The following is a 43,549-nucleotide window of genomic DNA, read 5'->3' as shown; positions in this document are numbered from 1 at the left end:
GCAGCTGCTGGGCGTGCTCGGCCGGACGCCCCAGCGCGGCAGCCAGCTCCAGGGGCGCGGCCGCGGCGACGAGCGGTGCGCCGTCCCCGGCCAGCGGGATCGGGCCGCCGACACCGTCGCCCAGGACGAGGCCGTCGTCACCCCAGCCGGCGTACGCCGCACCGTCTGCAGCGGGGTGCAGCAGCGCCCACTCCAGCGCGAGCCGCAACTGCCGGACCTGCACCTCGTGCTCCTCGGCGCGGGCGGCGACGAGGACGTCGAGGACCTGGCGCTTGGGGTGGTGGGGGCTGGGCTCCATGAGGGGATTCTACGCCGCTTCACTGACAATCGAACAGGTGTTCTACAGTCTGTGGACAAGCCGTCTGGACGAGTGACGGGGTCTCGAGACGGTCGCTGCGCGACCTCCTCGACCACCCGAGGTACGGGTGGGTGGGCGGCGTACGGGGTCTCGACAGGCTCGACCGGCAGCCCTGAGCCTCGGCCATGCCCGACGCCGGCGCGACCGGCTAGAGGTGGAGGCGGTGGGCGTGGAGCTCGTCGTACGCCGGGAGGCAGGTCTGGGCGACGGCGGCGTCGTGGGGGCTGAGCGAGACCTCGCGGGGCTGGTACGGCGCGAAGCCGGTGGAGGCGAGCACGGCGTCGTACCAGTACGGCGCCCACACGCCGTCGGAGTCGCGGGGGCCGGCGGGCCAGTGCAGCATCTGCTCGGTGAAGTCGAGCCCGAGCCAGTCGCAGAGCCAGCGCAGGTGCGTCTCGGGGTCGCGCAGGAAGTCGGTGGCGTCGATGACGGGGACGTCGCCGCCGAGGTGGTGGAAGAGGCGGACCTGCTGCAGGAGTCCGATGTCGTCGGGCTCGCACGCCTCGCGGGAGCGGACGTAGGACGCCACCACCTCACGGGGGTCGCGGATCAGCAGCACGTTGCGGAGGTCGGCGACCCATCCGAGCGGCATGTCGGGCAGCAGGTGGTGGGTCATGTGCTTGGCGTAGTGCACGGGGGCGTCGACGGGGTCGGCCAGCGCCGCGACGGCGTCGCGCCAGTCGGTGGGCTGGGAGGCGAGCACGGCGTCGCGCCCGGGGTGCTCGAGCCCGGTGGCCTGGAGGTACGCCGCGTAGAGGGGCTCGTCGACCACGACCGTGTCGGGCCGGTTCTCCCAGGAGCGCATCATCGCGGTGGAGATGTTGCGGGGACCGCTCCACATCGCGACGCGCACGGTGGCGGCCGCGGTCATGACCGGCGTGCGACGTCGGCCGCGACGTGGGCGGCGTACAGCTCCTGGACGCGGGCGGTGACGGGGCCGCGGCCGCCCTCGTGGGGCAGGCCCCGGCCGATCACCCGGCCGTCGACGAGCCGGACCGGCACCGCGCCGGCGAAGGTGCCGGTGACGAAGGCCTCGGCGGCGTCGTAGACGTCGGTGAGGCTGAAGGTGCGCTCGTGCGTGGGGATGCCGGCGTCTCGGGCGACCTCGAGCACGTTGGCCCGGGTGATGCCGTGCAAGCAGTAGCGGCCGTCGGAGGTCCAGAGCTCGCCGGCGCGCGTGACGACGAAGAAGTGGGTGCTGTTGCAGGTCGCGACGAAGCCGTCGGGGTCCAGCATCAGCGCCTCGTCGGCGCCGGCGGTGTAGGCCTGGATGCAGGCCGTGACGTCGTTGAGCTTGGAGTGGGCGTTGAGCCGCGGGTCGAGGGTGTCGGGGTGCGCGCGCCGCACGTGGGTGGTGAAGAGCGTGATGCCGTCGGCGGCCGTCTCCGGCGAGGCGACCTTGTGCTCCGCGACCACGACCACGGTCGGGGGGCCGATCGTGACGCGGGGGTCCTGGTAGGGCGTCGCCTTGACGCCGCGGCTGACCATGAGGCGCAGGTGCACGCCGTCGGTCATCTCGTTGGCGCGGAGCGTCCGGTAGATCGCGTCGACCAGCTCGGGGCGTGGCGGCAGGTCGATCAGTAGTGCCCGCGCGCCCTGCTCCAGGCGGTCGAGGTGGGCCTCGAGGAAGACGGGATGGCCACCGACCACCCGCAGCCCCTCCCACACGCCGTCACCCAGCACGAAGCCGGAGTCGAAGACCGAGACCGTCGCCTCGGCGCGCGGGACCAGCGCGCCGTCGACCCAGACCAGGACCGACTCGTTGCGCGGGTCGGTGGCCGAGTGCTGCGTGCCCGTGCTCACGCGGGCTCGACGGTGTGGTGGACGGCCTCGACGTTGTTGCCGTCGGGATCGCGCACGAAGGCGCCGTAGTAGCCCGGGTGGTACTCCGGCCACACCCGGGGCTCGTGCAGGCTCTCCAGGCCGAGGTCGACGGCGCGCTGGTAGAAGGCGACGACCGCGCCGCGCGACGGCGCCTCGAAGGCGAGGTGGCTGGGTCGGTTGGGCTGCTCGTCGGTGCGCTCACCGATCCAGAAGCGCGGATGGGTGCCGTCGCCGAAGCCGAGCGCCACCTCGTGGTCGATCATCACGTGGAAGCCGAGCGGCTCCAGCACGTGCTCGTAGAAGCGGCGCGACGCAGCGAGGTCGTCGCACTGGACGCCGACGTGATCCATCATGCGGCGATCCTGCCAGCCGGCGCCGACACCGTCATGCGCGTGCGGGGTGCCCCCCGCGGAGCTGGACGCCGCGGCACGCGGCGAGGGCGAGCGCGAGGACGGCGAAGCCGGCGGCGGGCAGCACCACGCCGGCGTACGGGTCGAGGAGCGTGAGCAGCAGCGGGAGCCCGAAGCCGAGGTAGGTGGCGACGTAGAAGACCCCGGTCAGGAGCCCGCGACGGGCGGGGGGCGCGAGGGTCTCGACGTCGAGGAGCCCCTCGCGCAGGCAGAGACCGTAGGCCACGCCCATGACGACGCACACCACCACGAAGAGCGGGACGCCGACCTGCTCGCCACCGGCGGCCACCAGGCCGAAGCCGAGCGCGGAGGCGAGCAACCCGGCCACGCCCGAGCGCGGGCCCCAGCCCCGCTGGCGGGCGAGGGCCTGCACGCCGACCCCGCCGCCCAGCGAGAGGATCGCCGAGACGCCGAAGAGGAACGGGCCGTCGACCCCCGCGGGGAGCCGGGGGGTGAGGGTCACCAGGGCCACGGTGGCGCTGCCGAAGACCACGACCGCCACGGGCAGCGACCAGGTGAGCGCGGCGCGCGCCGACTGGTGCGGGGCGGGCGACGCCGGTCCGGCGTCGCCGTGGGGGCGTCCCGAGACCGGCACGCTGACGCGCCAGGCCACGGCCACCGCGGCCAGCGAGAGCACCAGCGAGAGGGCGAAGGGCGTGACCAGCGGACCGGGAGCCCACTGGGCCAGCGCCCCGGAGGTGAGCGGACCGACGCCGAAGCCGGCCGTGAGGAAGACGCCCGCCAGCACCGTGCCCGTCGTACCCCCGAGGTCGGCGGCCCAGGCCGTGCCCGCGCCGAAGGTGAGCCCCGCACCGAGCCCGACCACGAAGCGCCCGAGGAGGAGGCCCGCCGGGTCGTGCCACGAGAGCAGCACCACCGTGCCGACGGCGGCCAGCAGGGCGCCGGGGAGCACCACCCGCGCCCGCCCGACCCGGTCGGAGAGCGAGCCGCCCGTCACCAGGCCGGGCAGCAGCCCCAGCGCGTAGATGCCGAAGACGGCGTCCAGCAGCGCGACCGAGAGTCCGCGGTCGTCGACGAAGACGGGGATGGTGGCCGAGAAGTGGTTGGCCGCCCACCCCGTCGCGGTGAGGACCCCGAGCACACCGGCCAGGCCCCGAGACACACGCACGCGCCGATCCTGACAGGCCGCCGCCCGCTGCTAGGGTCGGGCCCCGGCAGACATCCTTTAACGAGCCGTCCCGTGAGGCGGAGAAGGAGGTCGGCGTGAGCGCTGCGCCACCTGAGACCGACGGCCCCGACGAGGGTTCGGGCGGAGGCTCCGACCCCGGCCCCGAGCCCGGCCGCGTCGTCCTCGACGCCCGTGACATCGACCGGGCGCTGACCCGCATCTCCCACGAGATCCTGGAGCGCAACAAGGGCTCCGAGGGACTGCTGCTGCTCGGCATCCCGACCCGCGGCGTCCACCTCGCCCAGCGCGTCGCCGCGATCATGTCGCGGGTCGAGGACGTCGACGTCCCCGTCGGGTCCCTCGACGTGACGATGTACCGCGACGACCTCCGGCTGCGCCCGGCCCGCGCGCTGATGCACACCGACATCCCCACGCAGGGACTCGACGGCCGCACCGTGGTGCTCGTCGACGACGTGCTCTTCTCTGGCCGCACCATCCGCGCCGCCCTGGACGCGATGAACGACATCGGCCGCCCCGAGGCGGTGCAGCTCGCCGTGCTCGTCGACCGCGGCCACCGGCAGCTGCCGATCCGCGCCGACTTCGTCGGCAAGAACCTCCCGACCTCGCTGGTCGAGAAGGTCGCGGTCCGGCTGCAGGAGTCCGACGGCCACGACGGGGTGACGATCCGGTGAGGCGCCACCTGCTCTCCGCGGGCGACCTGACCCGCGACGACGCCCAGCTGGTGCTCGACACCGCCGAGGAGATGCGCTCGCTGGCCGACCGCCCGATCAAGAAGCTGCCCGCCCTGCGCGGGCGCACCGTGGTCAACCTCTTCTTCGAGGACTCCACCCGCACCCGCATCTCCTTCGAGGCGGCGGCCAAGCGGCTCTCGGCCGACGTCATCAACTTCTCGGCCAAGGGCTCCTCGCTCTCCAAGGGCGAGTCGCTCAAGGACACCGCGCTCACGCTCGAGGCGATGGGCGCCGACGCCGTCGTGTGCCGCCACTGGGCCAGCGGGGCGCCGCACCTGCTGGCGCACGCCGGGTGGTCGCGCAGCAGCGTGGTCAACGCCGGCGACGGCACCCACGAGCACCCGACCCAGGCGCTGCTCGACGCCTTCACCATGACCCGGCACCTCGGCCCGCTCGACGGGCGACGGGTGGCGATCGTCGGCGACGTGCTGCACAGCCGGGTGGCGCGCTCCAACGCGCTGCTGCTGCGCACGCTGGGCGCCGAGGTGACGCTCGTGGCGCCGCCCACGCTGCTGCCCCTGGGCATCGAGGGCTGGGGCGTCGAGACGTCCTACGACCTCGACGCGGTGCTGCCGAAGGCCGACGTCGTGATGATGCTGCGGGTGCAGCGCGAGCGGATGAACGCCGCCTTCTTCCCCAGCGTCCGCGAGTACAGCCGCCGCTACGGGCTCGACGCCCGGCGGATGGCGACGCTGCAGGACCACGCCATCGTGATGCACCCCGGCCCGATGATCCGCGGCATGGAGATCACCGCCGACGTCGCCGACTCCGACAGGTCGGTCATCGTCGAGCAGGTGACCAACGGCGTGGCCGTGCGGATGGCCGTGCTCTACCTGCTGCTCGGAGGGTCCGAGGCAGCGATCGGCGGAGCCGAGGATCGACCCAGCGGAGGTGGAGAGGCATGAGCCCCCAGACCAGCACGTACGTCGTCAGGGGCGCGCGCGTCCTCGGCGGCGAGCCCACCGACCTCGTCCTGCGCGACGGCGTCGTGGCCGAGGTCGGCCCGGGGCTGTCGGCCGCGGGCGCCGAGGTCGTCGACGCGGAGGGCTTGGTCGCCCTCCCGGGCCTCGTCGACCTGCACACCCACCTGCGCGAGCCGGGCCGGGAGGACGCCGAGACCGTCGAGACCGGCACCCGGGCGGCGGCGATGGGCGGCTTCACCGCGGTGCACGCCATGGCCAACACCGCGCCGGTCGCCGACACGGCCGGGGTGGTGGAGCAGGTCTGGCGCCTGGGCACGGAGGCGGGCTACTGCGACGTGCAGCCCGTCGGCGCGGTCACGGTCGGGCTGGGAGGCGAGCGGCTGGCCGAGCTCGGCGCGATGGCCGACTCCGCGGCGCGCGTGCGCGTCTTCTCCGACGACGGCCACTGCGTCGCCGACCCGGTGCTGATGCGCCGGGCGCTGGAGTACGTCAAGGCCTTCGACGGCGTCGTCGCCCAGCACGCGCAGGAGCCCCGGCTCACCGAGGGCGCGCAGATGAACGAGGGCGAGCTCTCCGGTCGGCTCGGCCTGCAGGGCTGGCCTGCGGTCGCCGAGGAGGCGATCATCGCCCGCGACTGCCTGCTCACGGCCCACGTCGGCTCCCGGCTCCACGTCTGCCACGTCTCCACCGCCGGCTCGGTCGAGATCGTGCGCTGGGCCAAGAGCAAGGGCTGGGACGTCACCGCCGAGGCCTGCCCGCACCACCTGCTGCTCACCGACGAGCTCGCCGCCACCTACGACCCTATCTACAAGGTCAACCCGCCGCTGCGCTCCGCCTCCGACGTCGAGGCGCTGCGGGCGGGGCTCGCCGACGGCACCATCGACATCGTCGCGACCGACCACGCGCCCCACCCGCACGAGGACAAGGACTGCGAGTGGCCGGCCGCCGCCTTCGGCATGCTGGGCCTCGAGACCGCGCTCTCGATCGTGCAGCAGACCATCGTCGACACCGGCGCCCTCGACTGGACGGGCGTGGCCGAGCGGATGTCCTACGCCCCGGCCCGCATCGGCCGCCTCGCCGGGCACGGCAGGCCGATCGAGGTGGGGGAGCCGGCCAACGTCGTGCTCTACGACGCCGCCACCACCCGCGTGGTCGACCCGGCCGACACGGCCTCGCTCTCGCGCAACACGCCGTACGCCGGGCGCGAGCTGCCAGGTCGCGTCGTCGCGACCTTCCTGCGCGGGCGGGCCACGGTGCTCGACGGCAAGCTCACCTGAGGCCCGCCCCGCGACGGGTGGGCGTCACACGACGCGGGCGACCACCAGCAGGTACTCCCACGCCATGACGCCGTCGGCGTCCATCGCGTCCCGGGCGAGGTCCGCGAGGGCCGCGTCGAGCTCGGCGACTTGGTCGGGGTCGTCGGCCAGGCCGCGGTACGCCGCGATCGTGGGGCCGTAGGCGGCCTTGAAGAAGTCGCGGAAGTCCTCCGGCCGGGCGAAGGCGTCGACGCGGAGCCGACGACGCTCCGCCCGGACGTCGGCGACGCGGTCGCCGAGCAGGTCGCGCACGTGCTGCTCGTCGCCCCACAGCGGCGGCGGGCTGACGCCGGGCGGCGGGGCGGCGACGTACGGCCTCATGGTGGCGAAGAGGCGCCCGATGAAGCCTGCCGGCGTCCAGCTGACCAGACCCAGCGACCCGCCCGGGCGGCACACCCGCACCAGCTCGTCGGCCGCCTGTTGGTGGTGGGGGGCGAACATCACGCCGACGCAGGAGATGACGGCGTCGAAGGAGTGGGCGGCGTGAGGCAGGTGCTCGGCGTCGGCCTCCTGCCACTCCAGCGTCAGGCCCTCGGCCTCGGCGAGCCGGCGACCCACGTCGAGCAGCTCGGGCGTGAGGTCGGAGGCGACCACCGCGGCCCCGGCGCGGGCCGCCGGGAGGGCGGCGTTGCCGCTGCCCGCGGCCACGTCGAGCACGCGGCAGCCGTCGTGCACGCCGACGGCCTCGACGAGCACGGGCCCGAGGTCGGCGATGACGTCGCGGGCGACGGCGGGGTAGTCGCCGAGCGCCCACATGGCGCGGTGGCGGTCCTTCAGGGCGCGGTCGGCGCTGTCGGTCGTGGTGGTGGTCATGGGGCTTCCTTCCGGTGGTCCGGTCCTGGGCTCCCTCCTTCCTACGGCCGGCTCCGCGCGGCCGGCATCGGTGGCGACCACCCAGGTCGGGCCGGCGCCCTACCCATCCCGGGCCGTCGCGGCGACCCACCCCTGCTCCCGTGCGAGGGCGACCGCCTCGCGCCGGGTCGTCGCGCCGCACTTGTGCAGCACCGCCGTCACGTGGTGGTCGACGGTGCGCACCGAGAGCACCAGCCGGGCCGCGATGTCGGCGTTGGTGCAGCCCTCGGCCAGCAGCGAGAGCACCTCCACCTGCCGCGGCGTCAGCCCGGCGGGGTGGGCCCGCGTCTCCGGGCGTGGCCCGCGCGGCACCGCGGCGACGCCGTCGCGCAGCAGCCCCCGGCGCACCCGGTCGGCCAGTGGCCGGGCGCCGAGGGCGTCGAGCCGCCGCAGCGCCTCGGCCCGGGCGTCGGCCCGCGGGACGAGCGAGAGGGCGAGCGCCGCCTCGTAGCGGTAGCCGCGCGACTCCATCGCCGCTGCCTCGGCGCTCCAGTCACGACCGCCCTCGTCGTACGCCGCCGCCCGCCACCAGTCCAGCTGCTCGACGAAGGCGAGGTAGCCCCACCCCGCCGCCTCGTCGCGGACCCGCGTGACCTCGGTCCGGCCCGAGCCGTCGCCGCGCAGCAGCGCTCGCTCGGCGAGGACCACCGCCGCCGGTCCCGTGCGCTGCACCTCGTCGAGGGTGGCGGCGATGCTCCACGCCTCGTCGACGAGGGCGTCGGCGGCCGGGTCTCCCGTGCGGAGCGCGACCTGGGCCAGCACCGTGACGGCGCCGCACCGGATCGGCAGCGTCGTGTCGCGGCCCGCGGCCGCCAGCTCGCGCGCGGCGTCCCACTCGCTCCGGGCCACGGCGACCATCGCCTTCTCCACCGACAGGTAGCGCGCGAAGGCCACGTGCTCGGCACGCTCGGCGTGCATCAGCGCCTCGTCGAGGTACGCCGTCGCGTCGTCGAGGAGGGCCGTCGCCAGGCACTGCCAGGCCAGGTTGCAGTAGGCGCGGATGGCGTGCTCGTGGGCGTCGAGGCGCAGGGCGGAGTGCAGCGACTCCTCGAGCAGCGCGCGGCCGTCGTCCTCGCCGGCCTTCCAGCGCGCGAGCCCCAGGTTGTTGACCGCGTGCAGCTCGACGACGGGGTCGCCCGCCTCCCGCGCGAGCTCGATGGCGCGGCGGGCGTGCGTCTGGGCCTGGGCCAGCCGGGTGCCCAGCACCGCGAGCTGCGAGAGGTTGCTGTGGGCGAGTGCCTGCTGCGCCGTGGTGCCGTGACGGTCGAGCAGGGTCACCGCCTCGGATCCGGCGCGCGCCGCGAGGCGGACGTCACCGCACCACCAGGCGATCCGCGAGAGCCACCGCAGCGCGGTGCCGAGCTCCTGCTGGTCGCCCAGCCGTCGGCGCAGCCCCACCGCCTCGACCTGGTCGTCGAGCGCCACCCGGTCGCCGTCGCCGACGGCGTACCCCTCGATGGCTGACTCCTGGAGCAGCTCGGCGAGCCCCGCGTCGCCGAGCTCCCGCTCGACCAGCCCGCGGTGCTCGAGCACGGCGCGGTAGTGCGCGGCCGCCTGGAGGTGGGCCCCGGCCGCGGCCGCGGCCCGGGCTGCACCCGGGCCCAGCCGCACCACGGTCTCGGCGTCGCCCGCACCGACGGCGTGGTGCACCAGCATCGCCACGTCGGCGCCGGGGCGGTCGAGCGAGGTGAGCGCGGCCGCGTGGCAGGCCGCGCGGCGCGCCGCAGGCAGCGCGTCGACGACCGCGCGCCGGGTGAGCTCGTGGCGGAAGGAGACACGGCTCGGCGCGACCGAGAGCAGTCCGTGCTCCTCCGCGGGAGCCAGCGCGTCGAAGCCGCCGGCGACGAGGTCGTCGACGACCTCCCGGGTCGCGGGCGCGGTGAGCACCGAGAGCTGCTCGACGGCGGCGCGGGCGGCGGGGGAGAGGTGGTCGAGCCGGGCCAGCACCGACTCCACCACGCTGGCCGGCACGCCGCCGCCGTGCGCGAGGACCTCGTGGACGAAGAAGGGGTTGCCGCCGGTGGTCCGGTGCAGCTCCGCGTCGCCGCCCAGGGCCGCCACGGCGGGGGCGGTGAGCGGCGCCAGGGGGAGGTCCGTGCACCGGCCGCGGTGCGCGGCCGCCAGCAGCCGGTGCAGCGGATGACGGCGGTCGACCTCGCGGTAGGTCAGCACCAGCACCGCGGGCAGCCCCTCGAGACGTCGCACCAGCACCCGCAGCACGTCGAGCGTGGCCTCGTCGACCCAGTGGGCGTCCTCGACGACGAGCACCGTGGGGTGCCCCGGCCAGCAGAGCTCCTCGACCAGGGCCGCCAGCTGCCGGTCGCGGTCGTCGCCGCGCAGCGCGACGGCCAGCGCCGCGCCCACCACCGGCACCAGGTCGCGCAGCGGTCCGAGCAGCCGCGGGGTCGCGAGGTCGTCACAGTGGCCGACCAGGACACGGCCGGGCACGACGTCGTCCTCGACCCGCAGCCGCAACTCCTCCACCAGCGTCGACTTCCCGATGCCGGCCTCGCCGTGCAGCAGCACGACCGCGCCCGCGCCGGACGCACCCGCCCGCGTGGCGGCGAGCAGGGCCTCGAGCTCGCGCTCCCGCTCCAGGAGCTGGCCGGTCACGTCCCGAGCGTAGGCCTCGACCGGGCTGCTCGGCAGCCCCCGAGCGAGGTGACACCCGCGCAACGTCGCGCACACGGTCCCGTAACGCCGAGCACGCAGGGTGCCGCCATGCCCACCCCGTCTCGGACCCGCCGTCCTGCCCACCGGACCCCCCTCGCTCTCCTCGTCGCCCTGCTCGCGCTCGTCCTCGGCGCCTGCTCGACCGGCGGGGGTGAGGCCGCGGACGACGGCGGCACGGTCGTCAAGGTCGGCACGCTCCGTGGTCAGCCGCACTTCTACGCGCCGTACCTCTACGAGCGCTTCGCGGAGGAGGCCGGCGCGGAGGACGTGACCTTCGAGGCGGTCGCCCTCGAGACCGCCCCCGCGCTCAACGACGCCCTGCTGAGCGGGTCGATCGACTTCGCGGTCGGCAGCATCACCGCCACCATCGCCGGCGCTGCGGGCGGCCGTGACATCAAGGTGGTCGCCGCGGCCGCCGACGGCGGCAGCGGCATCGTCGGCGGCGAGGGCATGAGCTCGGTCGAGGACCTGGTCGGCGCCAAGGTCGGCTACCTCGAGTCCAGCTCGCAGTACGTCGCCTTCCAGCTGGTGCTGGAGGAGGCGGGCGTCGACGTGGACGACCTCGACCTGGTCTCGCTGACCGCCCCGGAGTTCTTCAACGCCTTCCAGACCGGGCAGATCGACGCCTTCGCCGCCCCCGAGATCGGGGTCTCGCTGGCGCTGGCGAACGGCGGCACCTCGATCGCCGATCCCTACTCCACCGAGATCGGGCGGCTCAACATCGCGCTGCTGTCGACGGGGGAGCAGATCGAGGAGGACCCCGAGCTGGTGCAGCAGGTGGTCGACACCCATGCCGCCGCCACGACCTTCATGTCGGAGAACCAGGACGACTGGCTGCCCGACATGGTCGAGGAGTACGGCGGCGACGAGGAGGTCTTCAGCACGGCGCTGGAGAACTTCTGGCTGCGCTCCGACCTCTCGCCGACCTACGAGGAGCAGATCGGCAACCTGGCGGCGCAGATGGCACGGCTCGGGATGATCCCCGAGGCGCCGGAGGTCGGCGACGTGGTCGACACGTCGTTCGCGTCCCGCGACGAGCCCAGCGACTCCTGACGTGGCGTCCCTCACCGCCGGTCGCCGGGGCGGCCGCACCGACGCCGCGCTGCGTGCCGCCCTCGGCGTGGGCGTGCTGCTGCTGATCGTGCTGCTCTGGGACCTCGGGGTCCGCGGTCAGTGGGTGCTCGTCTTCGGCATCAAGATGGCCTTCCTGCCGCCGCCGGTCGAGGTCGCGCGGCTGCTGTGGGACTTCGCCTTCGGCGGTCTCTACGACGACGCCTACTCCGCGGCGCTGTGGGAGCACCTCGGGGCCTCGACCAGCCGCGTGCTGGCGGGCTTCGGCCTGGCGACGGCGATCGGCGTCCCGCTGGGGGTGCTGATGGGCCGCTTCGTGTGGGTCAACGCCGCCCTCGACCCGGCGGTCAACCTGTTCCGCCCGATCCCCGCGACGGCGTGGGTCCCGCTCGTGCTGCTGATCATCGGCTTCGGCAACCAGGCCACGGTCTTCCTGATCACGCTCTCGGCCTTCTTCCCGATCCTGCTCAACACGCTCGCCGCGGTGAAGGAGGTCCCGCCGCGGATGGTCGAGGCCGGGCGGATGCTCGGCACCAGCGGGTGGGGGATCCTGCTCAAGGTGGTGGTCCCGGCGGCGACGCCGGGCATCGTGAGCGGGCTGCGCATCGGGCTCGGCCTGGCCTGGGTCATCCTCGTCCTGGGCGAGGCCAACGGCATCGACACCGGGCTGGGCGCGATGATCACGCTGGCCCGCGAGCAGGTGCGCACCGACCGGGTGGTGGTCGGGATGATCGTGATCGGGCTCGCCGGCTTCCTCTCCGACCGCGTCCTGGTGCGAGGTCTGGGGCTGCTCTTCGGTCGTCGCCCGCTGGTGCGGGCATGAGGTCCCGGGCGCGCTCCGCGCTGACCCGGGTGACGCGGCACGCCCAGGCGGGCGGGGTGGTGCTGGACGGTGTCGGCAAGCGCTACCCGGGACGCCGGGGCGAGCCCGACGTCGAGGCCGTGGCGGACGTCGACCTGGAGGTCGCCCCCGGCGAGTTCGTCGCGGTGGTGGGGGCGAGCGGCTGCGGCAAGAGCACGCTGCTGCGCATCCTCGCCGGCTTCGAGTCGCAGACCTCCGGCGTGGTCGAGGTGGGGGGCCGGCCGGTCACCGGCCCCGGGTCCGAGCGCGGGGTGGTCTTCCAGGACTACGGCCTCTTCCCCTGGCTCACGGTGCGGGAGAACGTCACCTTCGGCCCGCGGCAGCGCGGCGTGCCCCGGCAGACGGCGCGCCGCCACGCGCTGGAGGTCATCGAGACCGTCGGCCTGAGCCGCTTCACCGACCGCTTCCCCGGCGAGCTCTCCGGTGGCATGCAGCAGCGCGTCGCGATCGCGCGCGTGCTGGCCAACGACCCGGCGCTGCTGCTGATGGACGAGCCCTTCGGCGCCCTGGACGCGCTCACCCGGACCCAGATGCAGCACGAGCTGCGCCGGATCCACCGCGAGACCGGGACCACGGTGCTGCTGGTGACGCACTCGCTGGAGGAGGCCTGCTACCTCGCCGATCGCGTCGTGGTGATGAGCGGCGGCGCCTCGCACGGCGTGCCGGGGCACGTCTCGCAGGTGGTGACGGTCGACCTCGGCGACGAGCGCGACGTCAACGGCGAGAGCTTCAACGCCCTGGAGCGGCGTCTCGTCGCGGCGGTGCACGGGGAGGAGTCCGCGCCGTAGACGGTGGCGCGGTGGCGCCCGACCGCGCTGGTAGGGTCAGCGCCAGCCTGAACGTCCTTTAACGGTCCGTCCGGTGAGGCGGAGAAGGAGGTACGGCGTGCCACCGCATGCCCCGAGCACGAGCCCCTCAGCAGCCCCCGCGATCCTGGTCCTCGAGGACGGTCGCACCTTCCACGGCGAGGCCTTCGGCGCCGTCGGGGAGACCTTCGGCGAGGCGGTGTTCTCCACCGGCATGACCGGCTACCAGGAGACGCTGACCGACCCGTCGTACCACCGCCAGGTCGTGGTGATGACCGCCCCGCACGTCGGCAACACCGGCATCAACGACGAGGACCCCGAGTCGCGTCGCATCTGGGTCAGCGGCTACGTCGTGCGCGACCCCGCCCGCGTGCCGAGCAGCTGGCGCTCGCAGGGCTCGCTCGACGACGAGCTCCGCACGCAGGGCGTGGTGGGCATCAGCGGCGTCGACACCCGCGCCCTGACCCGCCACCTGCGCGAGCGCGGCGCGATGCGCGTGGGCATCTCCACCACCGAGTCCGATCCCGCGGCGCTGCTCGCCCGCGTGCAGCAGAGCGGCGAGATGGCCGGCACCGAGCTGGCCGGCGAGGTGACGACCCCGGAGGCGTACGTCGTCCCGGCCGACACTGCGGGCTCGTCCGGGGAGGGGGCGCGCTTCCGCGTCGCCGTGCTCGACCTCGGCCTGAAGGCCAACACCCCGCGGATGATGGCCCAGCGCGGGCTCGAGGTGCACGTGCTCCCGGCCACCGCGACGCTGGAGGAGGTGCTGGCGGTCGAGCCCGACGGCCTCTTCTTCTCCAACGGCCCCGGTGACCCGGCCGCGACCACGGCGCAGGTCGAGCTGCTGCAGGGGGCGCTGGAGCGGGGGCTGCCCTACTTCGGCATCTGCTTCGGCAACCAGCTCTTCGGCCGGGCGCTGGGCTTCGGCACCTACAAGCTGCGCTACGGCCACCGCGGCATCAACCAGCCGGTGATGGACCGCACGACCGGCAAGGTCGAGGTCACCGCGCACAACCACGGCTTCGCCGTCGACGCGCCGCTCGACCGCCCCACCGAGACGCCCTACGGCCACGCGACGGTCAGCCACGTCTGCCTCAACGACGACGTCGTGGAGGGTCTCGAGCTGCGCGACGCCGACGGTCGCCTCAAGGCCTTCTCGGTGCAGTACCACCCGGAGGCCGCGGCCGGACCGCACGACGCGGCCTACCTCTTCGACCGCTTCGTCTCCCTGCTGGCAGGTGATCTCTGATGCCCAGGCGCACCGACATCGAGTCCGTCCTCGTGATCGGCTCCGGGCCGATCGTGATCGGCCAGGCCTGCGAGTTCGACTACTCCGGCACCCAGGCGTGCCGGGTGCTCAAGGAGGAGGGCCTGCGGGTCGTCCTGGTCAACTCCAACCCGGCCACGATCATGACCGACCCGGAGTTCGCCGACGCGACGTACGTCGAGCCGATCACGGCCGAGTTCGTCGAGAAGGTCATCGAGAAGGAGCGCCCCGACGCGCTGCTCGCGACGCTGGGCGGGCAGACGGCCCTCAACACCGCGATGGCGCTCGACGCCGCCGGCGTGCTCGAGAAGTACGGCGTGGAGCTGATCGGCGCCAGCATCGAGGCGATCGAGCGCGGGGAGAACCGCGAGTCCTTCAAGCGCATCGTCGAGGAGCTCGGCGGCGAGACCGCCCGCAGCTGGATCTGCCACTCCATGGACGACTGCCTCGAGGCGGCCGAGCACCTGGGCTACCCGATGGTGGTGCGTCCCAGCTTCACCATGGGCGGCGCCGGCTCCGGCATGGCGCACGACGAGGACGACCTGCGACGCATCGCCGGCACCGGTCTCGCCGCCAGCCCGACCACCGAGGTGCTCCTCGAGGAGTCGATCCTCGGCTGGAAGGAGTACGAGCTCGAGGTCATGCGCGACACGGCCGACAACGTCGTGATCGTCTGCTCGATCGAGAACCTCGACCCGATGGGCGTGCACACGGGCGACTCCATCACCGTGGCGCCCTCGATGACGCTCACCGACCGCGAGTACCAGCACCTGCGCGACCTCTCGATCGGCATCATCCGCTCGGTCGGCGTCGACACCGGCGGCTGCAACATCCAGTTCGCGGTCAACCCCGCCGACGGCCGCGTCGTGGTCATCGAGATGAACCCCCGCGTCAGCCGCTCCAGCGCGCTGGCGTCGAAGGCGACCGGCTTCCCGATCGCCAAGATCGCGGCCAAGGTCGCCATCGGCTACACCCTCGACGAGATCCCCAACGACATCACCTCGGGCTCCGGCTTCGGGACCCCGGCGAGCTTCGAGCCCACGCTCGACTACGTCGTGGTCAAGGTGCCGCGCTTCGCCTTCGAGAAGTTCCCCGCCGCGGATCCCCAGCTCACCACCCACATGAAGTCGGTGGGCGAGGCGATGGCGATCGGCCGCAACTTCACCGAGGCGCTGCAGAAGGCGCTGCGGAGCCTGGAGAAGGCCGACGCCGTCTTCGACTGGAGCCACCGCTTCGTCGACCTCGACAAGGCCGACCTGCTGGCGCGCATCGCGGTGCCGCACGACGGCCGCCTCAAGCTGGTGATGGACGCGCTGCGCGCCGACGCGTCGCTCGAGGAGATCCACGCCGCCACGGGCATCGACCCGTGGTTCGTCGACCAGCTCTCGCTGATCAACGAGGTCGCGCAGGCCGTCATCGACGCGCCCGAGCTCACCCCGGACCTGCTGCGACTGGCCAAGCGGCACGGCTTCTCCGACGTGCAGCTGGGCAAGATGCGCGACATGAAGGAGGACGTCGTCCGCGGCGTCCGCCACGCCCTGGGGGTGCGGCCGGTCTACAAGACCGTCGACACCTGCGCGGCGGAGTTCGCGGCGCGCACGCCCTACCACTACTCCTCCTACGACGAGGAGACCGAGGTCGCGCCCCGGGAGCTGCCGGCGGTGATCATCCTGGGCTCGGGTCCCAACCGGATCGGGCAGGGCATCGAGTTCGACTACTCGTGCGTGCACGCGAGCCTCGCGCTCAGCGCCTCGAAGGGCGGGGCGGCGTACGAGACCGTGATGGTCAACTGCAACCCCGAGACCGTCTCCACCGACTACGACACCTCCGACCGGCTCTACTTCGAGCCGCTCACCCTCGAGGACGTGCTGGAGGTGGTGCACGCCGAGCGCCAGGCGGGTCCCGTCGCGGGCGTGATCGTCCAGCTCGGCGGCCAGACCCCGCTCGGGCTCGCGCAGGGCCTCGAGGACGCCGGCGTGCCGATCGTGGGCACGCCGCCGGCGGCCATCGAGCTCGCCGAGGAGCGGGGTGCCTTCGGTCGCGTGCTCGCCGAGGCCGGGCTGACCGCGCCGATGCACGGCACCGCCACGACGTACGCCGACGCGCAGCGGATCGCCGCCACCGTCGGCTACCCGGTGCTGGTGCGGCCGTCGTACGTGCTCGGCGGGCGGGGCATGCAGATCGTCTACGACGACGAGTCGCTCCGCTCCTACATCGAGGCCGCCACGGAGATCAGCCCCGACCGGCCGGTGCTCGTCGACCGCTTCATCGACGACGCCGTGGAGATCGACGTCGACGCCATCTACGACGGCGAGGACCTCTTCCTCGGCGGCGTGATGGAGCACATCGAGGAGGCCGGCATCCACTCCGGCGACTCCTCCTGCGCGCTGCCGCCGATCACGCTCGGCGCCGTGGAGATCGGCCGGATCCGCGAGGCCACCGAGGCGATCGCGCGCGGCATCGGGGTGCGCGGGCTGATCAACATCCAGTTCGCCCTCGGCTCCGACGTGCTCTACGTGCTGGAGGCCAACCCCCGCGCGAGCCGGACGGTGCCCTTCGTGTCCAAGGCCACGGCTACGCAGCTGGCCAAGGCCGCGGCGCGCGTCATGCTCGGCGAGACCATCAGCGCGCTGCGTGCCGAGGGCGCGCTGCCGGAGCGCGACGGCGGCGACCTCCCCGGCGATGCGCCGATCGCGGTCAAGGAGGCGGTGATGCCCTTCAACCGCTTCCGCTCCGCCGACGGCAAGCAGGTCGACACGGTTCTCGGTCCGGAGATGAAGTCGACCGGCGAGGTGATGGGCTTCGACTCCGACTTCGGCACGGCCTTCGCCAAGAGCCAGGCCGCGGCCTACGGCTCGCTCCCCACGAGCGGCAGGGTCTTCGTGAGCATGGCCAACCGCGACAAGCGCACGATGATCTTCCCGATCAAGGTGCTCGCCGACCACGGCTTCGAGATCCTGGCGACCCAGGGCACCGCGGAGGTGCTCCGGCGCAACGGCATCCGGGCGACCGTGGTGCGCAAGCACTTCGAGGGTCCGGGACCCGACGGCGAGCCGACCACGGTGCAGCTGATCATGGACGGCCAGGTCGACCTCATCGTCAACACCCCGCACGGGTCGACGTCGGGCGCCTCCGCGCGGGTCGACGGCTACGAGATCCGCACCGCGGCGATCGTCAACAACGTCCCGTGCATCACGACCGTGCAGGGGCTCGGGGCCGCGGTGCAGGGGATCGAGGCACTGCGGGCCGCCGACGTAGGCGTCCGCTCGCTGCAGGACTGGGCGCGGCAGGCGCGGCGGTGACGCTCTACCACCAGCTCTTCGACCGGGTGCTGACCCGCGCCGACGCCGAGCGCGCCCACCAGGTCGGCTTCGCCGCCATCCGCCGGGCGCGTCCGGCGACCCACCTGCTCGCGGCGGGCGCCGCGCGGCTGCGGTCGGCGGGAGAGCCGGTGCACGCCATGGGGCTCACCTTCCCGGGCGTGCTGGGACTGGCGGCCGGCTTCGACAAGAACGCCGTGGGCGTCGACGCCCTCGCCTCGCTGGGCTTCGGCTCCGTCGAGGTCGGCACGGTGACCGGGCAGCCGCAGCCCGGCAACCCGCGACCGCGGCTGGTGCGGCTGCCCGCCGACCACGCGATCGTCAACCGGATGGGCTTCAACAACGACGGCGCCGAGGTGGTGGCGCGCCGGCTGGCCGCGCGCGGGCTCGACCGCACGGGCCGCCGCGGCGGCGTGCCCCTCGGCATCAACATCGGCAAGTCGAAGGTCGTGCCCGAGGAGGAGGCGGTCGACGACTACCTCCGCAGCACCTCGCTCCTGGCCCCCTGGGCCGACTACCTGGTGGTCAACGTCTCCTCGCCCAACACCCCCGGGCTGCGCGACCTGCAGGCGGTGGCCAAGCTCGAGCCGCTGCTGCGCGCCGTACGCCGCCGGGCCGACGACGTCACCAACGAGCACCTGCCGCTGCTGGTCAAGATCGCCCCGGACCTCTCCGACGACGACGTGCTCGCCGTGGCCGACCTCGCCCTGGCCCTGGGCCTCGACGGCGTCATCGCGACCAACACCACGACGGCGCGCACCGGGCTGACCAGCTCGCTCGCCGAGGTCGAGGCGGCAGGACCCGGCGGGCTGTCGGGCCCGCCGGTGCGCGAGCGCGCCCTGGCGGTCCTGCGCCTGCTGCGGCAGCGGCTCGGACCGGAGCCCACGCTGATCGGCGTCGGCGGCATCACCACGGTCGAGGACGCCCGGGAGCGGCTCGACGCGGGCGCCGACCTGCTGCAGGGCTACACCGCCTTCGTCTACGAGGGCCCGCGATGGCCGTCGCGGCTCAACCGGGCCCTCGCGCAGGACACCGGGGGAGCGACGGGAGTAGCGGCCCGATGAGCGACGACTTCGGCACCCGGCTGCGCGAGGCGATGCGCGAGCGTGGCCCGCTCTGCGCGGGGATCGACCCGCACGCCAGCCTGCTGGCGGCGTGGGACCTGCCCGACACGGTCGACGGCCTCGAGCGCTTCGCGCTGACCGCGGCGGAGGCCCTGGCGCCGGAGGTGGCGGCGGTCAAGCCGCAGTCGGCCTTCTTCGAGCGCTTCGGCAGCCGCGGCGTCGCCGTGCTCGAGCAGGTCGTCGCGACCAGCCGCGAGGCGGGCGCCCAGGTCGTGCTCGACGTCAAGCGCGGCGACATCGGCTCGACCGCGCAGGGCTACGCCGACGCCTACCTCGACCCGGCCTCGCCGCTCGCGGTCGACGCCATCACGGTCTCTCCCTACCTCGGCGTGGGCAGCCTCGGCCCGGTCTTCGAGACCGCGCGCCGCCACGGCACGGGCGCCTTCGTGCTCGCCCTCACCTCCAACCCGGAGGCGCCGGCCTTCCAGCAGGCCGTCACCGCCGACGGGCGCACCGTCGCGGGCTCGGTGCTCGACGCGCTGCGCGAGCTCAACGCCGCCACGTGGGGCCACGGCTCCTTCGGCGCCGTGGTCGGCGCCACGATCGGCGACACCGCGGAGGACCTCGACGTCGGCGGGCCGCTCCTCGTGCCCGGCCTCGGGGCGCAGGGGGGCACCGCCGACGACGTGCGCCGGATCTTCGCCGGCGTGCTCGACCGGGTGCTGGCCTCCAGCTCGCGCGAGGTGCTCGGCCCGGGACCCGACCCGACCGCGCTGCGCGACGCCGCCCGGCGTACCTCCGAGGAGCTGGGGCGGCTGACCGAGCGGGGAGCGTGATGAGGCCCCCCGCACCGCGCGGGCTGCGGCGCGCGCTGCTGGTCGTCGCGCTGAGCGTCCCGCTGGTGGCCTGCGGGGGAGAGCCGACGGCCGAGGACTACTGCGAGCAGCTGGCCGCCGACCGGCAGGAGCTGGCCGACCTGGTCTCCTCGGGCTCGCCCACCGCGCTGCTCTCGGGGCTCGACCTGCTCGACGAGCTCGGCGCCCAGGCTCCCCGCGACCTGCGCGACGAGTGGGACACCCTCACCGACGCGCTGCACGGCCTCCAGGACGCGCTCGACGAGGCCGGCGTGGCGCCCTCGGACTTCGAGGACGGGGAGCCTCCCGAGGGCCTCGCGGCCCCCGACCGGGAGGCCGTCGCGACGGCGGCCGACCGCCTCCGCGCCCCCGACGTGGTCGAGGCGGCGGCGGGCATCGAGACCCAGGCGCGCGACGTCTGCAAGGTCAATCTCGGGCTCTGAGGAGCCGCCTCGGCCACTGTGACCATGGCGACGCCGGAGAGGCGCGACCCGCGTTGCAGGCGCTCACCTCGGCTGACTACTGTGCAGACCTCCCCCAGACCCCGACCGGCTCGAGCTCGCCGGGCCAGAAGCAGAGGACCCTCCCCGTGGCTTTGCCGCCCCTGACACCCGAGCAGCGCCAGGCAGCGCTGGAGAAGGCCGCTGCGTCGCGACGCGAGCGCGCCGAGGTCAAGAACCGTCTGAAGCACTCCGGTGCGTCCCTGGCCGACGTCGTCGCCGAGGGCCAGACCAACGAGGTCGTCGGCAAGATGCGCGTCAGCGAGCTGCTCCAGTCGATGCCGGGCATCGGCAAGGTGCGGGCCAAGCAGGTGATGGAGCGGCTGAAGATCTCGGAGAGCCGTCGCGTCCGCGGCCTGGGCGCCAAGCAGGTGCAGGCGCTGGTCGACGAGTTCGCCAGCGAGTGAGTCCCGAGGCCGTCCCCGGGGTGAGCCGAGGGGCCTCGCGCCTCACCGTGCTCGCCGGGCCCACGGCCGTCGGCAAGGGCAGCGTCACGGCGTGGGTGCGTGAGCACCACCCCGAGGTCTGGATCTCGGTCTCGGTGACCACGCGCCGCCCGCGCCCCGAGGAGCAGGACGGGGTGCACTACCACTTCGTCGACGACGCGGAGTTCGACCGCCTCGTCGCCGCCGACGCGCTGCTGGAGTGGGCGGTCGTGCACGGCGTCCACCGCTACGGCACGCCGCGGCGGCCCGTCGACGAGGCGCTCGCCGAGCAGCGGCTCGCGCTGCTCGAGATCGACCTGCAGGGAGCCCGCCAGGTCCGCCGGCGGATGCCGCAGGCCCGCTTCGTCTTCCTCGCCCCGCCCTCCTTCGAGGAGCTCGAGCGCCGGCTCGTGGGGCGGGGCACCGAGACCGCCCAGGAGCGGGAGCGGCGACTGCGCACCGCGCACGAGGAGCTGGCCGCCGAGCGGGAGTTCGACGTCACCGTGGTCAACCGTCGAGTCGCCGAGGCGGGGGAGCGGTTGGTAGAGTTGATGGAGTATGGCGAGGCGTGAGGCTCGTTCGCCCGCCCGCCGCCAGCCACATCCCCGAAGCAGAAGAGGTCTCATGACCGCGTCCGGTCCCGTCGCCGAGGGCATCACCAACCCTCCCATCGACGACCTGCTCACCAAGACCGACAGCAAGTACCAGCTCGTGCTCTACAGCGCCAAGCGTGCTCGCCAGATCAACGCCTACTACTCCCAGCTGGGCGAGGGCCTGCTGGAGTACGTCGGCCCGCTGGTCGACACCCACGTGCAGGAGAAGCCGCTGTCGATCGCGCTGCGCGAGATCAACGAGGACCTGCTGACCTGCGAGGCCGTCGACCCGGAGGAGGCCGCCGCCGAGGCGATCGCCACCGCGGCCGCCGAGCAGGCCGCCGAGCAGCCGCCGGCCCCCGAGTCCTCCGAGCAGTAGTCGGGACCGGTCCTTGAGCACCGGTGGGTCCCGTCGCCCGCGTCCCAGGGTCGTCCTGGGCGTGAGCGGCGGGATCGCTGCGTACAAGGCATGTGAGCTGCTGCGGCGGCTCACCGAGTCGGGCCACGACGTGACGGTGGTCCCCACGGCCGCGGCGCTGGAGTTCGTCGGGGCGCCCACCTGGGCCGCGCTGTCGGGCAAGCCGGTGGCCACCGACGTGTGGACCTCCGTGCACGAGGTCCCCCACGTCCGGCTCGGGCAGGAGGCCGACCTGGTCGTCGTCGCCCCCGCCACCGCCGACCTGCTGGCCAGGGCGGCTCACGGCATGGCCGACGACCTGCTGACGAGCACGCTGCTCACCGCGCGCTGTCCGGTCGTCGTGGCACCGGCCATGCACACCGAGATGTGGGAGCACGCGGCGACCCGCGCCAACGTCGCGACGCTGCGGGAGCGCGGCGTGGTCGTGCTCGAGCCCGCGGAGGGGCGGCTCACCGGCGCCGACACCGGCAAGGGGCGGCTGCCCGACCCCGAGGAGATCTTCCACGCGGCCCTCGACGTGCTCGTCCGCGGCGACGCGCGCCAGGACCTGGCCGGGTGGCACGTCGTCGTCTCCGCCGGCGGCACCCGCGAGTACCTCGACCCGGTGCGCTACCTGGGCAACCGCTCCTCGGGCCGGCAGGGGTACGCCCTGGCCCGCACGGCGGCGGCCCGCGGCGCCAGCGTGACGCTGGTGGCGGCCAACACCGAGCTGGCCGACCCGGCCGGGGTCAAGGTGGTCAGGGTCGAGACGACCGCCGAGCTGCGCGAGCGGGTGCTCGAGGCGAGCGTCGCGGCCGACGCCGTGGTGATGGCGGCCGCGCCCGCCGACTTCCGCCCCGCCGAGGTCTCCACGAGCAAGATCAAGAAGAGCGACGACGGCGGCGCCCCGCCCCTCGAGCTCGTGCAGAACCCCGACATCCTCGCGGGCCTGGCCGCCGACCGGCCGCGTCCCGACACGCTGGTCGTCGGCTTCGCCGCCGAGACCGGCGACGCCAGTGGCGACGTGCTGGCCCACGCCCGCGCCAAGCTGGCACGCAAGGGCTGCGACCTGCTGGTGCTCAACGACGTCTCCGGCGGCGCGGTCTTCGGCTCCGAGGACAACGAGGCGGTGCTGCTCGCCGCCGACGGCAGCGCCACGCCCGTGCCGCGCGGCTCGAAGTCCGCGCTCTCGCACGTGATCTGGGACGCCGTGGTGCGCCTGCGCGCCGACGGCGAGACACGCTGAGCCGTGCCGCGGCCCTCGGTTAGGCTCGTCCGCGTCCTGGCCGTGGCCATGACCTCACCCAGGACCCCGCCCGTCCCTGATCCAGGAGCTGCTACGTGACCGGACGCCTCTTCACCTCCGAGTCGGTGACCGAAGGCCACCCCGACAAGATCGCCGACGCCATCAGCGACACGGTGCTCGACTACCTGCTGGCGCACGACCAGGAGCCCGCCACGCTGCGGGTGGCCGTCGAGACGCTGCTGACCACCGGTCTGGTCGTCGTGGCCGGCGAGGTGCGCACCACGGCGTACGCCCCGGTGGCCGAGCTGGTCCGGGCCAAGATCCTCGAGATCGGCTACGACTCCTCCGAGAAGGGCTTCGACGGCAGCTCCTGCGGCGTGCAGGTCGCGATCGGCGGCCAGTCCGTCGACATCGCCGCGGGCGTCGACCACGGGCACGAGTCGCGCGTCGGCTCCTCCGACGACGAGATCGACCGGCAGGGCGCCGGCGACCAGGGGCTGATGTTCGGCTACGCCTCCGACGACACCCCCGAGCTGATGCCGCTGCCGATCACGATCGCCCACCGGCTCTCCGAGCGGCTCACGGCCGTGCGCAAGGACGGCACGCTGCCCTACCTGCGTCCCGACGGCAAGACCCAGGTCACCATCGAGTACGACGACCAGGACCGTCCGGTGCGCGTCGACACCGTCGTGCTCTCCACGCAGCACGCCACCGACGTCTCGCTCGACCAGCTCGAGGCCGACATCAAGCGCGAGGTCATCGACCCGGTGCTCGGCTCCTTCGAGATCCCCTCCGAGGACTACCGGCTGCTGGTCAACCCGACCGGCATCTTCACCGTGGGCGGCCCGATGGGCGACGCCGGCCTGACCGGCCGCAAGATCATCGTCGACACCTACGGCGGCATGGCCCGTCACGGCGGCGGCGCCTTCTCCGGCAAGGACCCCTCCAAGGTCGACCGGTCGGCGGCGTACGCCATGCGGTGGGTCGCGAAGAACATCGTGGCCGCCGGCCTGGCCCGCCGCGCCGAGGTGCAGGTCGCCTACGCGATCGGCAAGGCCCAGCCGGTCGGCGTCTTCGTGCAGACCTTTGGTACCGGCGTGGTCTCCGACGAGGTCATCCAGAAGGCCGTGCTCGAGGTCTTCGACCTGCGCCCTGCCGCGATCATCCGCGACCTCGACCTGCTGCGGCCGGTCTACGCCCAGACCGCGGCGTACGGCCACTTCGGGCGCGAGCTGCCCGACTTCACCTGGGAGCGCACCGACCGCGCCGAGGCGCTGAAGAAGGTCGCGGGCGTCTGACGCCACCGTCGGTGCCGGCTGGCACACTCGCGGCGTGAGCGAGCCGGAGGAGGAGCAGGGCGCCCTGCTCCCGCCCCCGGCGCGGGTCCGCGCCGAGGCGCGCCGCGCCAAGCCGCCCGCGGAGCAGACCGATCCTCCCGCGGAGGTCGACCCGGTCGCGCGAGTCCTCGTCGACGTGCCACTGGCCCACCTCGACCGGCCCTTCGACTACGCCGTGCCGACCTCGATGTCCGAGGCGGCGCAGCCCGGGTGCCGGGTCAAGGTCCGCTTCGCGGGGCAGGACGTCGGCGGCTTCGTCCTCGCCCGCGCCGACCGCAGCGACCACCCCGGGCGGCTGCAGCCGCTGCGCCGGGTGGTCAGCGCCGAGCCGGTGCTGCGCCCCGACGTCGCCGACCTGACCGCGCGGGTCGCGGCGCGCTGGGCCGGCACCCGCTCCGACGTGCTGCGGCTCGCGGTGCCGCCGCGGCACGCCCGGGTCGAGAAGGAGCCCGCGCGCGACGCCCTGCCGGCGCCCGGCCCGCCCACGGCCGGTGCGTGGGCGGCGTACGGCGCGCACGTGCACGACCGGCTGGCCGCGGGGGAGTCGCCCCGGGCGGTGTGGACCGTGCTCCCCGGGGATGACGGCGCCGCGCTGCTGGCCGACGCGCTGGTGGCCACGGCCGCCTCGGGCCGCGGTGCGCTGGCGTGCGTGCCTGACCACCGCGACCTCGACCGGCTCGACGCCGCGCTGACCGCGCGGCTGGGGGAGGGGCGCCACGTGGTGCTCGCCGCCGACGCCGGACCGGCAAAGCGCTACCGCGCCTTCCTGGCGGTGAGCCGCGGCAGCGTGCGGATCGTGGTCGGCACGCGCGCCGCGGCCTTCGCCCCTGTGCACGACCTCGGGCTGGTGGCGATGTGGGACGACGGCGACGACCTCTACGCCGAGCCCAGGGCGCCCTACCCCCACACCCGCGAGGTGCTGCTGCTGCGCGCCGAGACCACCGGGTGCGCCGCGCTGCTGGCGGCGCACGCCCGCAGCGTCGAGGCGGAGTACCTGGTGCGCTCGGGCTGGGCCGAGGAGGTGCGCGCCCCGCGGGAGACGGTCCGGGCCCGGGTCACGGTGACCGCCGTGGGGGGCGAGGGCCGCGACCCCGCGGCGTACGCCCGGGTGCCGGGGGAGGCGCTGCGCGTGCTGCGCGACGGCGTCACGCGGGGCCCGGTGCTGGTGCAGGCACCTCGGGTCGGCTACGCCACGAGGCTCGCGTGCGAGGACTGCCGCACCCCCGCGACCTGCCGGGTCTGCCACGGTCCGCTGCGGCAGCCCGGCGCGCGTCGGGCCGTCGCCTGCGCGTGGTGCGGCACCGAGGCGCGCGACTGGCGCTGCCCGGAGTGCGACGGGCGCGGGCTGCGCGCGCCCGTGCTGGGCGACGCCCGCACCGCCGAGGAGCTGGGCCGCGCCCTGCCGGGCGTCCGGGTGCGGCAGTCGTCGTCGGGGGAGCGCGTGCTCGCCGCCGTCGACGACCAGCCCGCCGTCGTCGTGGCGACGCCCGGCGCCGAGCCGGTGGCCGAGGGCGGGTACGCCGCGGTCGTGCTGCTCGACGCCTGGCTGCTGCTCGGGCGCGCCGACCTGCGCGCCACCGAGGAGGCCTTCCGCCGCTGGGCCAACGCCGCGGCGATGGTGCGCCCGCCGTCCGAGGGCGGGCGGGTGCTCGTCGTCGGCGACGCCGCGCACCCGGGGGTGCAGGCCCTGGTGCGCTGGGACCCCGGCGGGCTCGCGCAGCGCGAGGTCGACGACCGGCTCTCCGCGCACCTGCCGCCCGCGAGCCGCGTCGCCACGCTCACCGGCTCGCTCGACGAGCTCGACGCCGTGCAGCCCCAGCTGCAGCTGCCCGCGGGCGCCGAGGTGCTGGGCCCGGTGCCCATCGATCAGCGACCGGGGGAGGAGCCACAGCACCGCCTCGTCGTCCGGGTGCCCCGAGCCGCCGGCCCCGCGCTGACCCAGGCGCTGCACGACGTCCAGGCGCAGCGCTCGGCCCGCAAGCAGCCCCACCTGCGGGTCGTCGTCGACCCGATGTCGCTGGGCTGACTCGCATCGCCGCACCCGAAGCCGTGTGACCTAGACCGCGCGAGACGGCCGGCGCCGTACTGGTCAGGTTTCGGCAGGACTGTCCGATACCCACCCCGAAGCGTCCGCTGGGGGCGCACGACCACGGGGGGAGGCCGGCATGGACCACACGCTCGACTCCCTCGGGCTCCGTGTCCTGCGGGCCCGCCAGCTGCGGCAGGAGCGCGACCTCGCGGCGCAGCGCTGCGGCTGTGGCCGTCGCTGCGCTCGCTGCCGCACCGCCGTCGACGCCGCCACGCGCTCGCTCGTCAACGCCCTCACCGCGCTCGACTCCGCGATCGACGCGTGGGAGGACGAGCGCCTGCCCAGCGGCGCCGCCTGAGCGTGTCGGTAGGCTCCAGGCCGCGCCCGACGGCGTACGACGTCGGACGCGCGGGGCGGTAGCTCAGTCGGTCAGAGCAGAGGACTCATAATCCTTGGGTCGTGGGTTCGAGCCCCACCCGCCCTACTCCCCGGGCTGAGGGCTCGGTCGTCAAAGCACACCTGACCACTTGACTATGGATCGGGGGCGCGATCAGATGCACCGCGTGACGACCGACCCCGCCGACGACACCGGGGCCGGTGCGTCCGCGGCCCGACCGGCTCCCGACGTCGTTCCGCTGGGCGAGGCGACGAGGACCTGGTTCGCGATCTCGTGGCAGACCTTCGGCGGCCCGGCCGGGCAGATCGCGGTCATGCAGCGCGCCCTGGTCGAGGAGAAGCGGTGGATCGGCCAGCAGCGCTTCCTCTTCGCGCTGTCCTACTGCACGCTGCTGCCCGGCCCCGAGGCGCAGCAGCTCGCCACCTACGTCGGGTGGCTCCTCAACGGCGTCCGCGGCGCCCTCATCGCCGGCATCCTCTTCATCCTGCCCGGCGTGGTGTCGCTCCTCGTGCTGTCGGCCGTCTACGTCGCCTACGGAGACACCACCCTGGTGGAGTCCCTCTTCCTGGGGCTGGCGCCGGCCGTGATCGCCATCGTGCTGCAGGCCGTCACCCGTGTCGCGAGGAAGGGCCTCACGCACCCGGCCCTGCTCGTGCTCGCCGCCGCGGCCTTCGTCGCCCTCACGCTCTTCGGCGTCCGGTTCCCCGCCGTGGTCGCGGTCGGCGCGCTCGCCGGGTGGCTGCTGGGCCGCTCCATCCCGACGCTGACCAAGGCCAAGGCGGCCGGTAGCGACGACGGGCCGCCCCCGCTCGTCAGCGACGACGCCCTTCACGCCGAGCGGCCCTCCGGTCGTCGCGCCGCGACGATCCTGGTGACGGGGCTCGCGCTGTGGGCCGCCCCCGTCGTCGCCGCCGCGCTCGTCTTCGGGGGCTCCTCCATCTTCGTCGACCAGGGGCTCTTCTTCTCCGGCGCCGCCGTCGTCACCTTCGGCGGCGCCTACGCCGTGCTGTCGTACGTCGCCCAGCAGGCCGTCCAGGTCTACGGCTGGCTCGCCCCCGGCGAGATGGTCCGCGGGCTCGCCCTCGCCGAGACCACCCCCGGACCGCTGATCATGGTCGTGCAGTTCGTCGCCTTCGTCGGCGCCTACCGCTCCCCGGGCGACCTCGACCCCTGGGTGGCCGCCACCCTGGCCGCCCTGCTCGTGACCTGGGTGACCTTCGTGCCGTGCTTCCTCTTCATCCTCCTGGGGGCGCCGTACGTCGAGCGCCTCCGCGGCAACCACGCCCTGGCCTCCGCCCTGACCGGCATCACGGCTGTCGTCGTGGGCGTCATCGCCAACCTGGCGCTCTACTTCGCCCTGCACACGCTCTTCGCCGACACCACGCGCGTCACCACCGGGCCCTTCGACTTCGAGCTGCCTGTGGTGAGCACCCTGCAGTGGACGGCGCTGGGCATCACCGTGCTCGGGTGCGCCCTGATCTTCTGGCGGGGCACCAGCGTCCTGCGCACCCTGGGCGTGTGCGCCCTCACCGGCATCGTCGTGGGTCTGGCGCAGGCTGCGCTCTGACGTGCGGTGCGGCGGTCGCTGCCCTGGGGCACAGTGGTCGCCATGGTCACCACCGGCGTCGTCTTCCGCCCGCAGTCCCCGCCCGAGCACCTGCGCGCGGTCGTCGAGGCCGTCGACGCCTCGTCGGTCGAGGAGCTGTGGCTCTGGGAGGACTGCTTCCTCGAGGGCGGGCTGACCACCGCGGCGATGGCACTCGCCTGGTCGACGAGGGTGCGCGTGGGGATCGGGCTGCTCCCCGTCCCGCTACGCAACCCCGCGCTGGCCGCGATGGAGGTCGCGACCCTCGCGCGGACCTTTCCCGGACGGTGCGTCGCGGCCACGGGTCACGGCGTGCTCGACTGGATGGAGCAGGTCGGAGCCCGGGCAGACTCGCCGATGACCCTGCTGCGCGAGCACACCGAGGCGCTGCGACGGCTCCTGGCCGGCGAGACGGTGGACGTCGAGGGTGACTACGTGCGCCTCGACCGCGTCGCACTCGACTGGCCGCCGCCGACGCCGCCGCTCCTCCTCGTCGGGGCGCGGGGACCCAGGACGCTGCGCCTCGCCGGTGAGGTGGCCGACGGCGTCCTCCTCGATCAGGTCACCGACCCCGAGACCGTGAGCCGCGCTCGCGCGCTCGCCCAGGAGGGCCGTGAGGCGTCGGGACGGGACGGACTCGTGCACGTGACCGCCTACTCCGAGATCGGTGCCGCGGACGTGTCGGTCGCGTCCGTGGCCGACCGCGTCGCCGTGCTCGCCGAGGCCGGGGCCGACGTCGTCGTCCTGCAGTCCGACGCGGGCTCGCCGGACCCGCGGCCGCTCGCCGAGGCGCTCGCCGGGGCGTGAGCCGCGGCAGGTCGCGCTACGGCGCGGCGTGGAGGTGGTCGCGCGCCCAGTCGCCGAGGTCGCGGAGCACCGGCACCAGCGCCTCGCCGGGGGGAGCCAGGCGGTAGCGGACGGCGACCGGGGGACCCTCGTCGACCTCGCGCACGACCAGGCCCGCCGCGCCCAGCTCGCCGAGCCGCTCGGAGAGCACGGAGTCGCTGATGCCGCCGGTCGCGCGCCGCAGCGCGGCGAAGCCGGCGGGTCGCTCCATCAGGGCGCCCAGGATGACGCCGCTCCACCGCTTGCCGAGGAGCTCGAAGGCGTGGGTGAGGGCGGCGTCGCACTGCGGAGGTGCGTGCTCCACCGTGCCGCCGTCAGCCATGCGTCCCAGGATACGCGGAAGCCGACCCCGCGCGGTGCGCCAGCATCGAAGTAGTTGCTAGTATTTTCCAAGCAACTACTCAGACCGCTGCTTTCCAGGAGACCTCATGACCCTGTTCCGGCTCGACGCCAGCATCCTTCCCGCCACCTCCAGCAGTCGCGAGATCGCCGACATCGTGGAGGCGGCCTGGTCGGCGGAGCACCCGCACGACGAGATCATCCGCCGCCACCTGGGCACCCAGCCGCTGCCGGCGGACGCGTGGGCCGACGCCGTCACGGCGGCGTACGTCGACGAGGCGGAGCGCACGCCCGATCAGCGGGCCGCGGTGGCGCTCTCGGCGGAGCTGATCGAGGAGCTGACCTCCGCCGACGCCGCGCTGCTGGCGGTGCCGCTCTACAACTTCGGCGTCTCGCAGCACGTGAAGGTCTGGATCGACCTCGTCATCGCGGGCGCCGAGGCCGGGGCGCCCCTGCTCGAGGGCAAGCCCGTGGTGCTGGCCACCGTCCGGGGCGGGGCGTACGGCGCCGGCACGCCGCGCGAGGGCTGGGACCACTCCACGGCGTACCTGCGCCGCATCCTCGAGGACGTCTGGCGCGCCGACCTCACCGTGGTCGAGCGCGAGTTCACCCTGGTGGGCGTCAACCCGGCGCTCGACGAGTTCACCGACCTCGCGGCGGAGATGCACGAGAAGGCGCAGTCGGCCGCCCGCGAGGCCGGCGCCACGCTGGCGAGGGCCGAGGTGGGCCGCCTGGCCTCCTGACCACGGCCCGCCGGTCGGCCGGCAGCGAGGGGAACCTAGGATCGACGGATGAGCGCGGGCGAGGCAGCACCGGCCCGCACGGGCCTCGGCGTGGTCCCGGGGCTGACCGTCACCGCCAAGGCGGGGCTCGTCCTGCTGCTGGTGCTGGCGATGCTGCACCCCGACCTCGGCAACATGCGCGACAAGGCCGCCGGGCTCCGCGCCGTCGGCTACCCGCTGATCTCCTTCACCATCCCCGTCCTGTGGTGGGCGCTCTGGCGCGACCGGCCCTTTCCGTGGCTGGCCGACCTGCTGGTGACGGTCACGTGCTTCACCGACGTGCTCGGCAACCGGCTCGACCTCTACGACTCGGTGGTCTGGTTCGACGACTGGATGCACTTCATGAACACCGGGCTGCTCACCGCCGCCGCCGTGCTGCTCACCATGAGACGCACGAGCACGCTGGGCGCCGTGCTCGAGCGGTCGCTGGCCTTCGGCGTCACGGCCGCCCTGGCGTGGGAGCTGGCGGAGTACTTCGCCTTCCTCAGCACCTCGGTGGAGCGCAACGGCGCGTACGCCGACACGCTGGGCGACCTGTCCCTCGGGACGCTCGGGGCCGTGCTCGCCGGGGTCGCGGTCCACGCGCTGTGGCGCCGCGGGCACCTGCTCGCCGAGGAGCCGCTGCGCCCCTCGTCGCCGCTGCGCGAGTCCCTCGCCGCCTGAGCGCGGGCGTCAGCGGCCGGTCAGCGGCCGGTCAGCGGCCGGTGGTCAGCCCGTCGAAGGCGACGCCGACGACGGACGCCGCCAGGGTGTCGGCGTCGAGACGGCCGTCGGGGCGGTACCACTCGACGAGCGAGTTGACCATGCCGAAGAGCAGCCGGCTCGCGACGTCGGCCGGCACGTCGTCGCGCACCGATCCCTCGGCGACGGCCTCGGACACCAGGGCGGCCAGACGCTCGTCGAGCTGGCGCCGTCGGCGCAGCGCCGCCTGCTCCACCTCGCTGTTGCCGCGCACCCGCAGCAGCAGCGTGACCGCGGGGAGGTGCTCCACGAGCACGCGCACCGACTCGTGCAGCGCGGTGCGGAGCCGGGCGAGCGCCGTGGGCCCGCTGCTGGCGCGGTCGATGGCCGCCGTGAGGGCGTCGAGGGCCTCGTCGAGGGCAGCGGCCAGCAGGGCCTCCTTGCTGGCCACGTGGTGGTAGAGCGCCGACTTGACCAGGCCGAGCTCGCGCGCGACGTCGCCCATGCTGGTGCCGTCGTAGCCCTGCCGGTTGAAGAGCTCGATCGCCCGCCGCAGCACGGTCTGCTGGTCGTAGCCCGGCCGGCCGCGTCGGACGGGGGCGGGGACCTCGGGCACGGGGACACCATGGCACGCCCGGGGCGGCGTCCGCGTGGGAGCATGGACGCATGGAGAGCGCGAGGCCCGTCGAGACCTGGCTGACCGACATGGACGGCGTCCTGGTGCACGAGGAGGACGCGATCCCCGGGGCCGCCGACTTCATCCAGGCGCTGCAGAAGGCCGGCAAGCGCTTCCTGGTGCTCACCAACAACTCGATCTACACCCCGCGCGACCTGCGGGCCCGGCTCCTCGGCAGCGGCATCGACGTGCCCGAGGAGGCGATCTGGACCTCCGCCCTGGCCACGGCCCGCTTCCTGGCCGACCAGCGACCCCACGGCACGGCGTACGTCGTGGGGGAGGCGGGCATGACCAACGCGCTGCACGACATCGGCTACGTCATGACCGAGCGGGAGCCCGACTACGTCGTGCTGGGGGAGACCCGCACCTACTCCTTCGAGGCCATCACCAAGGCGATCCGGCTGATCGAGCGGGGCGCGCGCTTCATCGCCACCAACCCGGACCCGAGCGGCCCGAGCCCGCAGGGCACGCTGCCGGCCACCGGCTCGGTCGCGGCGCTGATCAGCCGGGCGACCGGTCGCGAGCCCTACTACGTCGGCAAGCCCAACCCGCTGATGATGCGCAGCGCCCTCAACCGGCTCGAGGCGCACTCGGAGTCGACCGTGATGGTCGGCGACCGGATGGACACCGACATCGTCAGCGGGCTCGAGGCCGGCATCCGCACGGTGCTGGTGCTCACCGGCTCCACCCGTCCCGACCTCGTCGACACCTTCCCGTACCGCCCCAGCAAGGTCGTGGACTCCATCGCCGACCTGGTCGAGCTGGCCGCGGAGCCGCTGCCCGAGGCCTGACAGGCGCTCGACCCTCGCGGTTGTCGGAGGTCTGGGGCACGCTGTGCTCGGAACGATCACGAGGCCCCGGGCGTTGAGGATGCAGAGGGAGGTGGCGCCGGTGCAGAGGTTCGTCGGTGCTGCGGCCAGTCACACCGGTCTGGTGCGCGACCACAACGAGGACTCCGGCTTCGCCGGTCCCGGTCTCCTGCTGGTCGCCGACGGCGTCGGTGGCCACGCGGCGGGTGAGGTGGCCTCGGCCACGGCGGCGTACGTCGTCTCGGCGATGGCCCTCGCGCATCCCGCCGCCGACCCTGCTGTGACGCTCCGCGAGGGAGTGGCGCTCGCCCAGCACCAGGTGGCGCTCGGCGCGCAGGCCCCCGGGCGCGCGGGCATGGCCACGACCCTCACCGCGGTGCTCACCGACGGTGAGCGCGCCGCGCTGCTGCAGCTGGGCGACTCCCGGGCCTACGTGCTGCGCCGCGGGCGGCTGACCCGGCTCTCGCACGACCACACCGTGGTCCAGCAGCTCGTCGACGACGGAGCGCTCGACCCGGCCGAGGTCCTGGGGCACCCCTGGAGCCACGTCGTGACCCGCACGCTGGGCGGCAACCCGGCCGAGGCCGGCGACCTCAGCTGGCTCGACCTGCTCCCCGGCGACCGGCTGCTCCTGTGCAGCGACGGGCTGACCGACCTGGTGCCCGAGGCCGGCATCGCCGAGGTCCTGCGGGAGCACGACGACGACAGCGGCGCCGTCGACGCCCTGGTCGGTGCCGCGCTCGAGGCGGGTGGTCGCGACAACGTCACCTGCATCGTCGCCACCGTGGTCCCGGGAGCGGCCCGGAGCTGGGAGGGATCCCTCGTCGGCGCGGGCCGCGACCCGCGTCTCGTCGTCGATCCGGCCGCCGTCCGCCTGTCCCAGTCCGCCTAAAGCGGACAAAGGCGCCGATCTACGACACGCCGGGCGGGCGGTTCGCCCGATCTGCTGGCACCCGGTGGGTCCGTGCGTCACAATGGACGCACAACCACACATCTGCACCGCACGTCACACGACCTGTGCTCGCGAGTCCGCTGGGGAAGGCGTACCTCGCGCCGAGCACAAGGAGGTCATCGTGACTGCTGCAGCGACCCGTACCCAGACGCGCGGAGTGCTCTTCATCCACTCCGCGCCCTCGGCGCTGTGCCCCCACGTCGAGTGGGCGGCCGGCGGCGTGCTCGGCCATGCCCCGTCGATGGAGTGGACCCCGCAGCCGGCTCACGCGGGCAGCTACCGCACGGAGTACTCCTGGGTCGGTGACCCCGGCACCGCCGCCGCGCTCACCTCGGCGCTGCGTGGCTGGCACCACCTGCGCTTCGAGGTGACCGAGGACCCCACGGCCGGCACCGAGGGCGTGCGCTACGCCGTGACCCCCTCGCTCGGCGTCTTCCACGCCGTGACCGGGCTGCACGGCGACCTGATGATCCCCGAGGACCGTCTCAAGGCCGCGGTGATGAAGGCCTCGCTGGGGGAGACCACGCTGGAGCTCGAGGTCGACCGGCTGCTGGGCAAGCCCTGGGACGACGAGCTGGAGACCTTCCGGCACGCCGGCGAGGGCGTGTCGGTGCGTTGGCTCCACCAGGTGGTCTGAGCCGGAAGCCCTACCGACGATGGTGCTCGAGGTAGTCGAGCAGGTCGCCGACGTGCACCAGCTGGGCGGTGGCCTCGTCGCCCACCCGGACACCGAGGTGGTGCTCGCAGCCCTCGAGCACCTCGAGCATCGAGAGCGAGTCGACCCGCAGGTCGTCGACGAAGGCGTGCTCGGGACGCACCTGGGCGGCCGGCGTGCCGGTGACCGCCTCGACGAGAGCGCCCACGGCGTGGAGCAGCTCGGGATCGACGTCGGCCGGCACGGCGCAGACTCTAGTCGCCTCGGTGGAGTGGACCGGAAACCCTTGTGGGTACAGGGATTCCAGGATCCGCGAGACGTTCCGCCCCCGTGTGGTGGCGGACCAACCATCGGACAACCCCGTCTGGTTGACTCTGCCACGGCACCTGCGACATCCCCATCGGTACCGAGCCCGCAGGAGGGCGCATGACACCGGACGGCTGTGCCGAGGTCGAGCTGCAGCGCGTGACGATCCACGGCCACGAGCGCGTGTACGTCCAGATGGGCTCCGGCCCCGTGCTGCTGCTCCTGCACGGCCTCGGCTGTGACCACACCACCTGGCTGCCGGTGCTCCGCGACCTCGCGCGCGACTTCACCGTGATCGCCCCCGACCTGCTCGGCCACGGGCAGAGCGCGAAGCCGCGCGCCGACTACTCGGTGGGCGGCTACGCCAACGGCATGCGCGACCTGCTCACGGTGCTCGGCATCGACAAGGTCACCGTCGTCGGGCACAGCTTCGGCGGGGGCGTGGCGATGCAGTTCGCCTACCAGTTCCCCGAGCGCACCGAGCGGATGATCCTGGTGGCCCCCGGCGGCATGGGCCCCGAGGTCTCGCCCTTGATCCGGGCGGTGACGCTCCCGGGCTTCCACCAGGCGATGGGTCTGGCGACGCTCCCCGGCGTACGACAGGTCAACCGGCTCGGGCTCAAGACGCTCGCGAAGGCCCCGCTGGGCGCCACCCGCGACCTCGGCGAGGTCGCCGACATCGTGGAGTCCTTCAAGGACCCGCGCGCCCGCGCCGCCATCCGGCACGTGGTCAAGGCCGTGGTCGACACCCGCGGTCAGATCGTCACGATGGTCGACCGCGCCTACCTGACGCAGGCCATGCCGATGCTGGTCGTGTGGGGCACCGACGACCTGGTCATCCCGTCACGCCACGCCGAGCACGTCGCGCGCATCGCCCCGGGTGCCGTGGTGGAGCTGCTCCGCGACAGCGGGCACTTCCCGCACAAGGACCACCCCGAGCGCTTCGGCAAGATCGTGCGCGACTTCGTCGCCTCGACCCGGCCCGCGACCTACCACCGCGGCCGGTGGCGCACCCTGCTGCGCAACGGTCCCGGCCAGCCCGCCAACCGGGCCGAGGCGGGGGAGGCCCCGCTGGCCCCGGTGGCCGTGCTGCCGCGCCGCAGGGCGACCGCCTCCGCCGGCTGAGCCGGGCGGCGTACGGGGTCTCGAGACGGTTGCTGCGCAACCTCCTCGACCACCCGAGCGGCCGCCGTACCGGGCCTCGAGGCGGTCGCTGCGCCACCTCCTCGAGACCCGGGCGGTCAGGCGTCGCCGCCCTCCTGCTCCACGTCGGCCACCGCGGTGGGGTCGTCGATGCGGTACTTGGCGAAGGCCTCGCTCACGACCTCCGGCTTGACCTCGCCGCGCAGCGCCAGCGCACGCAGCGCCTCCACGACGACGCTCTCGGCGTCGACCTGGAAGAAGCGGCGGGCGGCGGGACGGGTGTCGGCGAAGCCGAAGCCGTCGGTGCCGAGCGCGTGGAAGTCCTCGGGCACCCACGGCGCGATCTGCAGCTGGACGGCGCGCTGGTAGTCGCTCACCGCGACCACCGGACCGCGGGCGTCGGCGAGCAGGCGCGTGACGTACGGCGTGCGGGGCTCCTTGTCGGGGTGGTTCAGCGACCACTTCTCGCACGCGATCGCCTCGCGGGAGAGCTCGTTCCACGAGGTGACCGACCACAGCTCGGCGGCCACGCCCCACTCCTCGGCCAGCAGCTGCTGCGCGCGGAGGATCCAGGGGAAGCCGACGCCGGAGGCCAGCAGCTGCACGCGCGGCGCGTCGCCGTTGCCGGGCACCTCGGGGGCGTCGGCGAACTTGTACATGCCCTGCAGCAGCTGCTGCACGTCGAGGTCCTCGGGCTCCGCGGGCTGTGAGAGCGGCTCGTTGTAGACCGTCATGTAGAAGATGACGTTCTCGCCCTCGGGGTGCTCCTCGCTCGGCGTGTACATCCGGCGCAGGCCGTCCTGCATGATGTGGCCGACCTCGTAGGCGTGCGCCGGGTCGTAGTGCACGACGGCGGGGTTGGTCGCTGCCAGCAGCGGGCTGTGCCCGTCGGCGTGCTGCAGCCCCTCGCCGGTCAGCGTGGTGCGGCCGGCGGTGGCGCCGATCAGGAAGCCGCGCGCCAGCTGGTCGGCCATGGCCCAGATCGAGTCACCGGTGCGCTGGAAGCCGAACATCGAGTAGAAGATGTAGAAGGGGATCATCACCTCGCCGTGGGTGGCGTACGACGACCCGGCCGCGGTCGCCGAGGCCATCGCGCCGGCCTCGGAGATGCCCTCGTGGAGCAGCTGCCCCTTCTTGTCCTCGCGCCACTTCAGCAGCAGCTTGCGGTCGACGGACTCGTAGCGCTGGCCGCCGGGGTTGTAGACCATGGCGCTCGGGAACATCGAGTCCATGCCGAAGGTGCGGTACTCGTCGGGGGCGATCGGCACCAGCCGGGCGCCGATCTCCTTGTCCTTCATCCAGTCGCGCAGCAGCCGGACCACGGCCATCGTGGTGGCGACCTTCGCCTTGCCGGAGCCCTGCTTGAGCTCCTTGTAGGTCTCGTCGCCGGGCACCTTCAGCGGCTTGGCGCGGACGACGCGGCGGGGCAGCGAGCCGCCCAGCTGGCGACGCCGGTCGAGCATGTACTGGATCTCGTCGGAGTCCTCGCCCGGGTGGAAGAAGGGCGCGGTGCCGTGGGTCTCGTAGGCCTCCTCGAGCTCCTTGTCGCTCATCGGGAGGTAGAGCCGGTCGCGGAACTTCTTCAGGTCCGCGAGCTTGAGCTTCTTCATCTGGTGGGAGGCGTTCTTGCCCTCCAGGCCCTCGATGGTCCAGCCCTTGATGGTGTGGGCGAGGATCACCGTCGGCTGGCCGACGTGCTTGGAGGCGGCCTCGAAGGCGGCGTACACCTTGCGGTAGTCGTGGCCGCCGCGCGGCAGCTTCTCGATCTGCCGGTCGGTCATGTGCTCGACCATCTTGCGCAGCCGGGCGTCCTGGCCGAAGAAGTGCTCGCGGTTGTAGGCGCCGTCCTCGACCGAGAAGGTCTGGAAGGCGCCGTCGGGGGTGCTGTTCATCGCGTTGACGAGCACGCCGTCGACGTCCTTGGCGAGCAGCTCGTCCCACTCGCGGCCCCAGATGACCTTGATGACGTTCCAGCCGGCGCCGCGGAAGTAGGACTCCAGCTCCTGGATGATCTTGCCGTTGCCGGTGACCGGGCCGTCGAGCTGCTGCAGGTTGCAGTTGATGACCCAGGTGAGGTTGTCGAGCTCCTCGCGGGCGGCCACGCGCAGCGCGCCGAGCGACTCGGGCTCGGCCATCTCGCCGTCGCCGAGGAAGGCGTAGACGTGCTGCTGCGAGGTGTCCTTGATGCCGCGGTGCATCAGGTAGCGGTTGAAGCGCGCCTGGTAGATCGAGTTGATGGCCGTCAGGCCCATCGACACGGTCGGGAACTCCCAGAAGTCCGGCATCAGCCGCGGGTGGGGGTACGACGGCAGGCCGGCGCCCGGGCCGTGCTGCACCTCCTGGCGGAAGCGCATCAGCTGCTCCTGCGTCAGCCGGCCCTCGAGGAAGGCACGGGCGTAGACGCCGGGGGAGGCGTGCCCCTGGATGTAGACCTGGTCGCCGCCGCCCTCGGCGTCCTTGCCCTTGAAGAAGTGGTTGAAGCCGACCTCGTAGAGCGAGGCGGACGACTGGTAGGTCGCGATGTGCCCGCCGACCTCGAGCCCGGGCCGGTTGGCGTCGGAGACCGTGACCGCGGCGTTCCACCGGATGAAGGCCCGGATGCGCCGCTCGATCTCCTCGTCACCGGGGAACCACGGCTCCCGCTCGGGCGGGATGGTGTTGATGTAGTCGGTGCTGCGCAGCGCCGGGACGCCCACGGAGTGCTCACGGGCGCGCTCGAGCAGCCGGAGCATCACGTAGCGGGCCCGGTCACGCCCCCGGTCGCCGACCATCGCGTCGAACGACGCGAGCCAGTCCTGCGTCTCGTCGGGGTCGATGTCGGGCAGCTGGGTGGGCAGACCCTCGTGGATCACCGATGCGCGCGGGGTCACCTGGGACTTCTTCTCAGCGTCGCTCACGCAGCCCATCGTGCCACTGCGAGGGGCAGGGGGAAATTTACTGGTCAGTCACTTGGAACGATCCAGTCACCGCGGGGTCGCTGGGCGGTCACTCCGCGGCCGCCGGCTCCTCGCCCACGGCCCGGTCGACCGCGCTCCCGGCGCTGCGCTTGATCAGCGACTCCAGGTCGAGACCGGTGGAGTTCTTGAGCATCGCGAGCGTCTGCACGACGTTGTCGTTGACCTGCTTGGGCAGCGCCCCGGCACCCTCCGTCGAGACCACGGTGAGGTGGTCGATGGCGCTGATCGGGGCCGCGACCTCACGGGCGACCTGGGGCAGCACCTCGATCAGCATCTGCAGCACGGCGGCGTCGTTGTAGTGCGCGAAGGCCTCGGCGCGCCGGTCCATGGCCTCGGCCTCGGCCTGGCCCACGGCGAGCGTCGCGGCGGCCTGCGCCTCGCCCTCGACGCGGGTCGCCTCCGCCTCGGCGACACGCCGGGCGCGCTCGGCGGCACCACGCCGCTCGCCCTCGATGGCCTCGGCCTCGGCGAGCGCCGTACGCCGCGACTTCTCGGCCTCACCGGAGAGGCGCTGCTCCTCGGCCTGGGCCTGCGCGGCGGCGATGCTGGCGGCCTTGCGGGCGTCGGCGGCGGCGATCTCGGCGCTGCGCTTGGCCTCGGCCTCCTGCTCCACGCGGTAGCGCTCGGCGTCGGCGGGCTTGCGCACCTGGGTCTCGAGCTGGCGCTCGGTCAGGGCGGCCTGGCGGACGGCGACCTTCTCCTGCTCCAGCAGGATCGCCTGGTCGCGGTCGGCCTGGGCGAGCGGACCGGAGGCGGCCGCCTGGGCGGAGGCGGCGTCGGTCTCGGCCTTGATCTCCGCGGTGCGCAGCGCGAGCTGGCGCTGGGAGACCGCGATCTCCTCCTCGGCCTTGATGCGGGCCTGTTCGGCGGCCTGGCGCGCGTTGGCCTCGGCGATGGACGCCGCCTGCCCGATGCGCGCGGCCTCGGGACGGCCGAGGTCGGCCAGGTAGCTGCCGTCGTCGGTGACGTCCTGGATCTGGAAGGTGTCGAGGATCAGGCCCTGCCCGGTCAGGGAGTTCTCCGACTCGTCGGCCACGCGCTGGGCGAAGGCGGCCCGGTCACGGATGATCTGCTCGACCGTCAGCCCACCCACGATCGAGCGGAGCGCGCCGGCGAGCACCTCCTGGGTGAAGGGCTCGACGTCCTGCTGCTGGGAGAGGAAGCGCTGCGCGGCGAGGCGGATCTGGTCGGCGTTGCCGCCCACCTTGACGATCGCGACGCCCTCGACGTTGAGCTTGATGCCCTGACCGGAGACGGCGCCGCGGATCTGCACCGAGATGCGGCGGCTCGAGAGGTCCATCGTCGCGAGCTTCTGCACGAAGGGGATCACGAAGGTGCCGCCGCCGAGGATCACCTTCTGGCCCGACAGGTCCGTGGTCAGCGCCCCGGTCTCGGGGTTGAGCACCGCCTTGCCCTTGCGGCCGGTGACGATGAAGGCCTGGTTGGGCCCGGCGACCTTGTAGCGGCTGGTCACGAGCAGCACCAGCAGGGTGAGCAGGACCAGGATGCCCACGGTGGGGATCAGGTAGCCGGGCAGTTCCATGGCGTGGCGCCTTTCGGTGGTGGGTCAGGTCAGCTCGCCCCACCCGGGGGCGGCGAGCGGGTCGTGGGGGGAGACGGTCACGGCCGTGGGGGAGAGGATCGAGGTCACGTGGACGGCGGTGCCGGCCTCGAGCGGGCCGTCGGCGCGGGCGTTGACGCGCACGACGTGGCCGCCGAGGAGCACGCGCACGGTGCCGTAGCCGTCTGCCGGGATCGCGCTGACGACCTGGCCCTCGCGCCCGAGCAGGTCGTCGGCCTCCGGCGTGGCGTCGCTGCCGCCGTCGCGCACGAGGCGGGTGAGCCAGGCCGCGAACCAGCCGACCGCGACGCCGGCGACGACGCCGACGCCCAGGGTGAGCGGCCACGGGGCGCCGGCCGCGTCGGCCGCGGCACCGCCGAACCCGAAGGCCGAGACGAAGCCACCCAGCACCGCGGTGGAGAAGGTGTCGCCGGCCAGCGCGTCGAGGAGGCCGTCGAGCACGTCGCCGAGCAGCAGCGACACCGCGAGCACCACGAGCCCCACGACGCCGACCACCAGCAGTGCGGTCACCGGTCGTCCCCCTCGCCCCGAGTCGGGCAGCGACGTCCCGCCGCCGCCCAGGACCCCGGATGCTAGTCGCAATCAGGTCACGACTTCTCCACGACAGACCCTCAACCGGGTCGTGCGCTTGCGAACCTCCCCGGGGTCTAGTGGACTACGCACACTTGGTCGCCCGGTCCCGCCGGGCGACAGCCCGCACGTGAGCAGGAGAAAGGCAGGTGCCGTGAGCCCGAGCGCAGGGGACGACGTCTCGATCGGAGCCAGGCTGGGCTTCAAGGCAGGCATGGTCGTCCAGGAGCTGGGTTGGGACGACGACGTCGACGACGCGGTCCGCCAGGAGATCGAGGAGACGCTCGACGCCGACCTCGTCGACGGCGACCACGGCGACGTGGTCGACGCCGTGATGCTCTGGTGGCGCGACGACGACGGTGACCTGGTCGACGCCCTCGTCGACTCGTTGACCGACCTGGTGGGCGGCGGGGTGATCTGGCTGCTGACGCCGAAGGTGGGCCGTCCCGGGGCGTGTGATCCCTCTGACATCGCCGAATCCGCCCCGATCGCGGGACTTTCGACGACCACGACCGTTGCGGTGGGTAAGGACTGGACGGGGACGCGGCTGGCCGCGCCCAAGTCACGCTGACACTCACGCACAGGAGGCCCCCGTTGGTCGAGCGCCGGAGCACACGCTGGGGCAAGGAGGCCGCGCGGCACGGCCGCATGGTCGCCACGATGGCGCGCACCGGGGTGATCCGGCCCTACGGACCGCGCACGCTGCTCCGGCTGGGGCAGCGGCTGCACCACTGGGGCATCGGCTTCGCCGGCGGGATGGGGGCGCTCGCGGAGCGTGACCCCGACGGTCTCGCCATCGTCGACGAGATCGGCGAGCTCACCTGGCGCGAGGTCGACGAGCGCTCGACGCGGCTCGCGCACGGGCTGCGCGACCTCGGCGTCGGGGAGGGCGACAGCGTCGCCGTGCTGGTGCGCAACAGCCGCTACTTCGTCGACGTGTCCATCGCCCTGTCCAAGCTGGGCGCCGACATCCTCTACCTCAACACCGCCTTCTCGGCCACGCAGCTGGGCGAGGTCTGCGAGCGCGAGCAGCCGCAGGCGATCGTCTACGACGAGGAGTTCGGCGGGCTCGTCGACAAGTCCGGGGTGCAGGTGCAGCGGGTGGTGGCCTGGCGCGACGGCGACCAGGACAGCGCGGCCACGGGCGAGGAGGCGGCGTACGTCGAGCGGCTCGTCGAGCAGGGCGCCACCACCCTGCCGGACCCCCCGGCCCACACCAGCCGGCCGGTGATCCTCACCTCCGGCACCACGGGCACGCCCAAGGGCGCGCCGCGCGACGAGGCCGGCCTCGACGGGGCGGTGGCGCTGCTCTCGCGGATCCCGCTGCGGACCGGCGGCACCACCCACATCGCTGCCCCGCTCTTCCACACCTGGGGCTGGGCCCACCTCAACCTGGCCATGCTGCTGGGCTCGACGCTGGTGCTGCGCCGCCGCTTCGACCCCACCGACTTCGTCGCGACGCTGCGCGAGCACCGCTGCGACGCCGCCATCGTGATCCCGGTGATGATGCAGCGGGTCATGAAGCTCGACGCGGCCGACCGCGACGGCGACTGGTCCTTCCTGCGGGTGGTGGCCGCGTCGGGCTCCGCGCTGCCGGGCGACCTGGCCGCCGACTGGATGGACGCCTTCGGCGACAACCTCTACAACACCTACGGCTCCACGGAGGTCGCGTGGGCCACGATCGCCCAGCCGCGCGACATGCGCGATGCTCCGGGCACGGCCGGGAAGCCGCCGGCCAACACCGTCGTACGGATCTACGACGAGCAGGGGGAGCCGGTCGAGCAAGGTGGCTCCGGGCGGATCTTCGTCGGCAACTCGATGCTCTTCGGCGGCTACACCGGCGACACCGAGGAGACCAAGGACGTCATCGACGGCCTGATGTCGAGCGGTGACGTCGGCAGGTTCGACGAGCAGGGCCGCCTCTTCGTCGAGGGCCGCGACGACGACATGATCGTCTCCGGGGGCGAGAACGTCTTCCCCCAGGAGGTGGAGGACTGCCTCGCGCGGCACGAGGCGGTCGCCGAGGCCGCCGCGATCGGCATCGACGACGACGACTACGGCATGCGGTTGCGCGCCTTCGTGGTCAAGGACGGCGAGGTCGACGAGGAGACGCTCAAGGCCCACGTGAAAGACAACCTCGCGCGCTACAAGGTGCCGCGTGAGGTCGTCTTCCTCGACCAGCTGCCCCGCAACTCGACCGGCAAGGTGCTCAAGAAGGACCTGCGCGAGCACGACGCCGAGAGCGGGAAGCCCGGGGAGTCGGCCGTCTCCTGACACTGGCACGATGACGTCATGAGCTCGCCCCTGGCGGTCGGTGCCAAGGCGCCCGACTTCACCCTCGTCGACCAGCATGGTCAGCAGGTGACGCTCTCCGAGCACGCCGCGGGCAGGGCGACCATGCTCGTCTTCTACCCCTTCGCCTTCAGCGGGGTCTGCTCCGGTGAGCTGGTGGCGCTGCGCGACCGCCTCGGCGACTTCGAGACCGACGGCTCGACCCTCGTCACGGTCAGCTGCGACCCCGTCTACGCCCTCCGTGCGCTGGCCGACCGGGACGGGCTGTTCTTCCCCCTGCTGAGCGACTTCTGGCCGCACGGCGAGGTCACCCGGTGCTACGGCGTGCTCGACGAGCGGACGGGTGGTCCGACCCGGTCGTCCTTCCTGATCGACCGTGAGGGCGTGATCCAGTGGTCGGTGCACAATCCGTCAGGAATCGGGCGCGACTTGGACCGGCACGCTGGGGAACTGTCCCGGCTGGTCTAGTTATGTCGGACCAGTTTCAACCTTTGACTTGGATGGCGGACACCCGTCGGGCAGTCTTGTTCTTGCCGCGCCGCTGGTGACCCGAGACGCCAGCGGCGCGGTTCTGCTTTCCCGGTGCATCCCGCCCCACGCCCTGTCGTAGTCTGTGCGCGGCCACCGGGCCCCGGGGTGGCCGTGGGGCGTATAGCTCAGCGGTAGAGCACCTCGCTTACAACGAGGTGGTCGCAGGTTCGATCCCTGCTGCGCCCACGCAGGAGAGCGCTCAGCGGTAGAGGCTGAGACATCTCTGGGGCGCTGACAACGAGGTGGTCGCAGGTTCGATCCCTGCTGCGCCCACGCAGGAGAGCGAAGGAAACCGGCGCCAGCCGGGACGGCCTGGCCGGTCGCGCCCTGGCGCGGTCGCCTAGCTGTAGTTCCCACAGAGGTTGTGAACGCGGGACGGTAGACGGATAGCGAGGACCTCCAGTACGGAGGGGGGTTACCACACCAACCCACCGTCTG

41 protein-coding genes, 2 tRNA genes and 1 pseudogene are annotated in these 43,549 nt (G+C 73.5%); 31 read left to right on the top strand and 13 right to left on the bottom strand.

The genetic code is table 11. The annotated features are described in order from the left end of the window. The 5 genes and pseudogenes from IG63_RS0119040 to IG63_RS0119020 form a co-directional block, all read right to left on the bottom strand. A pseudogene (locus IG63_RS0119040) lies at positions 1–298 on the bottom strand (hypothetical protein); the annotation flags it as partial. A 208-nt stretch (positions 299–506) separates the two neighbouring features. Continuing rightward, positions 507–1,229, bottom strand: coding sequence for a sulfotransferase-like domain-containing protein (locus tag IG63_RS0119035; protein WP_084597337.1), 723 nt, complete (start codon positions 1,227–1,229; stop codon positions 507–509). Next, positions 1,226–2,161 carry an aminotransferase class IV gene (locus tag IG63_RS0119030; protein WP_030485927.1) on the bottom strand — a complete coding sequence of 312 codons (936 nt, stop codon included), beginning with the start codon at positions 2,159–2,161 and terminating at the stop codon, positions 1,226–1,228. Before IG63_RS0119030 ends, IG63_RS0119035 begins: the two co-directional genes overlap by 4 nt. Continuing rightward, positions 2,158–2,535, bottom strand: coding sequence for a VOC family protein (locus IG63_RS0119025; RefSeq protein WP_030485926.1), 378 nt, complete (start codon positions 2,533–2,535; stop codon positions 2,158–2,160). Before IG63_RS0119025 ends, IG63_RS0119030 begins: the two co-directional genes overlap by 4 nt. A 31-nt stretch (positions 2,536–2,566) precedes the next feature. Next, on the bottom strand, positions 2,567–3,721 hold the full coding sequence (locus IG63_RS0119020) for an MFS transporter (RefSeq protein ID WP_030485925.1): 1,155 nt from the start codon (positions 3,719–3,721) through the stop codon (positions 2,567–2,569). Positions 3,722–3,816: 95 nt separating this feature from the next. On the opposite strand from IG63_RS0119020, the gene pyrR reads away from it, so the two are divergent. From pyrR to IG63_RS0119005, 3 genes are read left to right on the top strand one after another with little or no spacing between them, the layout of a single operon-like run. After that, positions 3,817–4,413: a bifunctional pyr operon transcriptional regulator/uracil phosphoribosyltransferase PyrR gene (gene pyrR, locus IG63_RS0119015; RefSeq protein ID WP_051707246.1), complete on the top strand. Its 597-nt coding sequence runs from the start codon at positions 3,817–3,819 to the stop codon at positions 4,411–4,413. Further along, on the top strand, positions 4,410–5,378 hold the full coding sequence (locus tag IG63_RS0119010) for an aspartate carbamoyltransferase catalytic subunit (protein WP_051707243.1): 969 nt from the start codon (positions 4,410–4,412) through the stop codon (positions 5,376–5,378). The genes pyrR and IG63_RS0119010 overlap by 4 nt, the downstream gene beginning before the upstream one ends. Continuing rightward, a complete protein-coding gene (locus IG63_RS0119005) occupies positions 5,375–6,673 on the top strand; it encodes a dihydroorotase (RefSeq protein WP_030485922.1) in 1,299 nt (432 codons plus the stop codon). The genes IG63_RS0119010 and IG63_RS0119005 overlap by 4 nt, the downstream gene beginning before the upstream one ends. Positions 6,674–6,697: 24 nt before the next feature. On the opposite strand, the gene IG63_RS0119000 is transcribed toward IG63_RS0119005, so the two are convergent. Next, positions 6,698–7,525, bottom strand: a complete 828-nt coding sequence (locus tag IG63_RS0119000; RefSeq protein ID WP_030485921.1) for a class I SAM-dependent methyltransferase — start codon at positions 7,523–7,525, stop codon at positions 6,698–6,700. Between the two features lie 99 nt (positions 7,526–7,624). After that, positions 7,625–10,177 (bottom strand): ATP-binding protein, encoded by a 2,553-nt coding sequence (locus IG63_RS0118995; RefSeq protein WP_030485920.1) that lies wholly within the window; start codon positions 10,175–10,177, stop codon positions 7,625–7,627. A 108-nt stretch (positions 10,178–10,285) separates the two neighbouring features. Here IG63_RS0118995 and IG63_RS0118990 point away from each other — a divergent pair, with 108 nt between their 5' ends. The 18 genes from IG63_RS0118990 (at position 10,286) to IG63_RS0118905 (ending at position 28,797) form a co-directional block, all read left to right on the top strand. Continuing rightward, positions 10,286–11,290: an ABC transporter substrate-binding protein gene (locus tag IG63_RS0118990; RefSeq protein ID WP_051707241.1), complete on the top strand. Its 1,005-nt coding sequence runs from the start codon at positions 10,286–10,288 to the stop codon at positions 11,288–11,290. Between the two features lies 1 nt (position 11,291). After that, positions 11,292–12,131, top strand: a complete 840-nt coding sequence (locus tag IG63_RS0118985; protein WP_211249407.1) for an ABC transporter permease — start codon at positions 11,292–11,294, stop codon at positions 12,129–12,131. Next, positions 12,128–12,958 (top strand): ABC transporter ATP-binding protein, encoded by an 831-nt coding sequence (locus IG63_RS0118980; RefSeq protein WP_051707239.1) that lies wholly within the window; start codon positions 12,128–12,130, stop codon positions 12,956–12,958. The genes IG63_RS0118985 and IG63_RS0118980 overlap by 4 nt, the downstream gene beginning before the upstream one ends. A gap of 97 nt (positions 12,959–13,055) precedes the next feature. Next, positions 13,056–14,225: a glutamine-hydrolyzing carbamoyl-phosphate synthase small subunit gene (gene carA, locus IG63_RS0118975; RefSeq protein ID WP_030485916.1), complete on the top strand. Its 1,170-nt coding sequence runs from the start codon at positions 13,056–13,058 to the stop codon at positions 14,223–14,225. Beyond that, complete coding sequence (gene carB, locus IG63_RS0118970; protein WP_030485915.1) at positions 14,225–17,545, top strand: carbamoyl-phosphate synthase large subunit; 3,321 nt, start codon at positions 14,225–14,227, stop codon at positions 17,543–17,545. The genes carA and carB overlap by 1 nt, the downstream gene beginning before the upstream one ends. Then, complete coding sequence (locus IG63_RS0118965; RefSeq protein WP_030485914.1) at positions 17,542–18,627, top strand: quinone-dependent dihydroorotate dehydrogenase; 1,086 nt, start codon at positions 17,542–17,544, stop codon at positions 18,625–18,627. The genes carB and IG63_RS0118965 overlap by 4 nt, the downstream gene beginning before the upstream one ends. Then, positions 18,624–19,463, top strand: a complete 840-nt coding sequence (pyrF, locus tag IG63_RS0118960; RefSeq protein ID WP_030485913.1) for an orotidine-5'-phosphate decarboxylase — start codon at positions 18,624–18,626, stop codon at positions 19,461–19,463. The genes IG63_RS0118965 and pyrF overlap by 4 nt, the downstream gene beginning before the upstream one ends. After that, entirely contained in the window at positions 19,463–19,924 is a 462-nt protein-coding gene (locus IG63_RS0118955; RefSeq protein WP_030485912.1) for a hypothetical protein, read from the top strand. Before pyrF ends, IG63_RS0118955 begins: the two co-directional genes overlap by 1 nt. 146 nt (positions 19,925–20,070) lie before the next feature. Then, positions 20,071–20,388, top strand: coding sequence for an integration host factor, actinobacterial type (gene mihF, locus IG63_RS23135; RefSeq protein WP_030485911.1), 318 nt, complete (start codon positions 20,071–20,073; stop codon positions 20,386–20,388). A gap of 20 nt (positions 20,389–20,408) precedes the next feature. Next, the gene (gene gmk / locus IG63_RS22365; RefSeq protein ID WP_030485910.1) at positions 20,409–20,978 is read left to right on the top strand and encodes a guanylate kinase; all 570 of its coding nucleotides are present in this window, start codon (positions 20,409–20,411) and stop codon (positions 20,976–20,978) included. Positions 20,979–21,030: 52 nt separating this feature from the next. Next, positions 21,031–21,378, top strand: coding sequence for a DNA-directed RNA polymerase subunit omega (gene rpoZ / locus IG63_RS0118940; protein ID WP_030485909.1), 348 nt, complete (start codon positions 21,031–21,033; stop codon positions 21,376–21,378). 13 nt (positions 21,379–21,391) lie between these two features. Then, positions 21,392–22,642: a bifunctional phosphopantothenoylcysteine decarboxylase/phosphopantothenate--cysteine ligase CoaBC gene (gene coaBC, locus IG63_RS0118935; RefSeq protein ID WP_051707237.1), complete on the top strand. Its 1,251-nt coding sequence runs from the start codon at positions 21,392–21,394 to the stop codon at positions 22,640–22,642. 95 nt (positions 22,643–22,737) lie between these two features. Next, positions 22,738–23,940: a methionine adenosyltransferase gene (gene metK / locus IG63_RS0118930; RefSeq protein ID WP_030485907.1), complete on the top strand. Its 1,203-nt coding sequence runs from the start codon at positions 22,738–22,740 to the stop codon at positions 23,938–23,940. 34 nt (positions 23,941–23,974) lie between these two features. Beyond that, entirely contained in the window at positions 23,975–26,005 is a 2,031-nt protein-coding gene (locus IG63_RS0118925) for a primosomal protein N' (RefSeq protein ID WP_030485906.1), read from the top strand. A gap of 139 nt (positions 26,006–26,144) precedes the next feature. Further along, on the top strand, positions 26,145–26,366 hold the full coding sequence (locus IG63_RS0118920; RefSeq protein WP_030485905.1) for a hypothetical protein: 222 nt from the start codon (positions 26,145–26,147) through the stop codon (positions 26,364–26,366). Positions 26,367–26,418: 52 nt separating this feature from the next. Next, positions 26,419–26,492, top strand: a tRNA-Ile gene (locus tag IG63_RS0118915). 79 nt (positions 26,493–26,571) lie between these two features. Further along, positions 26,572–27,972: a chromate efflux transporter gene (gene chrA / locus IG63_RS0118910; protein ID WP_036196255.1), complete on the top strand. Its 1,401-nt coding sequence runs from the start codon at positions 26,572–26,574 to the stop codon at positions 27,970–27,972. Between the two features lie 42 nt (positions 27,973–28,014). Next, positions 28,015–28,797 (top strand): LLM class flavin-dependent oxidoreductase, encoded by a 783-nt coding sequence (locus IG63_RS0118905; protein WP_030485903.1) that lies wholly within the window; start codon positions 28,015–28,017, stop codon positions 28,795–28,797. Positions 28,798–28,813: 16 nt separating this feature from the next. Here the strand turns inward: IG63_RS0118905 and IG63_RS0118900 are convergent, their stop codons facing one another. Beyond that, positions 28,814–29,158 carry a winged helix-turn-helix transcriptional regulator gene (locus IG63_RS0118900; protein ID WP_030485902.1) on the bottom strand — a complete coding sequence of 115 codons (345 nt, stop codon included), beginning with the start codon at positions 29,156–29,158 and terminating at the stop codon, positions 28,814–28,816. A gap of 106 nt (positions 29,159–29,264) precedes the next feature. On the opposite strand from IG63_RS0118900, the gene IG63_RS0118895 reads away from it, so the two are divergent. Continuing rightward, positions 29,265–29,918 carry an FMN-dependent NADH-azoreductase gene (locus IG63_RS0118895; RefSeq protein ID WP_030485901.1) on the top strand — a complete coding sequence of 218 codons (654 nt, stop codon included), beginning with the start codon at positions 29,265–29,267 and terminating at the stop codon, positions 29,916–29,918. 48 nt (positions 29,919–29,966) lie between these two features. Continuing rightward, positions 29,967–30,620: a DUF2238 domain-containing protein gene (locus tag IG63_RS0118890; RefSeq protein ID WP_051707235.1), complete on the top strand. Its 654-nt coding sequence runs from the start codon at positions 29,967–29,969 to the stop codon at positions 30,618–30,620. A 31-nt stretch (positions 30,621–30,651) separates the two neighbouring features. Here the strand turns inward: IG63_RS0118890 and IG63_RS0118885 are convergent, their stop codons facing one another. Beyond that, entirely contained in the window at positions 30,652–31,254 is a 603-nt protein-coding gene (locus IG63_RS0118885; RefSeq protein WP_030485899.1) for a TetR/AcrR family transcriptional regulator, read from the bottom strand. A 50-nt stretch (positions 31,255–31,304) separates the two neighbouring features. Between IG63_RS0118885 and IG63_RS0118880 the strand changes: the two genes are divergently transcribed. The 3 genes from IG63_RS0118880 to IG63_RS0118870 all read left to right on the top strand — a co-directional run bounded on the left by IG63_RS0118880 (position 31,305) and on the right by IG63_RS0118870 (position 33,712). Beyond that, positions 31,305–32,105 (top strand): HAD-IIA family hydrolase, encoded by an 801-nt coding sequence (locus tag IG63_RS0118880; RefSeq protein ID WP_030485898.1) that lies wholly within the window; start codon positions 31,305–31,307, stop codon positions 32,103–32,105. A 142-nt stretch (positions 32,106–32,247) separates the two neighbouring features. Beyond that, positions 32,248–33,015: a PP2C family protein-serine/threonine phosphatase gene (locus IG63_RS0118875; protein ID WP_169741829.1), complete on the top strand. Its 768-nt coding sequence runs from the start codon at positions 32,248–32,250 to the stop codon at positions 33,013–33,015. A gap of 181 nt (positions 33,016–33,196) precedes the next feature. Beyond that, positions 33,197–33,712, top strand: coding sequence for a DUF3145 domain-containing protein (locus IG63_RS0118870; protein ID WP_245604514.1), 516 nt, complete (start codon positions 33,197–33,199; stop codon positions 33,710–33,712). A gap of 10 nt (positions 33,713–33,722) precedes the next feature. Here IG63_RS0118870 and IG63_RS23130 read toward each other — a convergent pair whose 3' ends face one another. Next, positions 33,723–33,974: a phosphopantetheine-binding protein gene (locus IG63_RS23130; RefSeq protein ID WP_030485895.1), complete on the bottom strand. Its 252-nt coding sequence runs from the start codon at positions 33,972–33,974 to the stop codon at positions 33,723–33,725. Between the two features lie 182 nt (positions 33,975–34,156). Here IG63_RS23130 and IG63_RS0118860 point away from each other — a divergent pair, with 182 nt between their 5' ends. Further along, positions 34,157–35,161, top strand: coding sequence for an alpha/beta fold hydrolase (locus tag IG63_RS0118860; protein WP_157210298.1), 1,005 nt, complete (start codon positions 34,157–34,159; stop codon positions 35,159–35,161). A 116-nt stretch (positions 35,162–35,277) separates the two neighbouring features. Here the strand turns inward: IG63_RS0118860 and aceE are convergent, their stop codons facing one another. From aceE to IG63_RS0118845, 3 genes are all read right to left on the bottom strand, one after another. Next, entirely contained in the window at positions 35,278–38,085 is a 2,808-nt protein-coding gene (gene aceE / locus IG63_RS0118855; RefSeq protein WP_030485893.1) for a pyruvate dehydrogenase (acetyl-transferring), homodimeric type, read from the bottom strand. A gap of 79 nt (positions 38,086–38,164) precedes the next feature. Further along, positions 38,165–39,679, bottom strand: coding sequence for a flotillin family protein (locus IG63_RS0118850; protein WP_030485892.1), 1,515 nt, complete (start codon positions 39,677–39,679; stop codon positions 38,165–38,167). A gap of 24 nt (positions 39,680–39,703) precedes the next feature. Then, the gene (locus IG63_RS0118845; protein WP_051707232.1) at positions 39,704–40,228 is read right to left on the bottom strand and encodes an NfeD family protein; all 525 of its coding nucleotides are present in this window, start codon (positions 40,226–40,228) and stop codon (positions 39,704–39,706) included. Between the two features lie 214 nt (positions 40,229–40,442). Here IG63_RS0118845 and IG63_RS0118840 point away from each other — a divergent pair, with 214 nt between their 5' ends. The 4 genes from IG63_RS0118840 (at position 40,443) to IG63_RS0118825 (ending at position 43,297) form a co-directional block, all read left to right on the top strand. Then, on the top strand, positions 40,443–40,859 hold the full coding sequence (locus IG63_RS0118840; RefSeq protein ID WP_030485890.1) for a DUF3052 domain-containing protein: 417 nt from the start codon (positions 40,443–40,445) through the stop codon (positions 40,857–40,859). A gap of 23 nt (positions 40,860–40,882) precedes the next feature. After that, the gene (locus IG63_RS0118835) at positions 40,883–42,562 is read left to right on the top strand and encodes an AMP-binding protein (RefSeq protein ID WP_245604513.1); all 1,680 of its coding nucleotides are present in this window, start codon (positions 40,883–40,885) and stop codon (positions 42,560–42,562) included. A gap of 18 nt (positions 42,563–42,580) precedes the next feature. Continuing rightward, positions 42,581–43,048, top strand: a complete 468-nt coding sequence (locus IG63_RS0118830) for a peroxiredoxin (RefSeq protein WP_030485888.1) — start codon at positions 42,581–42,583, stop codon at positions 43,046–43,048. A gap of 177 nt (positions 43,049–43,225) precedes the next feature. Further along, a tRNA-Val gene (locus IG63_RS0118825) sits at positions 43,226–43,297 on the top strand. Positions 43,298–43,549: the final 252 nt, after the last annotated feature.

The sequence above is a fragment of the Nocardioides aequoreus genome, from assembly GCF_000720335.1.
GTDB classification, from domain to species: Bacteria; Actinomycetota; Actinomycetes; order Propionibacteriales; family Nocardioidaceae; genus Marmoricola; species Marmoricola aequoreus.
Note: the sequence above shows the minus strand (reverse complement) of the source record. Positions and strands in the feature narration are given on the sequence as shown.

Coding starts and splice junctions, on each gene's coding strand:
- rpoZ (WP_030485909.1), top strand. CDS start 21,031: ATGACCGCGTCCGGTCCCGTCGCCGAGGGCATCACCAACCCTCCCATC.
- IG63_RS0118895 (WP_030485901.1), top strand. CDS start 29,265: ATGACCCTGTTCCGGCTCGACGCCAGCATCCTTCCCGCCACCTCCAGC.
- IG63_RS0119005 (WP_030485922.1), top strand. CDS start 5,375: ATGAGCCCCCAGACCAGCACGTACGTCGTCAGGGGCGCGCGCGTCCTC.
- IG63_RS0118900 (WP_030485902.1), bottom strand. CDS start 29,158: ATGGCTGACGGCGGCACGGTGGAGCACGCACCTCCGCAGTGCGACGCC.
- pyrF (WP_030485913.1), top strand. CDS start 18,624: ATGAGCGACGACTTCGGCACCCGGCTGCGCGAGGCGATGCGCGAGCGT.
- IG63_RS0118850 (WP_030485892.1), bottom strand. CDS start 39,679: ATGGAACTGCCCGGCTACCTGATCCCCACCGTGGGCATCCTGGTCCTG.
- IG63_RS0118860 (WP_157210298.1), top strand. CDS start 34,157: ATGACACCGGACGGCTGTGCCGAGGTCGAGCTGCAGCGCGTGACGATC.
- IG63_RS0118955 (WP_030485912.1), top strand. CDS start 19,463: ATGAGGCCCCCCGCACCGCGCGGGCTGCGGCGCGCGCTGCTGGTCGTC.
- IG63_RS0119000 (WP_030485921.1), bottom strand. CDS start 7,525: ATGACCACCACCACGACCGACAGCGCCGACCGCGCCCTGAAGGACCGC.
- aceE (WP_030485893.1), bottom strand. CDS start 38,085: ATGGGCTGCGTGAGCGACGCTGAGAAGAAGTCCCAGGTGACCCCGCGC.
- IG63_RS0118890 (WP_051707235.1), top strand. CDS start 29,967: ATGAGCGCGGGCGAGGCAGCACCGGCCCGCACGGGCCTCGGCGTGGTC.
- IG63_RS0118880 (WP_030485898.1), top strand. CDS start 31,305: ATGGAGAGCGCGAGGCCCGTCGAGACCTGGCTGACCGACATGGACGGC.
- IG63_RS0118990 (WP_051707241.1), top strand. CDS start 10,286: ATGCCCACCCCGTCTCGGACCCGCCGTCCTGCCCACCGGACCCCCCTC.
- IG63_RS0118830 (WP_030485888.1), top strand. CDS start 42,581: ATGAGCTCGCCCCTGGCGGTCGGTGCCAAGGCGCCCGACTTCACCCTC.
- IG63_RS0118905 (WP_030485903.1), top strand. CDS start 28,015: ATGGTCACCACCGGCGTCGTCTTCCGCCCGCAGTCCCCGCCCGAGCAC.
- IG63_RS0119035 (WP_084597337.1), bottom strand. CDS start 1,229: ATGACCGCGGCCGCCACCGTGCGCGTCGCGATGTGGAGCGGTCCCCGC.
- IG63_RS0118920 (WP_030485905.1), top strand. CDS start 26,145: ATGGACCACACGCTCGACTCCCTCGGGCTCCGTGTCCTGCGGGCCCGC.
- carB (WP_030485915.1), top strand. CDS start 14,225: ATGCCCAGGCGCACCGACATCGAGTCCGTCCTCGTGATCGGCTCCGGG.
- IG63_RS0119025 (WP_030485926.1), bottom strand. CDS start 2,535: ATGATGGATCACGTCGGCGTCCAGTGCGACGACCTCGCTGCGTCGCGC.
- IG63_RS0118980 (WP_051707239.1), top strand. CDS start 12,128: ATGAGGTCCCGGGCGCGCTCCGCGCTGACCCGGGTGACGCGGCACGCC.